The following is a 57,415-nucleotide window of genomic DNA, read 5'->3' as shown; positions in this document are numbered from 1 at the left end:
AAGCGAAGAGGCTGAAGTGTTTGGTCTCGATATTTCTAAAGTTGCAATACGCTACGCCGCTAAACGCTACCCAAATTGTCTGTTCACTGTGGCTTCTAGCCACCGCCTACCTTTCTCGGATCAGAGCCTAGATGCCATTTTACGTATCTATGCGCCTTGTAAAGCCGAGGAACTCGCTCGCACACTGAAAACTGGCGGGATTGTCGTTACGGTCACACCAGCAGGCCGTCACCTTTATCAATTGCGTGAGCATATCTACCAAGATGTACGCCTGCACAGTGAAAGCGCTGAAGAACTTGCGGGTTTTACACTCGAGCATGAACAGAAGCTCAACTACGTTATGGAGCTTGCCCAAGGTGATGGTTTTAACTTATTGCAAATGACACCTTTTGCCTGGAAAGCCAGTGATGAACTGCGTGAGATGCTTAAAACGGCAAACAACTTTGCATGTGAAGCAGACTTTATGATCCGAGTTTATCGTAAAGCCTAAAGTCGTATTTATATTGCAACTTTACCGAGCCCTACTTAAGCTGTTAATTGTGTTCGACACTATTGCTTTAAGGGAACTAGGGCTCTCTATGATCAAAACCATACTCATCGGGCTCGCCGCGCTATATCTTGTAGGTTGCGGCAATCTTGCGCCTTCTACGCCCACCAATCAAACGCTGCAAAGCTTCTACGATTATCAGCTATACAGTGAAAACGGACAGCTCTATTCTCTCTCTCAGCTAGCAGAGCAAGTGCAAAATGCCGATGTAATTTTAGTTGGCGAATGGCACACCCACACGGGTATCCATCGCTTTCAAACAGACTTACTCGCCGAGCTTTTAGCTACGAATTCTGATATTGCTCTATCGATGGAGCAGTTTTCTCGCGATGCTCAGCCGATCGTAGATCAGTATCTTGCTGGTAAAATTGGTGAGCAGCCACTGATTACTCAAGCAAACGCTTGGCCAAATTATCCTAGCGATTACCGTCCACTAATCGAACTTGCCAAAGCCAACCAACTGGAGGTTATTGCCGCCAACGCGCCGCGCTCTATTGTGCGCTGTGTTGGCAGGCAAGGTACTGCATACCTTGATAAGTTATCAGCGGAAAAGCGCGCTTGGGTTGCAAGCGAAATAAACACCCAAGCTTCACCCTACAAAAGCAAATTTATGCAGTCGATGCATCACGGCGAACCGGAGCAGACAGAAAAACAGTTTGCCGCGCAAATGACATGGGATGAAACCATGGCCGAGAGCATCGTCCAATATCTTAGCAGTCATCCCAATCAGAAGGTGATGCATATTGCCGGTAAGTTTCACGTTGAGGATGGGCTTGGCACCAAAGCCAGTATTTTGCGCCGCAATCCGGCGTTGAAGGTATTAGTGATCACGCCAACCGAAAATCCAACTCGCGATGCTAGCGATCTGCAATTGCATGTCTTACCACCGCCAGAGCGATATATTCAGCAGGAGAATCGCATTAAAGCTTATCAAGCGATGTCACATCATCGCAGCGGTCTAGAATGCGAAATGTAGCTGGTGCTTAGCAAGCATCAGTCGCAGCTTACTGTTTTAATTTGCTGGAATTTTAATCTTGGCTAGATTTTTGCTAAGAAAAAACACATAAGTTCGACGAATATTTCTCACAAGTTTTTCACGCTTTGGTCGATACAGTGACTAAGGACGGTTAGAGGAGATATCTATGACACCAGTAGGAATGGAGCCAGCGAAGCTGACACCAACCCAGCAGGTCAAACCTCAAGCAAAATCAACTGAAGCGGCGACTAGTCCGGCTCCGTTAAAGGTTGAACAAAATAAAGTCACCCTTTCTGATGAAGGAAAGGCACTGCTTGCTGCATTACAAGAAATTGAAAAAGAAAGCGCTAAAGAAACGAAAGCAGAAAAAAGCGTTGGAGACAAAGTAGAGTCTTTTGCTCACGGTGCGCTTGGTATGGATCACCCTGATACAGTCAAAGAAGAAGAGGATGACTCTTATTCTGCAGGGCAATTTGTTTCCGCTGCGGCAACGATTGGCGGTTTACTATTAATGCTTGCCTGATCATTATTGATCAGGCAACGCCTTATAACGTTCTCTAATCTTCACGGTAAAATCTGCTGTTTGTCCCTCTGAGAGTCATATGAACATAATGGTCTAACACTAGACTTTATGGATGAAGCTTACCGTGAAAGACTCTTTTTCTTTAATCGACAAACCCACTTTCTTTGGTGCAATCGGCATGTTGTTGTCAGTGGTCCTTCCGCTGATGATTTTCCCTGAGCAAGGTGCTGAATGGATCGCAATCGCGAAAACCTTTATGACCGACAAGCTCGGTTTCCTCTACCTCGCTCTTGGTTTAGGCGCTTTCTTCTTTATGATTTATGTTGTGTTCAGCGACATGGGTCAAATCAAACTTGGCGACGCTAATGAGAAACCTGAGTTCTCGACTGTCTCTTGGGCAGCTATGCTGTTCTGTGGCGGTATCGGTGCCAGTATCCTTTATTGGGGCTGCATTGAATGGGCTTATTACTACCAATCGCCACCTTTCCAACTCGAGCCAGGCAGTGAAGAAGCGGTGCGCTGGGCGGCGACCTACGGCATATTCCACTGGGGACCAATTGCTTGGGCGATTTACCTGATCCCTGCCCTGCCAATTGCTTACTTTTACTATGTGCGTAAACAGCCAGTACTGAAAGTATCCAGTGCTCTGATGCCTGTACTAGGTGAAACTCGCAGTAAAGGAACGGCTGGTAAAATCGTTGATGTGTTATTTATCTTCGGTTTACTTGGCGGCGCAGCGACCAGTTTAGGCTTAGCTGCACCTTTGATTGGTGAAGGTCTCAACTACCTGTTTGGAATTCCAAAAAATACTTTTAGCCAAGTGATGGTGTTGCTGATCTGTACAGCCATCTTCGCATACTCTTCCTACGCGGGTTTAGAGAAAGGCATCAAGATCCTCAGTAACATCAACTTCTGGGGTGCAATGGGGCTGCTTGCTTTTATCCTCATAGCCGGACCAACCATCTTTATGCTAGAAACCGGTCTAGACTCGATTGGTCGCATGCTGTCTAACTTCTTTGTGATGGCAACCTGGGCTGAACCATTTGGTGGCTACGGTTCATTTGAAGATACCCATTTCCCACAAGACTGGACCATCTTCTATTGGGCATGGTGGCTGGTATTTGCACCAAGTATGGGTCTATTCGTGGCTCGTATTTCACGCGGTCGCACCATCAAACAAATGGTTTCTGGCTCGATTTTCTTTGGCTCGCTTGGCTGCTTCCTATTCTTTATGGTGCTGGGTAACTATGGCTTGTCACTACAACTCTCAGGCGAGTTGAATGTGGTGGGCATTTTGAATGCCGAAGGCGCAACTAAGGCCATCTTCTCAATGCTAGAAGCGCTACCGATGGGCACTTTAGTTATTGCCGTATTCACTGTGCTGTGCATTATTTTCACCGCGACAACCTTCGACTCGATTTCTTACATTTTGGCTTCGGTGGTACAAAACAATGTTACTGAAGAGCCGATGCGTTGGAACCGTATGTTCTGGGCATTTACCCTCTCCTTCTTGCCGACCGTACTGATGTTTATGGGCGGGCTGAGCACCCTACAAACCGCAGCGATTGTTGGCGGCTTACCGCTGCTTGGTATTTCAGTGATGTTGATGGTTTCAGCGGTGCGTGCCACATCACTCGACCTACGCCACCAAGAAGATTACGTCGAACCCACCATTAATATTGAAGAGCTACCAGATATCGATCCTTGGTCATCTGAGGGTATGGCTTTGGCTCGCTTTGAAAAAGCGCGCGATACAGCGCAGGAAGCGGCCGAAGCAGAGCGTTTGGCAATGGCAGAGTTAATGGCTGTTCGCAAGCAGATCCGAGCTTTTGCGCTTGAACACAGCCTAGATGAACACTTTAGCGATCACCACTTGCCACAAGAGCTGCAAGATGCACTTCAGCAAGCACAAGATAACGTAGCGAAAGCCAAAGAGTACAAGCTGCAAGCTTCAGAGCTCTCTCAACAAGCTCGTATGGACTTCAATAGTCTGATCCCGAGCTAAATAAGAATTGATACTTGGCGATTGCCATATCGCCAAGTTTCGATGTGGACTAATGGCTTTTGAGCCATTCTTCTCTTCTCCTTCCTAAAGTCAAAGCCCACTATGTGGGCTTTTTTTCGCTTAAGACAAATACAAAGCGGTGAGGCTTAGGGATATAAAAAAACGCCCCAGACTATTGCTGAGGCGCTTATATCAATTAGACAAAAACGGTTATTTAAGCATCTTGCTTACCAACCATGTGCAAATGTACATCTTGTTGTGGGAACGGAATTGAGATCCCTTCGCGGTCAAAGCGCAACTTAACTTCCTTAGTCACATCCCAATAGACATCCCAATAGTCATCGGTTTTAACCCAAGGGCGAACAATAAAATCTATCGATGAGGTGTTCAGTACATGAACCTTAATCATCGGCTCTGGTGCGCGCAAAACTGATGGATGTGAAGTGACAATATCCGTTAACACCGCTTCAGCTTTAAGCAAATCATCGCCATAGCCAATACCAAATACCATATCGACGCGGCGAATACGCTCATGCGTGACATTCTTGATCACATCGCCCCAAATCTTACTGTTCGGTACGATGATGATCTGGTTATCGAAGGTACGAATTGTGGTGTTAACCAAACTCATATGGCTTACCTTACCATCCACGCCACCCGCATAAACAAAATCACCAACATCAAACGGACGGTAAATCAACAGCATCATACCAGCAGCGAAATTTGACAAGGTATCTTGCAAAGCAAAACCGATAATCACACCGGCAATACCAAAACCGGTAAGGATTGGCGCTAGGTTTAAACCTATCTGCGATAGCCCCACCATAATACCGATAACCCAAACCGCCTTGCCTGACATCGAAACAAAGAAGTCTTGCATCAGTTGCGACATCTTGAGGTTTTTCGACGATACGGTTTTATTAACGATTTTACGCGCTACGTTTGCCAGCCCTTTAGCAATCAAAAGAATTAGGGCAAACACCATCAATTGGAACAGGTGCTGCGGCGCGTTATCAACCAGCCAATCAACGGCATTGCTCGACCAGTTAGTGATGATCGCCCAAATGACTTTGGTATTAAGAAGATCGTGGGTGATATTACCTGTCACCTCAAACGCCAGTCGTTTGTAGTCCGAGGTTTGCAGACCGAGATGATCACCAATAGTAATCAACTCACGTAGGCTCTTGGTCGCGATATCTAAGCGCTGCTTAATGATCAACTGGTTGAGTTGAATCGCTGCTTTCTCTGATTCTGGGCTGGTAGCCAGCTGGCTCGTAGTAAACTCATGTTGCTGATTAAGATACTCTATCGAGGCTGACAATAACCGCAGACGGGTATTGGTCGCGTCACGCAAGTTCTCTTCCAGCTTAACATCTGCTTTATCGAGATCTTTTAGCCAAGTGACATTTTGCCAACTGGCTTGGTACGTCGTATCTAAGTAATACTGCAGCTCACGATAATGGTTAATCAACGAGAGTTTATCTTCAGCCTTGGCATCATTGATCTGCTCATTAATGGCTTTGATTTTCTCGTCTAAGTAGCTTCTTGCCCCTTGAGAGTATTGGATCTGCTGCTTGATCTGTTTAAGCAATACAGGCTCTGAAATGCTCTTACTGTTAACCGCAATGGAGAGTTGGCTACGCAGGTCTTCATTCTTTTGGAACAATTGCAACTGAATGGCATCGCGCTCATCACCTGCAGCCGTTTTAAGGCTCTGGGTAAGATCAACAATATCTTGGTTAATCGAATCAATCGCCAGCTCGGCTTTTGATGGTTCAGCCACTTTTACATCAGCCGGCGACTGCTCAGAAGCTTGCTGGGCAAACCCTGTAATTGAAAAAAGACTTATCAACAAAGCAAGAAAGAAATTCCTGCTAGAAATGAATAACATATACACCTCACTTACCAAGCTAGTTGCAACAGTCTAGCCGCATCCTTTTAAATCCACATCAAATTGTGGTCAAAAGTAAGTGTAGTGTTAATAGCCATTGAGAACTGTGAAATTGTCAGGCAGAGCGTAAATTTATTCCTGCTAAATGAGACAAAAAAGGCTTACTAACGTAAGCCTTTTCAATCAATTAACGATTTGGATGGTTAAGGATGTCTTCTCCTCTTTTTTGCTCAAGCTGTTTAGGCTAAGCCGGGGATAGGCGCACCATTAGCCAAAAAGTCTGTGCCCATTTGTACAAGTGGCTGTAGGCCTGTGGTGCGGTGGTCAAGGTCATTGATGAGCAAAACCAAGTTGCCTAAAGCCGCTTGTGCTTTGGCGAGAGTTTTGCGCTTAGTCGATCGTGGTAAACGCTCTGCGTTGCACATGGCTAATGCATCGCTAGAAAGCTCACCAGAAAATGCCGAGTGTTTTAAAACTCGCTCTAGTAGGTTCAAGTTATCTTTGGCATTCGGGATTGGAACTGTGAATACCCCATCTTCTGCAAATAACGTATTTACGATTGAGTAATCACCAGAGGCTCGGCTGATAGAAGCAAGCACAACAGGTTTAAGCACGTGCGGTTGGTTTGGGTTGAGCATATTTCGAAGCATTGTGCCGTTCAGTTCTAACTTACGGGCAATGGCTTCAACATCGTGATTGACGACAAAATCACAGCAAGCTGCATCAAAAGCTTGTTGTTTGCGTTCACGTAATACGCACATTGAGTTATTTGCGTCCATAACTAATACTCAAATGAAGAAAAACGGAACGAAAACGAATGACCAGCCAACGATATTGAGCCATAGCGGACATTCGTTAGGGTACTTGTCTTCCCATGACTCACTCGTGCCTTGCGGAGTGAGTTTGGTTTTAGGTGACGTTGCGAAGTTCATACTTGTTGCTCCGCTAACTGTTGGTTGTACTTAACCATGTTCACCAAAATCAAACCTTTAGAGGCGTCTTTAGGAACAATAGGAATGTTGCCAAGGTCTTTTTGGCGATCAAATGAAGAGGAAGACATGCCAGTACGACGCAAAAATTCCTTTTTTGTGCATACGGGCGCATCAATTGCTATTTGCAGTGTTGCCATAAGTGGTATCCTACGCTTTTGAGATTTTATTGATGCCTATTGGTGGAACATGACAGCATCAATTGAATATGAAATTATATTTGATCGAAAACGCAATCAATTCAAGTTTTAAGTTCGATTTAATTGAAAATGAAATCGATGGTGATTGATTTCGGGATCTAGATCTATTTATGACAGGGCTAATGAAATGAGTCGAATTCCAGCTAAGGTTCCTCCATTCGAGTATTCAAGTGGTCGCGAATTTACGGATAGGCTAAAAATAGTGACGGGTTGTGATAGCTATAACCTGCTCGCCGATCACTACGGAATCCCAAAATCGACCATCTTAACTTGGCATCATCACGATCGAATTGCTCATGAGTTAATTGTTCGAGAACACTTAGCATCGGGGGCATCAGTTAGGTACCTCGCTCTTGGTGAAGGTGAACCGTTTTCTGGTAGCAGCAGTCCGAATGAGAATCTAGCGACTTACAAACTTGAAGGTGGCTCATTAGAGAAATCCGGTAGCATGTCTTTAGACTTGGCAACTCTCGAACGCTTTGGCCTAAAGCCATCAAACACTCAAGTCATTGAGGACGACGCAGGAATTTACTACATCAACAAAGACTCGGTGGACCCTATATCAGGTGACTACCTAATTGATGTAGATGGACGTTTGTCTATCAACTACCTGCAACGTTTACCGGGTAAAAAATTGGCGATCGCGTTTGATACTTCAACGATTGAGGTATCGGAACAAGACATTAAGGTGCTTGGGCGCGTGGCGATGGAAATGAAGAAAAAGTAGTGAAGTTGTGATGATGGTGACTTGCTGACTGCATCCGACGTTCAGAAAACATTTTGTCATGTCAAAATACATAAGCTATTATCCGCATCCTTTCGCTAGCATCAACATAGTGATACTGGTTGAATACCACAAAGAACCGAGGAACATAGCTTGTTAAAACCCAGTCAGGCCAATGATAGCGACGATAACTGTGCGCCTATCATTTTTTCATTTTTTGCAGGAAGTGGCTTTTTAGATCTTGGGTTCGAGCGAACCGGTTTTGATGTGAGATTTGTGAATGAATTTCATAAGCCTTTTTATGAGGCTTACAAATATTCACGACAAATAATGAACTACCCAGAACCTCAATATGAACATCATCTTGGTAGCATTGATGAGTTCTTAAGTGGTAAACCCCAAAAACGACTAAAACAATATGTAACTAACGCGAAAAAAGACGGTTTAGTTGGTTTTATTGGTGGTCCACCATGTCCAGATTTTTCTGTTGCGGGTAAAAATAAAGGCCGTGAAGGTGACCACGGAAAGCTGACCGAGTCATACGTCGATACTATAATCACATTCAAACCTGATTTCTTTTTACTAGAAAATGTGAAAGGCCTTTTGAGCAACAAAAAACACTCTCTTTTCTATAACGAGATGAAAGAGAAATTGGAAAGTGCGGGTTATCTTCTAACAGATAGGCTCACTAATTGTATCGAAGTAGGAACTCCTCAAGACCGCGATAGAATCTTGTTGTTTGGGATAAAGCGCTCAAAAGTAAAGCGCAGCCAACGACTTAAGTTGGAACAGAACTTTCAATGGAAAACTTACTTAAGATTTGACAAAGACGTCGTTCTTCAAAAATCGCTGTGGCCGACCACTACACCATATGCGGCTAACAGCTCTTTACTTGCACCCGATTTTTCTGGCGATATGAAAGAACTAACTATCGAGTATTGGTTTAGGAAAAATGACGTTTACAATCACCCAAACGCTAAGCACCACTTCAAGCCAAAGGCCGGTCTGTCGAAAATGCAAACTATTGCAGAAGGAGACGTGAGTGGTAAGTCATTTAAGAGGCTACATAGATGGAGACATTCTGCGACAGCTGCATATGGTAACAATGAGGTTCATTTACACCCTTACCAAGATCGAAGACTAAGTGCGGCAGAAGCTCTTGCGATACAGTCTTTGCCTAAAGAGTTTGCGTTACCACAAGATATGGGCTTGTCCAACATGTTCAAAACTATTGGTAATGGCGTTCCATTTTTGTTGTCTGAAGCGATAGCGAAGACGATAAAGGATTTCTTGAAAACTCTTTGATAAACCTAACAAACTACTTTACATCTCCCATTTCCTTCATATGACACATATTGAGTCACTATGATAATATGGCACCAATAAACTTCTATACTTGGTGCCTTATGAATTTTGAAGATTTGCTTGATGACATAGAACAGCTCATCGGTCTCCCCTTAAAAGCAATCACCGCAACTACTAGCGGTATAACTCTTCTATCCCTAGATAGAGAAACTGGCAAATATATAGTCAAAGCTGACAGCTCAAATAGAGAACAAAAACGAAGCATCAGAGAGCTAGAGGCAATTTTTGAAAGCTTAGATAAAGATGGCTACTGTAACGTAGAGCAAGCTCTTCAAGGTTCATTTACTAGTAGACACCAGCCAGAAACAATTTTTGCTAATCTTCCATACATTCAGTATTTCAAGTACGAACGTCGCAAGCACCTTGTTCTAAGAGAAAGCAACCAGCACGCTTTAGGGGATATTCAAGAGCTTCCACTAAAAGAGCAGAGACAAGTTCGTAGAGCTCTAGCATCCAATAAAAAATTCAGCCAAAGTCTTTTAGCGGCTCAACTTGAGAAAATTCTTACTAACTTAAACAAAGAAATTAACAACCTGCATATTAAGCAGCCTGGATTTCTTGTCGATAGCCAAATTAGAGAGATTATGGCTGAGCTCAGTAGGATAAACGAAACCGTTCAATCAGCAACGATTTCATTAGACAATGAGACGGCAGTTGTTGATGAGACTTCAACCGAATTAGCGAAAGATTCTAGTTTTGATATGTCAGATCTAGTAGACCTATCTTCTGTAACTGGTGTCGATGACGGTAATACAGCTAACTCAGAAGACTCCAGTGACGATGACGATGACGATGACGCTAACTATGAGCTGATTGTGCCAAACATTAGGAGGCAAACACCTAGTCTCTACGCACTTTATCAAAGGCTATTACACGACGAGATAGAAATTCAGCCCGATTATCAAAGACAAGATCGAATTTGGGATGACAAAAAGAAGTCAAAGCTAATTGAATCAATTTTAATGGGCCTACCACTTCCTATATTTTACTTTGGTGAACGTAAAAATGACAACTGGGTAGTTATTGATGGACTGCAACGAATCACAACAGTCCAAGACTTCATGATGGGACGCTTCTCATTGAAGTTAGATAAAGATTCACCTGTCATTGAAGCAAATGGAAAGTTCTTTACCGAATTTGATCGTAAGTTCACTCGTTCAATCACCGAGTTTGAAGTAACGGCATATGTCATTGATATGGAAGAGGAAGATAAAAACCACGGGAGTGTAAACCGCTTTATCATAGAGCTATTCCATCGTATCAACACTTATGGGGTTAAATTAAGCGATCAGGAAATACGTTCAGCAATCAACTTTGGTAGCAGTGTTTTCTATCTCAAGTTTTTAGCTTCTAGTCAGACGTTTATTTCTTCAACAAATGATACCGTGAACCCCAAAAGGCAGAAGGACTTGGAACTATGTTTAAGTGCACTTGCTTTTATTATTTTTGGTTATGAGGAATTTAAAGCGTCTAAATATGATGATTTTCTATCCCAAGCAATGGTTTGGATCAACAACCAAGACTTTGAAAAAGTCGAGCATGATAACGGGCAAGTAGACTACAAGTCTGACTCCCCAATTATCATATCACTTACGTCAAAATTTGAGTCTGGTATTAAATTTAGCCATGAGTTATTTGGAAAAAATGCGTTTAAAAAAGTCCTAAACGCCCAGAAAAAAGACCCTATTAGTAAACCTCTATTTGAAGTACTGGTGACACTATTTGCAAATATTAGCAACGAACAAAAAGATATAATTAAAAAGAATAAATCTGAATTTATCGATTGCCTATATTCAGCAATTAACAATGATTCGAGAGAATACGCCGTATGGCAGAGCCCAGCTTATGTGAATTCTGATAGGGGCCTATACTATGCGCTATCTAGCTCAACAGGTAAGAAAGTAACTATAAACTATCGATTTGAGGCTATTTCAAACATATTAACAAAAACTACTGGTTGTAATATTGATATAAAACCCTTGGCTAGGTTGGAAAAGTAATGATTAATAAAATAGAACTAAATAACTTTAAGTGCTACAAATATCGTGAATTTGAGCTTGGAAACTTGACGGTTTTTTGCGGTAATAACTCAGTTGGTAAAAGTACTGCCATCCAAGCTCTCGCAATCCCATTTCAAAGTAAGTTTAGTGATAAAGTTCTACTAAATGATAGCTTGGTTGAGCTTGGTTCTGTCCGTGATATCTATTCAGCACATGCGGTAACAGGTGACAACAGCCTAAATATCGCTCTATACGTCGATAATAATAAATGCTCATGGGGCTTTAACGATCTAACAGAACAAGCCTCTTTAAAAAATCATCTGCTTAATAAGTGCATGAACTCTGAAGCTTCTGCCTTATCGCACCATTATTTTATAGATAAAGGCTTTCAGTTTCTGCAAGCTGAGCGCTTTGGACCAAGGGCATACCTTGAAAACAGCCATGATCAATCTATTCGTTACTGGTTGGGTGCTAAGGGTGAACATGCTTACGAGATATTGACAGATTTAACGAACAATGGTGAACGTCTTGTATCTGGAGATAAGAGAATTTTGAAGGGTGACGAAGGCCGTTCAGTTCGACGTAACATTATTAACTGGATGGCTGAAATATCCCCAGGGTTTAATTTTGAATCTGATACTGTAAAAAATGCAGAAATCAGTCACGCTCAGTTTCAAGCTTACGGCTCAGATAAAACGAACCCTGTAAATATGGGATTCGGGTTGAGCTATTCATTAGGCATCGTTTGTGCATTGTTGCTTACTAAACCAGGTGGACTTGTTGTTATTGAAAATCCCGAAGCACATTTGCATCCTAGAGGACAAAGCTACATAGGTCGCTTAATTGCTCGAGCAGCTCTAGCGGGAGTACAAGTTATTATTGAGACGCACAGCGACCACCTTCTAAATGGAATCAGGGTTGGCGCTCGTTTAGATGAAGATTATGAAGGCGAGGGCTTTAAAGTATTCTATGTTTCTGGCGTTCCTAACTCCGAAAGCACTGTTGATGAAATAACAATTGGTACTAACGGTGAACTATCTTCTTGGCCCGAAGGATTTTTTGATCAACAAGCATACGATCTTAAGACATTAATGAAGGGGGAAGAAGTTACTGATTTGGGGAGACGTCGATGACTGATGTGGCCAAAGTCTACCTCACTCTACACAGTGTAAATAGCCTCTCTACAGCTAACACATATGATGAAGTAGAAGACATAGCTAAGGCGCTAAAAAACTCATTAGAAACTTACAAACGTTCAAACAATGTTCGTATCAATTGCCCAAACGATTTCTTTGAATATGGAACTGTTGGGACGTCATTAAACGATAAGCTACTGGATATTTCTAGCGACAATTGGGATCTTTACCTATTAGCATTCAATGAAATGAATAAAGTGGTGCTTCCCTACGTAACTAACAATAATACTGAAGGTGCTATAGCTCTAATCAATCACCAAACAGTGACTCTACCTAGGCACTATTCATTTGTACTTTGTAGTACATATAACTGGCCAGCAGTTTCACCAGACTTACATACAAACTCATGGAGCGACACTCTGACGCTTAACTCAAAGTTTATTGCAAATAATCACGCCAACGTTAAAGAATTCGTATCGTGGTCCAAATTAAACTATGAGTATCTGGATTTCCACCCTAACCTTGAGAGTACACTGCGCACTATTCAAGTCGGGACATATCAAGATTACAAATTGCTATTATCACACGGGTTGAACACACTAAATCAGTCCTACCACCTAATATCAACCGACGCTAACCAGAACCAAGCCGATTTAAATGTAATATCACACTTAACAGACCAATTAGGGCAACAACTAAATTGTTCTCGGCAGGGAAGTAATAAAGTCCCAACAGAATTTAAAAAACCAAATTTAGTTCTACCTGCAGGAAATGAAACCATTAACTGTGAGTACCACCTAAAAATTGATACTAGAGATAATGGGCAACCTATACCTTATGGACGAGGGAATCCTGTTCGCATCTATTTTGGCCTTAAGTCCTATGCAGAATATGAACGAAAACAGTTCAAGCTCGCTCATATGGGAAAACACCTATAATTAATGTCTATCCGAAACCTAAAAGATGGTCATAAAAAACCTTGGCTCTGTGAGTGTTACCCGCAGGGCCGAGCCGGTAAGCGTATTCGTAAACGCTTCGCTACCAAAGGCGAAGCACTTGCATTCGAAAAGTTCACCATGGCCGAGGTTGATGATAAACCTTGGCTTGGTGATAAGGTCGAGCGTAGAAGTTTGGTGGATATGATCGACCTTTGGCAAGAACGCCACGGCCAATCACTCGCCCACTCTAAGTACACCTATAACAAACTAAAGGTTATGGGTATCGCAATGGGCGACCCGCTCTATCATAAACTCACGCCAGCAATATTCACTGATTACCGAACACGGCGCCTTGCTGGGGAAGTCGCAGACCTAAACGGCCGAAAAGTAGCGGTAACCTTTCGCACCTGTAATAACGAGCAAGACTTGCTTAATGCAGTGATTGTCGAGCTGCAACGAATGGGCGAATGGAAAGGTGAGAATCCGCTGCAGTCTGTTCGCCAATTTAAGCTGCATGAAACGGAAATGGAGTTTTTAACCATTGAGGAAATGCAGGACTTGATAGCCAAAGCAGAAGCGCACGAGTTCCACGATGACATACACAAGATCATCAAGCTTTGTTTAGCGACTGGTGCACGTTTCCGTGAAGCTTCTCGACTCACTGGCGCACAGCTGACTAAGTACAAAGTTACCTTTACCCAAACGAAAGGTAAGAAGAACCGTTCAGTACCGATCAGCCCAGAACTCTATGATGTGATTTACAAGGAAGGTTCAGGCCCGTTATTTAACATCGGCTATTCGACGGTTTACCGATTTATAGTGAAACACGTACCACGTTTAAAGCAGCAGGCTGCCCACGTTCTACGCCATACCTTCGCGTCTTACTACATGATGAACGGTGGCAATATAATTGCGTTGCAAAGAATCCTTGGCCACAGCGATATAAAACAAACTATGCGTTACGCTCACCTAGCTCCTGATCACTTAGAAGATGTGGTTAGTAAGAATCCATTGGCTCATTTAGATAACCAACGATAGATATGAAGCATTTAAAAATCCCGTTTTACATACTTTCAATTTTTTCTATTTCATTCTTCATCGCTGCAATGCTTGTTGGCTATGTACTCAAAGACACTGGTCTTATATTTGAAGCATTTGATAAAGACGTTCGTATTTTGTCGGTGTTCCAGATGTTAGGCTCATCTGCAACTCCATTGCTGGCTTTAGTTACTTATCTTTTGCTGAAGAGACAGCTCCAATTTGAGCTCGAAACTGAAACAAGAAATACCTACAGGCAACAAGTAGACTCCATACTCAATTTACTAAAAACTTCCCTAAACGAAACTGTAGGCAGAGACGGCTCTGGTGCGCGTAAAATTGATAACATCGTCCCATTCATCGGCGACCAAAATTCGGTCTTTCAAATAGCATATAAAAGTGTATTTGAATCACCTTCTTCTGAAACAACCGAATTAGATGCCCGCTTAAGGGAAATGGAATTATCATATGTGAGGTTTAGAACAGAGATTGTTCTTTGGAGCCAAATTGAACATATCATGTCGCAACCGAAGCCGACTCGTTTAACACAAGAACTCACCATGATGTGTGAAACTAGGTTGTCACAACAAGTGTGTAAGTGTCTAAAGCAAATGAGCGAAGCCGAAAGGCTATTGAACAGCCAACCCTAAGTGGCGACAAAGTGGCGGCAAATTTTCGTAATACTGGTAAATATTGGTGATTATTGACTAAGGGGCGACAAGCAACCCCTTGATATACCTTACTACACCTAGTCTCGGTTGGGATGATTCAAAATGTGATCTTCCCAATTCACCACTTCAATTTCGTACACCACTTTATTGCGTACACTTTCGCCTGCTTTGTGCATCGCAGATTTAGAGCCAGTGATCAATGGGTGCCACTCAGGCAGTTTCTCACCATTTGCTAACAAGCGGTAAGCGCAGGTGTGCGGCAGCCATTGGAAGTCTTCAATATCTTCACGCGTTAACTTGGTGCAATCTTCATCTGATGTGAAGCGGTTCTCGTAATCCTTACACGCACAAGTCTTGGTGTTTAACCAGCTACACGCCACATTGGTGTAGTAGATTTCGTCAGTGTCTTCGTCCATGAGTTTATGTAGGCAGCACTTACCACAACCATCACAGAGCGCTTCCCACTCTTGATCGTTCATCTGCTCTAAGGTTTTAGTTTGCCAAAATTGTTCGCTCATAGACTCATACTTCGATTCCAAACAGGGTGCGATTTATACCCCTCCAAGGCGATAAGTTCAAGTCTAGCGCAACAATAAGCCATCTGTTCTATTCTTAATAGCGTCATCAAGACATATTGATAAAGGAGTCAACATGGGCATTCTTTCATGGATTATTCTTGGCTTGATTGCTGGCGCTCTGGCGAAATGGTTAATGCCAGGCGATGATGGCGGCGGTTGGATTGCTACTATGGTACTCGGTATTGCCGGTGCATTTGTTGGGGGATTTCTCGGTGGATTCCTCGGCTTTGGCGGTGCTGATGGCGTCAATATTGGAAGCATAGTCACCGCAACTCTTGGCGCATTTGTCCTACTGTTTATTTACAACCGTTTTATACGCGGATAAATGGTCACCAAGCGAACTCGAAGCCCCGCTTAGGGGCTTTGTCTTTTTTCAGACTAGTAACGTGCGCAACATTGCTCTAGAATCGCCCCTCTTTGTTATCCCGCTTGCTATGTTTGAGGTGCAGCCATGACTATTTCTTCTATCGACGTTTCTGATTGGTCACCTTGTATCTCGGCAAAACTCAACCGTGGCTGTGGCGCCTGCTGCATTGCCCCCTCGATTAGTTCGCCAATTCCGGGGATGCCAAACGGCAAACCTGCAGGAGTGCGCTGCATTCAGCTCAATGAGCACAACCTATGTAAGATTTTTGGTCAGCCTGAGCGCCCTAAAGTGTGCTCAGCATTTGACAGTGATGATGCTATCTGTGCGGGCGGCCCTGATAATGCGCTGGCGATCTTGCTCGATCTCGAAGGCGCAACCAACTAACTTGCAGGGATAAAAAAATCTCGCCGGGGGGGCGAGATTTTGTTTCGAATAATAGTAACGAAATACCTAACCTTATTTAAGGTTCCACTTCGCAACGATTTCTTCAGCACGCTTCAGGAGTTCGATGCTTGAAGTTGATTGGACAAATGCCGCATTGTCACGCACTTGCTCTTGAGTATACGCACCAGCGATAACCGGACCGACTTCCTCTTGTGCAACCAACCAATGAATCGCCAGATGTGCCAGTGGAATATTGGCTTCTTTTGCTAGCACTTTTAACTCTTCAACACAGTTGAAGTAGGGTTCAAAAGCCTCACCGTTTAGTTTCGGGTTATTGCGACGGTCGTCGTTTTCATCCCAGTTGCCGCTGCGCTTTAACGTACCCGTTAGCAAACCTTGCATCAGTGGCGAGTACGGCAGGTACTTCATATCATGCTCTTTACAGAACGGCAGAGCTTCTTCACGCGCACGGTATTGCAGTGGGATATTGTGGTAGTGCTCAGGGTTTTGCTCAAGCAAGTTATATAGACCTTGGAATGTGGCAACCTCAACACCAGCCATCATTTCGCGCGTCATATCAAGCGAGTAGTTCGACACACCCACGTGGCGGATCTTACCTTGCTTTTTAAGCTCAGCCAGTGCTTCTGCAGTTTCGCTGATTGGCGTATTTGGATCTGGCCAATGCACTTGGTATAGGTCGATATAATCGGTTTGTAGACGTGTCAGTGAGTCGTCGATCTCTTTAAAGATGCTCTCTTTCGTCAGATCTTTACGTGTCTTCTTACGCTCATCTTGCGACCATGGCAGACCACATTTCGTCGCGATAATGATTGATTCACGCTTTTCATCTTTTAGCGCTTTTCCTAGCACAGTTTCCGCGTGACCTTTGCCGTAAACCGGCGCTACGTCAAAAAAGTTGATGCCTGTTTCAATCGCAGTTTTAATCGCACGGATTGATTCATCGTCAGTCACATTGTTCCAAGTACCGCCGATCGCCCAACAGCCAAAACCGACTGCCGATGCATTCATGTCTTTAATTTGTTTGAATTTCATAATGCTAAATTCCGTTATTTAAGCTCTGGCCAGTAGCCTTTGTTCGCTTCGATCATTTCATCAAGGATCAACTTCGCTACGCGTGCTGAAGGAATAGTTTTGTTCAGCGCAAATGCTTGTAGCGCTTTTTCGTATGAACCTTCAAGAGCTGCGTCTACTAGACATTTTTCTGACATCAATTGTTGCTGAAGCATACCTTGATAGAAGTGCGGCACTTCACCTACTTGGATTGGGAATACTTTGTCACGACCTAGCAATGCAGGCACTTCCACCATCGCATCATCAGGCAGTCCTTTGATTAAACCGTTGTTAGGAATGATCACTAACCACTTCTGACGTAGATCGTAAGCCATAGACATCGCCACGTCAGCAATAAATTCACCATGCACGCCCACGTGGAACTTGCCTTCAACGTTACCATCAGATGCTTTGATTTGTTCAATCGCTTCAAACATCTTCTTCTCACGACCTTCCATTACTTCGTTGGCACGAGTGCGCTCAGGATTCGACTGCTCAACAATCTCATCTGCCATTAGGTAGTATTGTAGGTAAGTGTTTGGCAAGTACTCTGGGAACATTTGCACTAACGGCTTGGTGTTCTTAAATGTCTTGATCCAAGATGGCTCAGAGTGACAGGCGTTTTCAACTTCTTGCTCTGTTAGCATACCGAACTTTTGAATATGCTCGCGCAGCACTGGTAATTTTTCTTCACCATCCACTTTAATAGATGTAAACCAACCGTAGTGGTTTAGACCGAAGTACTCCACATCAAGCTCGTAACGGTTTACACCTAGAATGTTAGATAGGTTACGCTCGATAGCCACTGGCATATCACAGATATTGAGTACACGTGAATTTGGACGTAGACGGTTAACCGCATCAGCAACGATTGCCGCTGGGTTCGAGTAGTTCAGCATCCAACACGTTGGCTTAGCAAAACGCTCCATATGATCAATCAACTCGATCATCGGGAAAATAGTACGCATACCGTAAGCTAGACCACCAGCACCGCAAGTCTCTTGACCAACACAGCCATGACGTAGAGGGATCTTCTCATCTTGCTCGCGCATCTTGTACTGACCTACGCGAATTTGCGCAAAGACGAAATCTGCATGAGAGAAAGCCACTTCAGGCTCGGTCGTTACGGTTAGATTAACGTGTGGAGCATGAGTCTTCACCACGTAATCAACTAGAACAGCCACGTTGTCTTGACGCTCTGCATCAATATCGTAAAGACGAATTTCAGCGATTGGGAAGTCATCACCTTTCATCAGTAACGCTTTAACAATCCCCGCCGTGTAAGTAGAGCCGCCGCCAGCAATAGCAATAATTTGTGGTTGTTTGTTCATAACCATCCTCGAGCAAATATCAGTAATTCATCATTCTTAAAGGTTATACTTTGTATGACCTATTTATTAATTGGTTCTATCGTATTACTTAGATAAAACATGACAAATAATTAAGGTGGATAATGTGATCTCAGCGTATTTATTTCGATTATTGGTTATGAATACAATCAATTTAAAATACCAATTTAACGTGGTAAGTAGATGGCAAGTTTGTGTGCGTCAGGATGGAACCACGCCTCGGTATAATCGAAACGGCGCCCATCTTTTAGATTGGAAACCGAGCGAAGGTTCATAACTGGACTACTCTTTTCCATATCCAATAGCTTCATCAAATCTTCATCAGGTTCGACCGCCGTAAACTCTTGGCGGCTGCCTTCGATCAGCATGCCTTTATCACGCTCGACATAATCAAATTTCGACTTCTCGAGAGTCGAAATATTTAAGTCGGGAAACAGTGCAACAGGCATGTAGCTATCTTCAACAATCCTAGGTAAATCATCGATATACTTAACTCTTCTGATGTAGTAAAGCGGTTCATGCTCTTCCATATCTAGCATTTTATGGATCGCTGGATTGTCACTAATCATACTGAATTGGAACACTTTATAGCGCACTGCTTTATTGCAACTGCCCAAGATTTCGCTGGTGCCTGCCAATCCTCGTAGTTCATGCGAATACTGTTTTCCGAGCACATAAGTTCCTGAGCCTCTGCGCTTTTCAACCAAATTCAACTTAACTAATTCATCAACAGCCTTGCGAATGGTAATGCGGCTAACGTCATACTCCTCAATAAGCTGCCTTTCTGTCGGCAGTGCGGTGCCTACTTCATATACCCCGCTATTTATCTTTTGTTTTAGATCATCCAAAACCTTTTTGTATAACATTTTATTGATAACTCCAATTTAAAGGTTATATTAAACATAAGATAACATGACATATTAAATTATAGATAGGTCATATATCACAAATATTAACCCTCCAAGTTGTCATGACATTTTTTATTAATAAAGTACCTAGCAACCTACTAATAAATGACTCAATCGCCGCTAACGGCTGATTGAATGTTATCTAGAAAAATTACTAATAATTAATCGAGACAAAAACATGAACAAGGAAGCAATCACCACTTACCTCAGTGATTTATCACGGGCAATGTTGGCTCCTATTTACGTACTGCCGCTAGTCGGCTTTGTTATCGCGATTGGCGCTGCTGTGACTAACCCGGGAATCGTAGAGCTACTGCCATTTTTAGATGCACCTTTTTTCAAAGGCATGGGTGAAGTTCTGGTTTGGTCAACTCTGAGCGTTTTGATCAACCTGCATATCATCTTTGCTGTGGGTATTTCTGTTGGTCTGGCGAAGAAAGATAAACATTTGGCTGGCTTTAACGCCATGATCCTCTACTTCGTTTACCTCTACACCATGAACACCTATATGAAGGTCAATGGTCTGCTTATTGACGGCGACTTAGGTGGCACGGGGCAAGCCAATATTATGGGGTTGCAGGTGGTCGATACCGGCATCTTCGTGGGTATGCTAATTGGTATTATCAATGCGTATTTCCACAACAAATACAGCCAAAAGGTATTGAGCGGTGCACTGTCACTTTATGGTGAATCTCGCTTGGTGTTGATCATCATGCTGCCAATTACTATTGGCCTTGGTTTGCTGTTCACCCATATCTGGCCTCCAGTACAACAAGTAATTTTCCAGTTTGGCGAGAATATTCGCGGCGCGGGATCAATGGGTGTTGGGGTCTACGGCTTCCTTGAGCGCATCTTGATCCCAACAGGTCTGCATCACCTACTTTGGGTGCCAATGCACTTCACCGACCTAGGCGGATGCCAAGTGATTGCTGAACAAACCTACTGTGGTGTAGAGAATATTTTCCTTGCTGAAATTGGTGATCCAGAGACTGCTCGTCTGTCTAGCTCAATCATTTTTGACTCACGCAGCCTAGTGAAGATCTTTGGTCTAACCGGTGCTGGTCTTGCCATGTACCACTGTGCAGATGCTGACAAACGTGAAAAAGTTAAAGCGATTGTCTTCCCTGCTATCGCATCCTCTATCTTAGTGGGTGTAACTGAACCAATTGAATTCTCATTCCTGTTTGTTGCACCAATTCTATTTGTTGTGCATGCGATTCTAACGGGTCTGTTTATGTCTCTACTAGCAGTCTTCGATATCGTTGCAGTTGGTAAAGGCGGCTTAATTGACTTTATCGTTTACAACGTGCCACTTGGTACAGAAAAAACTGATTGGCCATACTACATCCTAATGGGTCTAGTTCAGTTAGCGGTTTACTACGTCGTGTTCCGCGCACTTATCACCAAGCTAAACCTAAAAACACTAGGTCGTGGCGAAGCAGAAATGAAACTGCACAGCAAAGCGGATTACAAAGCCAAACAACAAGGTCAAGCGATTGATGCGGCAGCAGGTCAATACAACTCAGCGGCGATCATCAAAGGTCTAGGTGGTAAAGAGAATATTGTCGATGTGCAAAACTGCTATACCCGCCTTCGCGTTGAAGTGCGCGATCCAGAGCTGGTCAATGAAGCGATCATTCGTGAGTCCAACCCAATGGGAGTGGTACTCAAAGGCACAAATATTCAAATCATCTTCGGCAGCCATGTGGCGTCAGTAAGACAAGAAGTGAATGAACACTTACAAGTGATGGCTTAATGATTCGCACTTAAAAAGCTTAGAACGCTGCGCTCCAAGATACGGGAGTCGAGAATACGAGAGTCGAGAGGAACTTCTTCTCGGCTCTTTTCTTTGTCTACGATGTTGGATCTTTCTTTGTGTCCAGTATCTCGAATCTCATTTCTTTCTACTTCTCAGTTCTCATTTCTTTCCCCCTCTCTGCTCTCACTTCTCACTTCGCCAGCAATAAACAAACACCCAGCTAAAGAACAGCATAAACACTAAGTCATTATACCCAAGTAACCTCGAGATGCTAGATTCAGCGAGAATGACTTGGTTTGTAGACGCGGCGGCGATTTAAAGGTCTAGTGGATCTAAATCAAGAATCGACAACAAAGTATACAAGCCAAGGCAACTCGCCCTTTGGGAGCGTGTCATTGACCCGATTGCTGCGTCAAACAACTTGGAAAGAGCTGGCTATTACGCTGCGTTGTTTTCCTTGAAATCGAATCAATGACAACGCTCTGAATCCTGCATCTTGAAGTCACTTGGGTATAAGACCATAGATTGAGTAGAACAACCCAGCGAAAAGGTCGAGTTGGTATACATCACTAAGATTGTTATGCGAAATCCATAACAGCCAAGTAACCACATAAGCCAGCTTTTCCAAGGCAAACGCTGCCGCTAGCCAGGTAAGCTTAGATGTAATCGTTGCCGCGCCGAGATACGCTAGCCCCCAGATCATGATCATCAGCAAACCAAAGTTCGACATCACTACCGGATCAAATTGGTTAATCACTTGATTGGTTAAGCCTCGCGAGAAGAGCAGTACCCCACCAATATTCATCGCCGCTGCAGCAATAAACCCCCAGCTTTATCGCTTTATTATTCATAGCGGAGTTCCTCTTGACCATTTCTTCTCTATACAACTCTAGCCGAATACCGACGTTTACTCCCCTCGGCTCACAAAGGCGGAGAGTTAAATTGGCACTAAGACGCAAAAACAAAAAAAGCCAGATGACGAGCATCTGGCTTAAAGGGGGGCTGAGTGGTGACTAAGCACTCAGAGGGGCGCGTTTCTTATTACGCACTACATCGCGTATTTTGAGTAACAGTATGATGCTTGCAAGCATCAAGGTGATTGCATTGGCAATGATGATTGGCCAATCTTGCATAGCGATGCCATAAACAAGCCAAAGAAAGACACCAAAGACAAAGCAGCTATACATCGCCAGTGATATCGACTTGGTATCACCAGTTTTTAGAATATGCATCACTTGAGGGACAAAAGAGCAAGTGGTGCAAAACGCAGCTACGTAGCCAAGAATAGTGACATCTATCATCTATTTATACCTACTGAAATACCTACAAAAAATGCCCCGCTTACGCAGGGCATAGATAACGATCTGGCTTACTTCATTTCAACCCAGAAATCTTTGTTAGCTTCTAGTAGGTCTTCAAGAATCGCTTTCGCCACTGTTGCACTTGGGATAGTTGCAGACAGAGTAAGCGCTTGCCATAGTCGTTGTTTAGACTGCTCTACGTGCGCTTGAACAACCAGTTTTTCTACCGATACTTGTTGGCTCATCATACCTTTTTGGAATTCAGGAATTTCACCAATTTGTAGTGGTTTAGCACCCGTGTTATCAACGATACATGGGATTTCAACCATTGCTGTTGGGTCAAAGTTGCTGATAGCGCCGTTGTTAGGAACAATCAGTAGCATGCGCTCTTTAGTGTTAAATGCAATCGCTGTTGCAAGGTCAACAATGTAAGACGCGTGCTCTTCCACTTCAATCGTGGTATCAACAGCTGTACCCGCTGCGATAATACGATGACACTCTGTGAATACTTCTTTCTCACGACCTTCCATTACTTCGTTAGCACGAGTGAACTCTTTGTTTGAGTGCTCTACTACGTAGTCTGGGTACATGTAGTATTTTAGGTACGTATTTGGAATCGTTTCTGGATCAAGTGCGTAAACGTCACGAACTTTAATAAAGGTCTCTTTCCAAGACTCATCTGTGTGTTGTGAGCCATTCATTGCGCTTGGTGGCAAGTAACCGTACTCTTGGATGTACTCTTTGATGCGTGGCATCAGATCTTCACCCGTTTGCGCATCTTTAAACTCTTTCCACCAGCCAAAGTGGTTTAGACCGTAGTACATGATGTCGAACTGCTTACGATCTTGGTAGCCAAGAATTTCTGCAATACGAGTTTCGATACCAATTGGCATGTCACAGATGTTGAGTACTTTTGAGTCAGGACGAAGTACGCGACACGCTTCTGCAACGATTGCTGCTGGGTTTGAGTAGTTCAGCATCCAAGCGTTTGGTGAGTATTTTTCCATGTAATCGATCATTTCGATTACTGCTGGGATCGAACGTAAACCATAAGCCATACCGCCAGCACCACAAGTTTCTTGACCGACACAGCCGTGGCGTAGAGGGATCTTCTCATCTTGTTCGCGCATTGCGTAAAGACCTGCACGGATGTGTGCCATACAGAAGTCGATGTCTGTGAACGCTTCTTGAGGATCAGTGGTGTAAGAGAACTCAATGTGTGGAGCACGTTCTTTAAGTAGGATCTTACACGCTTCTGCCACTGTTTCCTGACGCGATGCAAAGTTATCGTAGAATTTCAGCTTACGGATCGGAAAACGCTCTTGGTTTTCAAGTAGCATCATCACGATGCCTGGAGTGAATGTTGAACCGCCACCTGCAATAACTACTGAGAATTCTTTTTTCATGATATGCCTCTCTTGGGTTGGGCGGCGCTGTCACCGCCCATTTGATATTTGTTTAAATTAATTGTTTAGATTTTTATTTTTGGTTTTAACTAGCCGGACTTGGTGTTAGCTCATCCACTTTTTGTTCTGCTTTGTAAACACTGACTATCTTTTCGCACTCTTCACGAAGCTGAGGAACGCTAAGACCAATGATGACTTGTACTGCATTGCCGTTTTTAACCAAGTTCACCGCACCAGTGCTCATAAAGTATTCTGGAGATTCCACTTTTGCAGGGTCTTTCACTGTCACACGCAGACGCGTTGCACAGTTACTTAGGTCAGCAATGTTCTCTACACCACCCAAGCCTTGCATAGTTTCAACAGCTTGAATTTGTAGTGGGCTTGCGCCTTGTGCATCTTTACCCGTAATACCGTGTTTCTTATTGAAATCATCTTTAGTGTGTAGTTTCAGTTCAGCTTCACCACGACCTGCGATTGGCACATCGAACTTCACGATGAGGAACTTGAACACGAAGTAGTAAATCACGGTGAAACATAGACCAATCGCGATTTGCGTCACCACCATACTGGTGTGGTTACCTAGTAGTGGAATCCAGTTACCAGTGGCAAATTCGATCAGACCGCCACCCATGTTGCCTACTACGCCGAAGCTGTACATCACCATTGCCATTGTGCCTGCAAGGATTGCGTGAACCGCAAATAGCCATGGCGCAATAAATAGGAAGGTAAACTCTAGTGGCTCAGTGATACCAACAAGCACTGCGGTTAGTGTTGCTGGGATTAATAGCGCAGCCACTTTCTTACGGTTTTCTGGTTTTGCCGTGTGGTACATCGCAAGCGCAATACCCGTACAACCAAAAATCTTCGAGTTACCGTGCAGAGCAAAGCCACCTGCAGGGAATAGATCCACCATCGCTTGGCTAGACTGAGTGAACATTTCTAGATTCGTGAACCAGTCAACCGCAATGCCGTTTGGAGTCGCAATGTTGCCGTAGACAAACGGAGCGTAAACGAAGTGATGCAGACCTGTTGGGATCAAGATTCGCTCTAGGAATGTATATAGCCACACACCAAATGAACCTGACTCAACCATGAAAGTTTGTAGACCTAAAATACCGTGTTGAATTGTTGGCCAGACGTAAAGGGTTAACCAAGCTGCTGGCAGCATGGCAAAGAATGAGATCATCGCTACAAAAGAAGCACCTTGGAAAATGCCTAAGTAAGAAGGTAGCTGTTTTTCGAACGTACGGTTATGAATCCAAGTCACAAGACCTGAGATGATAATGGCACCAAAAATACCGGTATCGATAGTTTTAATACCTGCAATTTCAGTTAGACCTGACGTACCGCCAATTGGTTGTGAGAAGTCCACACCAAAGAACTCACCCCAGAAGCCACCCATGGCACCTACAAAGTAGTTAAAGGTTAAGTATGAAACCATCACGACCATAACTGCACGAGCATGAGCGGTTTTTGCTAAACCAATTGGCAAGCCAACTGCGAATAAAAGCGCCATATTACGGAAGATGGTCCAGCCACCCTCTTCAATGACTTGTAACACTTGATAATACAGACCGTTTTTATCAGCTAGATCACCAACAAAAACCGGGTTTTTAAGAACAATGGTTAATCCGACAAGTATCCCAACAAATGGGAACAGCAAAACCGGGGTAAACATTGCTCCGCCTAATCGTTGTATCGCACTCAACATGGGCAGGGTCCTTAATTTGTTATATATCTTTTTCAGAGTGTTCCGTCTTTCGACAAGATTTAAATTACTCCTGCCAAACCAATATGACAAATATAAGATATGTTAAACGTGATCAATAACAAATAAGAGATGTATTTTGAGATTTCGCTCAATATTTAGTACCAATAAATAACAATTAGTCGTATTTTCTCCTGATATCAGCCAACTAGAGATGTGATACAGCTCAAAGGTTATTGATTTGTACCATCAGGTCATGCTACATTTTCTGCATAAGAGAGGTGCTATATGCTTTATAAGAAAGTGATGCAGGATCTGCGTTCCCGTATCGATTCAGATGAGTTCTCAATTGGTGAAACCTTACCAACTGAAAAAGAGTTAATCGCGCATTACTCTGTAAGCAGGATTACCGTTCGTAAAGCTATCGACGAACTCGTTGCACTTGGCATGGTAGAAAAACGTCAAGGAGCAGGGACAACCATCATTGGTAAAACCATGGTCAGCTCAATGTTGACCCTGAAAAGTACCAAGGAGTATGTTGACGATCCAGCCACCAAGTTAGAGTATAAAATTTGCGAATTTTCACTGATTGATCCTGATGAAGACTTAGCCGAGATCCTAAAGATCAGCAGAGATGAAAAGGTTTACTTTATTCGCCGCTTTAAATTGGTAAACGGCGTACCTTGTGTCTACGAAGATTCCTATATGCCAGCGGCGATGTATCCAAAAATGAATGTGATGTCGTTAGAAGATTCTAAGTATCGCTATCTAGAGCAGGAATTGGGCTTTGAAATTGATGGCGCTTATCAAGACTTTGAAGCGATTATGCCCGATAAACACATGTGCGAAACGCTACAAGTCGATGCGAAAAAGCCACTGATGTGCATTCTTTCTACTGGCATCTTAAAAGATGGTCGAGTATTTGAGTTTACCAAAATCACCTCAAAACCTGGCTCAACCTCTTACAGACACTACCTAAAACGTGGCTAATCACCCAAGAGTCTAGCAATCAGTGCTGGGCTCTTTTGATTATCTTTTGCCTTGAGCAGATACAAAAAATCGCCCCGAAAGGCGATTTTTTGTGCTTATTTTACCAACTCAAAACAAGTCGGTTTAAAGTGATACCGACCAAAAAGCGGTATCAATTGTTACCCAATTCTCGTAGGTAGAGGTATATCGTATCTCGCGAAATACCCAATTGGTTTGCAACCATCAAAACCGCATCTTTGATTTTGAATACCCCCAGTCCATGCAAACGCGTCACAACCTCACGATTACGTTTGGAAGGAGCTATCGCTTCATTTTGCCAAACTTCGGTTTGCACCGAATCAATGGTACTTTCAATCGTCTCATCGATGTTTCTGGCAAACGTCTCAGGCGACGCTAGTTCCTGTGCGTTATCGTTGCGAGGTGGTAGCAGCGTTTTCAAAAATGACTGAATCGGCGCATCCATATCAACGTTAATACATAACAAACCAATCGGCTTATTTTTTGGGTTTCTTACGATGGTTGTAATTGAGTGCAATGTCTTGCCGCATTGAGTTTTGGTCAAATACGAGTCAGAAACATCCTTGCCCTCTTTTAGTTTCATCAAAGCTAAGTTAGTAATTGGCGCGCCTTCGCCTCGTTCAGTAACATGACCGTTCGCGATTTTTATGATAGCCGGAGATTCGGCATCTAAGCTGTGGAGCACGACTTCGGTATGTTCGCCATACATGCGAGCAATTCCATCAACCACGTTTTTCATCGAGTGAAGGATGTCCAAATCACTTTTGGTCAGTTTCTTAACTTCCAATTTACCTACCTTAGCTTATCGATGATAAGTAGGGCTTGAAAGCTCACCCCAGCAAATTGCTGGAACAGTCAATCAAGCCCAAGCTCACCATAGTGTATAACTCTTCGCTTACTATACCTTGATTCAATTACCAAGGTCATTGATTACTCTCTCTTTCCATGCAAAGTTGCAGCAAGCGCTACCTCACTTTCAATCCTTGAAAATTCAATAGCAGATACATAGCGCGTATCTATGTACGAGGGAATCATTCTATTGCTGCCAAATTACCCTTTAGTGGAAAGTGATTTCGTCCAAGCGAGCGGTTGTTTACAACTACAGTTTGTGAGCAATCGCTTCAACTTCGATAAGAACACCTAGTGGCAGATCTTTAACTGCGAAACAGCTACGTGCTGGGCAATCAGTTTTAAAGAAATCTGCATACACTTTGTTGAATTCAGCGAAGTCAGAAATATTTGCTAGGTAGCAAGTTGTTTTAAGAACTGTGTCGATGCTACCGCCACCAGCTTCTAGAACATGCTTAAGGTTAGTTAGTGATTGAACGCTCTGCTCAGTGATACCACCTTCAACGACTTTACCAGTCGCGCCATCTACAGGTAGCTGACCAGAAGTGAAGATCATCTCACCAAAAGAAGTACCGTGTGAGTATGGGCCAATTGCTGCAGGAGCTTGTTCCGCGCTGATCACTTTTTTCATGATTTTCCTCATTTGCATTTTAGTTTTTATTCAAATTGTTTTGAGAAACAACTTATCACCGCGCTATACTCTCAACAAAATATGATTAAAACAATCGAAATAGATCACAATTTTGCTTTTACAGGTAAATTTCCGCCAATTTTCTCAACTATTTCTGATTTTATGCTTCGAGAAAATCTCAACTATATTCGAATTTTCTCACCACTATCAGTTCCGCCGATACCGAAAAACCGCCAGATTAGGCAAACTCGCCGATCTTTGACTATGTTCAGCAGGTACTCTTAGAGAGGAACCTGTCACTATGAATAAACTTCTTGCAGAAACATTTGGCACATTTTGGTTGGTGTTAGGTGGTTGTGGTAGCGCGGTGTTAGCCGCTGGATTTCCTGATGTCGGGATTGGATTGCTTGGTGTATCACTCGCCTTTGGTTTGACGGTAGTCACGATGGCGTACGCAATTGGACATATCTCGGGGTGTCATTTAAACCCTGCCATCACTGTTGGGTTATGGGTAGGTGGGCGCTTTGAAGCCAAAGATGTCCTCCCCTATATAATTGCTCAGGTCATAGGCGGTATTATCGCCGGTGGCATACTCTATATCATCGCAACAGGACAAGCCGGCTTTGATGTCGCAGCTTCCGGCTTTGCTTCAAACGGTTATGGCGAACATTCCCCTGGGCAATATTCGCTAGTGGCAGCGCTGGTGTGTGAAATCGTTATGACGATGATGTTCTTGCTCGTCATCATGGGAGCCACTGACTCCCGAGCCCCACAAGGCTTTGCACCACTGGCGATTGGTTTGTGCCTAACGCTGATCCACCTTATCTCGATACCTGTCACTAATACTTCAGTTAACCCAGCTCGAAGTACTGGCGTTGCCGTCTACGTCGGTGATTGGGCGGTCAGCCAGCTTTGGCTATTTTGGGTAGCACCTATTATCGGCGCAATTTTGGGTGCACTGGCTTATAAGATGATTGCTGGCAAAGAGGAATGAGGCGGGAACGATGTGGGAACGCGTTGCTACGGATTTGGGAGCGCTTCGCTACAGAACGCTAGCGCTACGGAAAGAGAACAAGGCACTCTGACGCTACGCTTCCACACCCGTGAGTGAGGCGTCAGCCGAGCGTTCCCACATCCCGCATCCATAAGTAAGGCGTCAGCCGAACGTTCCCAAATCCCGCATCCGTAAGCGAGGCGTCAGCCGAACGTTCCCACATCCCGCATCCGTAAGCGAGGCGCTAGCCGAACATTCCCACATCCCGCATCCCGCATCCGCCCAACAAAAAACCGCCCAAAGGCGGTTTTTTCAAAGCTTGTGGCGTCCAAGTAGCGAATGGGACAGTGTTGTGCCATCGACTAGCTCGAGCTCTCCACCGACAGGGACACCATGTGCGATGCGGCTTGCATCAACTTGGTGCTCGCGGCACAGCTCAGCGATGTAGTGAGCGGTCGCCTCGCCTTCCACTGTTGGGTTGGTGGCTAGGATCACTTCTTGGATATCACCACGACGTAGACGGTAATCCAGTACATCTAAACCAATGTCACTTGGACCAATGCCATCAAGAGGCGATAAGTGCCCCATCAGAACAAAGTATCGACCTGAGAATTGACCTGTCGCCTCCACCGCTGCGATATCAGCAGGGCTTTCTACCACACAAAGCTGACCATTTTCTTGGCGCTTATGGTTGGTACAGATATGACAAACCTCTTCTTCGGTAAAGGTACGACACTCGCTGCAGTGACCAATTTCAGTCATTGCTTGGCTTAGTGCATCAGCCAGTTGTAGGCCGCCTTTTCTATCTCGCTGTAACAAATGAAAGGCCATACGCTGAGCCGACTTGGGACCAACCCCAGGTAGACAACGTAAGGCCTCCATCAATTGCTCCAGCATATGACTGGTGCGCATTTACTAACCTTCAGTGACTAGAATGGCATTTTCATGCCTGGTGGTAGTTGCATACCACCAGTCACTTGCGCCATTTTTTCTTTTTGCGTTTCTTCTACGCGACGCGCTGCATCGTTAAATGCCGCTGCGATTAGATCTTCAAGCATCTCTTTGTCGTCTTCCATTAGACTCTCGTCAATTTCTACACGACGTACGCTATGGCTACCAGTGATAGTCACTTTAACTAGGCCAGCACCTGACTCGCCTGTTACTTCCATATTTGCGATTTCTTCTTGAAGCTTTTGCATGCGTTCTTGCATTTGCTGGGCTTGCTTCATCAGGTTGCCCATACCGCCTTTACCAAACATGTTTATCTCTCTGGTTATGCTTAGCAAAACCTGACTCAATTCAGGCTCTACTAATTGCTTGTGGTTTTAATAGTAGATTGGGGTAAAAAGCAGTGCTTTCAACCCTAAACTGGTCTCACGCTATCTTTATCTAGCTCTGCTGCAAAGCGTCGCTCTATAAATTGTACATGAGGATCTTGTTCTAAACTGTCAAATGCCTGTTGTAATTTACCCTGATAAAGCGCATCACGCAGCTCTAGCGGCGTTTGACCTTTATCGCCAATTTCGATACTCAGGTGGCATTCTTCACCGAGCTCGCCATTCAATGCTTCTAGTAGCTCTGCTTGGGCGCGATCGGTATTTAAGTGGGCTTGCTCTGCGCGAAGGGTCAACGAAATGGTCGACCCATTTTTCTCATAAAAAGAGTTCAGAGCTAGCTGCTCAACTAATTTGGCCGTGTTCAAACGAGTGATAAGCGCTGCCCACTCATTTTGTTCTACGGATTCATCGGCAAGTTTCTTTGCCATTTCAGGTGTCTTTTCATGCTCTAGCGCCTGCTTAATTTGCGTTGGCGTCAGCTCATTTTTCTCTTGCTTGATTTGCGGAGCACTTGGCGTCCAGCGGTATGCGTCATCCTTTTTCTCTTCCGTCACCGGAACCGAAGGCAAACCATGCTTATGCAGCGACACCTGCGCAGAACCCGCGTGTTTTTGTGCTACACGATCGAGAACTGATTCTTTCTTAGCGGCAGATGTCGCATTAGCCTTTTTTGGCGTATTTCCACCTGTTGGTGTTTGACCTGTGCGTTGCGAGCGCAGTTGATGGCGCAAACCGGCCATCGATGGACGCGTTGGCGATGTTGGCTGCTGCGTTGATGGTTCTTGCGCTGGGGCGGCTTGCACAGGCGCACTCGGCGCGGCGTAATCTGGCGCTACATCATACTCTTCGTCATAGCCATCTGGTGGCGGCGGAAGATCATACTCTGGTGCCATTGGACGCTGCATTGGCTGTGGCGTTTGCTGCTGTACTGGCGCCGAAGTTGGTGCTTGTGGCGGAGTCGCTGATGCAGTCGCCGCTGGAGTGCGACTTGGTACTGCATTTTGTGCCGGGTTTACTGGCGCAGGGGTAACCGATGCAGGAGCTTGAACCGGCGCAGTGGCAACAGGCGCGATTGACTCAGTTTGTGTCGAAATCACATTCGCACCCGCCGGAGCAGGACGAAACGCCATCATACGCAAAACCACCATCTCTAAGCCTACACGTTGAGACGGAGCAAACGGCAAGTCTTGACGACCTTTAAGCGCAATTTGGTAGTAAAGCTGCACATCTTCAGGAGAAAGCGAACGGCTTAACAATTCTACCTTCTCTGCATCTGGCTGCGCTTTATCAAGCGTAGATGGCAGCGCTTGGTACATCGCAATACGGTGTAACTGAGTGGCTAACTGATTAAGCAAACCATCCCACTCGACGCCATTTTGCGCCAAACGCAAAATCGCATCCATTGCCGTTTGCGCTTGCTTAGACGCAATCGCTTCAAGTAGATGCAGAGCTTGGTCAGTGTCCAAGGTGCCGAGCATGTGACTAACCAGCTCAGTTTGAACCTGACCATTACCCAATGCAATCGCTTGGTCTGTCAGGCTCAAAGCATCACGCATACTGCCGTCAGCTGCATGAGAAATCATGCCTAGTGCACGCTGCTCAAAACCCACACTTTCGTGATTTAAAACGTGTTCAAGTTGCTGATGAATATCATCAACACTGATCGGCTTAAGATGGAACTGCAAACAACGCGATAGGATCGTAACTGGCAGCTTTTGCGGATCAGTAGTCGCAAGAAGGAATTTCACATACTCTGGTGGCTCTTCCAACGTTTTTAACAACGCGTTGAAACTGTGGCGCGAGAGCATGTGTACTTCATCGATGAGGTAAACTTTAAAGCGACCACGTGCAGGTTTGTACTGCACGTTATCTAACAGTTCACGAGTATCTTCCACTTTGGTGCGCGAAGCCGCATCGATTTCGAGTAGGTCAACAAAGCGACCTTCATCAATCTCACGACAAGTATCACACTGACCACAAGGCGTTGAGGTGATCCCTGTTTCACAGTTCAAACCCTTGGCAAACAAACGACCAATGGTGGTTTTACCTACCCCACGCGTACCACTAAACAGGTAAGCATGGTGGAGGCGATTCTGCGCAAGAGCATTCTCTAGAGCAGTTAATACGTGGGTCTGACCAACCACTTCATTAAATTTGGTTGGTCGCCATTTTCGCGCTAAGGCAAGATAACTCATGAACTATTCCGATTAGTGACCGTCGAACTCGCAGATGCTGTAAACATTCAGACCTAGTTTCTCTAGGCGTTTGTCACCACCGATTTCTGGTAGGTTAATAACGAATGCTGCGTGTTCAACTTCACCACCAAGTTGGCGGATAAGTTTAGTTGTTGCTTCAATAGTGCCGCCAGTTGCTAGTAGATCATCCACTACTAGTACTTTATCGCCTTCATTGATGGCATCAACGTGGATTTCTAGTGTGTCAGTGCCGTATTCAAGATCGTAAGTTTGTGCAACCGTTTCACGTGGCAACTTACCTGGTTTACGCACAGGAACAAAGCCCACACCCAATTCTAGAGCCAGCGGTGCACCAAATAGGAAGCCACGAGCTTCAGTACCTACAACCTTGGTAAAGCCCATCTCTTTGTACTTATCGACAAGTATTTGGATAGTTGCTTGGTAAGCTTGCGCATCTTCTAGCAGACTTGTTACATCACGGAATAGGATGCCTGGTTTTGGATAGTCAGCGATGCTTTTGATGCTTGCTTTGATCAATGAGATTGTTTCAGTCGTCATAATTCTTTCTTAAGATTGGCTACGCAGTCGTAATCACTCTTGCTCACGACTTGCGAGTTAATTGTTTTCACCTACTCAAAGCTTAAAAAGCTTATGGTGAAAAAACAAACGCCCACTAAAATATGTGGGCACACTTCTCGCCAATCTTAGTGATTTTCTTCTTGGTCAGCAAGGTGCTCTATCACAGGCAAACGAATAAACCAGCTCAGTAGGACAAGTAACATCACCACCAGCATAATCTTTAACCAATCATGCGGCACTATGTAGATAGAAAAAGAGAAACTTGCCACCATCACGATAGCGCCACGCAATTTTACTTTTTGTGAAACGGCTCGATGTTGGTGCCAGTTAGAAATGATTGGACCAAATGTTTGATGTTCGCTTAACCAGCGATGAAAACGTGGACTACTGCGCATAAAGCACGCGCTAGCCAAAAGGACAAAAGGTGTGGTAGGTAAAATAGGAAGAAAGATGCCAAGGACACCTAAACATAAGCTGAGACCACCTATCAGGTTATACAAAAAACGACGAATAACGATGGCTCAGCTCCAATTCAGTTAAAAACCAGCGTAGCCATTAAAGACGCGAATCCATGTCAAGGTTGCTGGTAGGGTTGGAATCAGTAGTACTGCGATAAACCCAAGAAAGTAAAAGATATTATAGGGCTCTTTAAAATCTTTGTCTGCCATTGCTCAATCTCAAATCTGTAAGGAAACGATAAAACATTCTATTCGAAACAACCTTGTTATCGAATTGTGTTCTTTTTGTTGAAATTGAACTATACCGTAATATTGAACGGACAAACACGGAGGATATATGGGGTTATTCTGGCAAGAAGGCAAAACTCTCACTGATGCCAGTGTATAAAACTGCCGCTAAGCTTTTGAAGTATCGGTAATATCTAACGCAAAGCTGCTGGTTCCTAAGCGGCTTGAACTCAATGTACAGCGCTTGCCGATTGCAACATCAAGTAACTTGTGGTTTCTCATACTCCGTTCACCCAAAGAAGCGCCGGCATTGAGCTGAGTTGATGGATTAACATGATCGGCAAAGGTAACATCTAACCCTGCTGGTAATATGCTTACCGTGCCATCCGCAACATTGGCAATGCCCAACACAGCATCAATCGGCTCTGCGCAGTCGGTGCAGCCGATTCCTTTTTCAAGAATATCTACCAAGTCTCTTAAATTGGCGTTTTGTGAACGCAGCCCGCGTACATAGTCATGAAACAGGGCGCGAACCATTAAGGTGGTTGCCGCGCCATGACCGCTGTCGTTATCAGAATCAATAAGATAAAAGACAAATTGACCATTCATCACCCAAGCGTAATCAAACACCAGCGGCATCACGTCTGTTGACTGCAGCAATCGATAGCTGCATTTCCAACTGCCTTGAGTGGTGTCTTTTTCTGGCAACAGCGCAAGGAGAAAATCTTTAGCCGCGATTGGGTGTTGCTCAAGATAGTCCAAATGCCAGTGAAGCTCTTGCTCCTCAGGCATTTCTGCCCCATCAACTCTAAACCATTGCGAAGAAAAGTCTCGTTGGTCACTTAAATGATTGTCGGTATCTTCTAAGGTGCTCTCAATCGCATCGACGAGATTGTTAGGATTGGAGATAGGCTTGGTTAGGAAATCACGAATGCCGCACTTCACCACTTTGGCAACATCAGCAATGCTCTCGGTGGCTGAGACAACAATCATAGGCAGGGATGGGTAGGCAACGCTCACCTCTTCAACAAATTCGACCCCATTAAGCACTGGCATCGCCAAGTCACACAACACTAGGTCCGGTTCAAGGTCACGCAGAAACTTTAAGCCTTCTAAACCGTCTTCTGCTTCGATCACTTCGTAGCCTTGCGCTTCAAGATAAGCACTGGTGATGCGACGAAAAATAGGGTCATCATCTACTAGCATGATACGTCGTTTATGTGAGGCGATATTGCCTGCTGGCAACCGTTGCGCCTCTAAAGTCTTAAGCATGGTACAGCCTCACATCACCAAGGGGGTGAAAGTTATTAATTATTGTAATATTTATAAATTCCAGCACAACGCGCTAAAATATTGTGGTGTTATCGACGAATCAATCTCACCTAACTACGCATTAATGGATATTTTGTTATAAATAAATCTCTCATTACCTTAGTAGTGAACCCTTATTTATACAAATTCGGCTTTGCCCCGCTAAGTTGCATAGTGAATGTAATCAAAATAACATAAGATCTCATTAGTTGTTGATGTGTCTCAATCTTTAACAGAGATTATCAATATAAATTAACGCAATTCGTAAAAAAGTGTGTCCAAATGATGAAATTAGATGACCTAAACCTGTTTCGATTGGTTGTCGAAAATGGGAGCTACACTGCAACATCACGCAAAACAATGATTCCTGTTGCAACCATTACGCGACGTATTCAAGCTTTAGAGGACTCATTAAATCTGCGTTTACTCAATCGCCATGCACGCAAACTTTCTCTGACTGAAGCGGGTGAGCGTTTTTTCAATGAGTGTTCTCCACTCTTACAGCGCTTATCAAATGTCACTGAAGAGATCTCTGACGAGTGCCGCGGCGCTGCGGGTAAGATTCGAATTTCATCTCCGTCGAATTTAACCAAACGCATGATGATGCCGATGTTTAACGAGTTTATGCGTCAGTACCCTGACATCAGCATTGAGCTAACAACAAGCAATCATGCCGATCAGTTAGATCCAACCGAATGGGATGTAATTTTCCGCGTTGGCCCTCAGCGTGACTCAAGCCTAATTGCTCGCAAAATCAGTTCGGTAAAAGATATTCTGGTAGCAAGCCCTGACTATTTGCACCACCACCCTGCACCGGTGCACGCTGAAGAGCTACACAACCACCAGCTACTCAAAGGTCACCCGCTATTAAAATGGCAACTGATCAATGAAAGCGGTGAAGCGGTTGTCAATAATGACAAAGGTCGCTTCCAAGCAAGCGCACTTAATGTAGTTCGTAGTGCTTGTTCTGAAGGCTTAGGCATTACTCTGATGCCAGATGTGATGCTACGCGAGTTCATCGAAGACGGCAGCTTAGTGCAAGTATTACAAGATTGGAGCGCGAACCCGCGCGACATTTATATGCTGTACAACCACAAAGATCACCTCCCTGAAAAAGTACGCCTTTTTATCGACTTTGTGATTGCCTACAACATCCACTAATCCTAAAAAAGCTTGGCTCCGCCAAGCTTTTTTCTTATCTCGTCAGTAAGGTGATAACCGAACGTTCCCGCATCCGTATTCCGTGAGCGACAGCGTTCCCTCCACTCCCCTACAGAAACTCAACAAACTTACTCAAGTCGCGCTCTGGCACTTTCATTGGTGTGCAACCCGGCGTCCCTAAATACAGAAAACCAACAATTTGGTCTTCACCTTGTAAGTTAAACGCCTGATGAACTTTTTCGTGAAACATCCATTTCCCTGAGCGCCAAAAGCCTTGAAAGCCCTGCGCAACTGCCGCCATTTGCATTGCATGAGCAGCGCAACCGGCTGATAAATGCTGTTCAAATGCAGGTACTTTTTCATGCGGCGTGACCTTAGCTATCACTGTGATCACCATCGGCGCGCGAAATGGCGCATTGGTCACTTTATCTAACACTGCTTGTTCGCTATTTTCGGCTTGAGCGGCTTCATGCAAGATAGTCGATAATTTTTGTAGCCCCGCACCTTGAGCAATCACAAAACGCCAAGGTGTTAACCCGCCATGATCAGGGGCTCGAAGACCTGCGCGAATAATATTCTCTAACGCCTTACCTTCCGGAGCTGGCTCTGACAAACGCGCGATTGAGCGGCGATTCAAAAGTAAATCTAACGCATCCATAACTCTTCCCTACTAACTTTACTGCTTGTTTTTATTTATCTATTCATAATAACCAAGGTTTAACATATGGTGCAATTTCAGCCATAAAAAAAGCTGGCATTACGCCAGCTTCATTTCATCATCTTCAGCTCAATTGAACTACGTTAGATTAGTGACTCAATGCCATACTGCTTGCCGTAGTTTTCAACCACAAAGTCGATATCTTTATCACCACGCCCAGACAGGTTTAGCAAAATTGAGCCTTTAACGCCCTGCTTTGCTAGTTTCAACGCATAAGCAACCGCATGTGATGACTCAATTGCCGGAATGATCCCTTCTAAACGAGACAGCTCAAAGAACGCATCGATAGACTCTTTGTCATCCGCAGTGCCATATTGAACACGACCGAGATCTTTTAGATAGCTGTGCTGCGGACCAACCGATGGGTAATCCAAACCACTTGCTACTGAGTACACTTCTTGCGGCTCACCAGCTTCATCTTTTAGCATGTAGGATTTAAAACCATGCATTACACCTGGTTCACCAAGGCTTAATGTGGCGGCGTGCTCACCCACTTCAACCAACGAGCGCCCTGCTGGCTCAACGCCATGAATCGCCACATCTTGATCGTCAAGGAAAGCGGTAAATAGCCCCATTGCATTTGAGCCACCACCGACACACGCCACCAAGTTATCAGGTAGCTTGCCCGTCATCTCTTGGAACTGCTCGCGAGCTTCATTACCGATGATGGATTGGAAATCACGCACCATCATTGGGAATGGATGCGGACCTACCACCGAACCAATTGCATAGAGCTGACTAATTGGATCTTTTAAATATGCTTCAAACGCCGCATCAACCGCTTCTTTGAGCGTCTTACGCCCATGAGTCGCCGGAATAACGTTCGCGCCAAGAATACGCATACGAACAACATTAGGGTGCTCTTTGGCGATATCCACTTCACCCATATAGATATCACACTCTAAGCCGACCAATGCTGCCGCAGTTGCCAGCGCCACACCATGTTGACCAGCGCCTGTTTCCGCTATCAGTTTTTTCTTGCCCATTTTCTTAGCCAGTAGCGCTTCGCCAAGACAGTGGTTAATTTTGTGCGCACCAGTGTGGTTTAAGTCTTCACGTTTTAGGTAGATATCAACGCCATATTTGTTCGACAAGTTTTGCGCATGAAAAATTGGGCTCGGACGACCAACAAAATGCTTATACAGACGCGCTAGCTCTGTTTGAAACTCCGGATCTTGTCGACACTCATTGTAAGCCGCTGTGATTTCATTCATTACCGTTTGCAACTCATCAGGAATAAAGCTGCCGCCATATTCGCCAAAATAACCTTGAGCATCCGGTAGAGCATGATTGAATGTATTTTTCATGGGACTCCTTGTCCTATCTAACTAGTACATGCAGTTATCTTATGGTTAAACCGTACAGGCGACAAACATCATGGGCTGCATTAGTTAGCAAACTCACATTTTTTAACAAAACTATAAACTTAGCGTCATTTTATACAAAAAAGGTGGGCTATTAAGCCCACCGATATTTTGTGATGATTGCGGAGAAATCACTTCGACCTAAGATTCGCTCGGATAGAATGACTCTCCGACACTAGCACGAGTGAGTAATCCGTCACATGGTGCAAATCGATCACCATATTTCGCAGCATGCTCGTTCATCATCTCAACCAACTTGGCAATACCAATTTGGTCCATATAACGGAACGGACCACCTAAGAATGGAGGGAATCCAATACCAAAGATTGCACCGATATCGCCATCACGCGCCGAGCGAATGATCCCCTCGTCAAGACAGCGCACTGCTTCGTTTAGCATTGGCAAAATACAACGCATCGCAATTTCTGCTTCTGCCAATTTCGCCTCTGGCTTTAAGTTCAGTAGCTGATACACCGTCTTATCGACTTTCTTCTCTTTGCCCTTGTAGGTGTAAAAACCTTTGCCGCTCTTGCGCCCTTTACGCCCATCGTTTAACAGGGTATCGAACACATCAGGACCTTGGAAACGAGGTCCAAGCTCTTTGACCATGATGGGCATAATCTTCGCGCCAATATCGACGCCGACTTCATCCAACAATGTAATAGGACCAACCGGGAAGCCTGCATTTAACAGTGCATTATCGAGTTGCTCAATTGGCTCACCAGTTAGCAGAACATGCGCGGCTTCATTCATATAAGGAGCAAGAATGCGGTTTACATAAAAACCCGCTTGGTCTTTGACCACGATTGGGGTTTTGCCCTGTTTGCGTGCCAGCTCAACCACGGTTGAGATGGTTTGGTCCGACGTTCCTTGGTGAGGAATCACTTCTACCAAAGGCATCTTTTCCACTGGGCTAAAGTAGTGCAAACCCACCACGTTTTCTGGTCTTGCTGCTTTTTCTGCGATTTGCCCAATCGGCAATGACGAAGTGTTGGTAGCAAAGATGGTTTGCGCTTTGCCATGTAGCTCAATATCAGCCACCATCTGCTGCTTAAGATCGAGATCTTCAAATACCGCTTCAATCACCACGTCTAACTGGTTAAAAGTGGTGAAATCTGTACCGCCCGAAATCTGATTCATCTTAGCTTGCAACTGCGCTTTGCTGACAATGCGGCGCTTGCGCTGCTTATCAAATAACTTGTAGTTGTAATTGAGTGCGTTAAGTACGCCATCATTACTGACATCTTTAATTCGCACCGGTAGCTTGGCTTTAGCAACTGAAACATGAGCGATACCCGCACCCATTAGACCGCCACCGAGCACGCCGACACGTTTAACCGCAAGCGGCTCAGCATCACCACCGTGTTCTTTTTTCATCTCTGTGGTGGCAAAGAAAATCGAACGTAGCGCTTTTGATTCTGGCGTCATCACCAGCTCACCAAATCGCTTGGCTTCGTATTCTAAGCCTTTGCTGAGACCTTTCTCCAAGCCATAGCGAATCACATCTAAAATAGCCGAGGTCGCCGGATAGTTACCACGCGCTTTTTGATCAGTTTTCTTAGCAGCTTGCTCAAAGATAACTTTGCGCCCCAAGCCGGTATTTGCCATCAACTTCTCTTTAGTTGAAGACTTATGCTTGGCTTTCTTATTTTTTTCAAGCAGCTGCTTGGCCACATCCAGCAAAATTGTCTGCGGCACACAAGCATCGACCACGCCAAGCTTTTTCGCTTTCTTCGCGCGCAGCTGTTTTCCCGTGAGGATCATATCAAGTGATGGCAACAAACCGATTAAACGCGGCAAACGCTGAGTACCGCCTGAGCCAGGTAACAAACCCAGTTGCACCTCTGGCAAACCAATGCGGGTTTTATCATCGTCACTACAGACACGATAATCACACGCGAGCGCCAATTCTAGACCGCCGCCCAAGCAAGGACCATGAATCGCTGCAACTACAGGAAAAGGCAGATCGGCAAGCTTTTGGAACATCTCTTGTCCCTTTTGCGCTAAAGCCTGCGCTTCTTCACTGGTGCGACACGCATCCAACATGCGCACATCGGCACCTGCAACGAAATTATCAGGCTTACCCGAATGAAGGATTAAGCCTTTGATTGTCGACTTGTCTTGCTCAATTTCAGCGAACACTTGCTCCATATCCGAGGCAAATGCCGCTTGTAGTGTGTTCATCTTTTCATTTGGAACATCAATGCACAGCCATGCGATCTTCTGTTCATCAATGGTTAGATTGAATGCTTTAGCGTCCGTCATTACTCAACCTCCAAAATCATCGCTGCACCTAAACCACCAGCGGCACAAGCGGTATTCAATGCTAAGCCGCCGCCACGACGTTTTAGCTCATGCAATGTTTGCGTCATCATCCGTGCGCCAGTTGCTGCAAACGGGTGCCCATAAGCAATTGAGCCACCCAATACATTAAACTTGTCCATATCGATCTCACCAATCGCTTTACTTCGCCCAAGTTTTTCTTGCGCGAACTTATCGCTAGCGAACATCTTCACATTAGAGAGCGCTTGCGCAGCAAAGGCTTCATGCATATCGATTAGGGTTAAATCACTCAAGCTTACCCCCGCGCGGTCAAGCGCAAGAGGAGTCGCGTAAGATGGTCCCATCAACATATCTTTTTCAACGCCAATCGCAGAGAAAGCGTAAGAGCGGATGTAACCTAAGATATCTAAACCAAGTTCTTTTGCTTTGCCTTCACGCATAAGCATCACAGCCGCCGCACCATCAGTAAGCGGAGTACTGTTCGCAGCAGTTACGCTGCCGAATTGGCGATCAAAGGCAGGTCTGAGTTTGGCGTAACTTTCTAACGTTGAGTCGTGACGAATATTGTTATCTTCTGCTAACCATTTTTTATAAGGTTCAGGGAATGCCGTCATCACTTCAGCAGAAATCTTACCCTCTTTCCAAGCTTGCGATGCAAGCGTATGGGAGCGATGGGCTAACGCATCTTGCTCTGTGCGGGTAATACCGTGACTTTTCGCCATTTGCTCTGCGGTTTGCCCCATTGATAACCCGGTCGAGTATTCAGCAACGGCAGGTGGAACTGGCATTAGATCTTTTAAGGAGAGATTTTTAATGATCTTGAGCTTTTGCGTCATGGTTTTGGCTTTACTTAACGCCAATAGGTTTGCCGCCAATTTTTTCGACACACCAATAGGTAAAACTGACGAAGAATCAGCACCACCAGCAATACCAACATCAATTGCGCCTGCCATAATGCTTTCTGTCACGTTAACCGCGGCTTGAAAACTGGTCGCACAAGCTCGCGTCACGCTGTAAGCATCGGTGTGGATGTGCATGCCAGTACCTAACACAATCTCACGCGCAATATTCGGCGCTTCTGGCATTTGCACTACTTGCCCAAACACCACCTGCTCAATCAGCTTTGGATCAATGTCAGTGCGTGTAAGCATTTCACTGACCACCATCTTACCCAAGTCTACCGCCGGCACTTGACCAAACTCGGTACTTTGCCTTGCAAAGGGTGTTCTTAACCCTGCAACGATGGCAACTCGCTCTCCTGAGCGAGTAGTAACGTCCTGCTTGCCCATTGTTTCTCCTTAAAATTTATAAGAGGTCTGACCAGAAATATTGTAACCATTTTGTTAAATCATTCAAACGTATGTTTGAATAAACGTGATTTACGGTTAGTAATTTTCGCTAAGTGGATGAATATTAAGGTTGTGCCTAAAGAAGAATTCACTATAGTTAGATCGTGATTTGTACAAAGGTATAGATGACAGGCAAAAAAAAACCACACAAATCTGTGTGGTTGGAATGTATAAAGCAATTAACTCACGCCAATTGAAAATAATCAGTTTCCTGATTAGGAGAAAGTAAAGTCAGCCTTCAAAAGGAAGTGTCATCTTGCTCAACTTGTTAGTGCAAGCACTAACTAGATGACAAGATGTACTATAACCGCTGAGTTGTGATGGTTTTTGAATTAGATCAATTTTTCATTCGATTTCTGACCTTATTACTCAGGTAAACGTTTTCATTAACTGAAAACCCCTTTTTTATGACGGTTTTATTACATTTTTAAGCATGCTGCTCCTGATTACGAACTAAGTTTGGGAGGCTTTTGTGGCCATCTTAGATCTTTTTGGAAAGAAAAAGTCCAAACGTCCGGTCGATTCTGATATGGACAGACAAAGAAAATATGAAGCGCTAGTGAGAGCGTATCACCGCGATTTGTATCGTTACGCTTATTGGCTATGCAAAGATCCGACGATTGCTGAAGATTTAGTGCAAGAGACCTGCCTAAGGGCTTGGAAGTCTCTCGATAGCTTGCAAGATGAAAAAGCAGCAAAGTCGTGGCTAATCACTATATTACGCCGCGAGAATGCGCGACGCTTTGAACGCAAACAATTTGATTTAGTTGATATCGACGATCACGCTAATGAAGCCAAAGTCAGCGATGATTCACATCATCAAAGCGAATGGATTCACGCGCAGATAATGAGACTTGAAGTCGAGTACCGCGAACCTCTGTTCTTACAAGTGGTTGGTGGATTCAGCGGCGACGAGATCGGCGAGATACTAGAACTGAACAAGAACACCGTGATGACACGGCTATTTAGAGCACGGAACCAACTCAAAGAGATGTTGGAGTCCGAAGATCAACATAAAGGAGCGCACAATGGATGAGTTAGAATTCCGTCGTCGTATTATGTCCGACCCGAAACAAAGGGGCAGTGACATTGTCGATGCGATGCGTACCAACGAAAACAACAACAAGTTTGCTGAAGATATACTCGACCTTGATAGCCGCATTGCTAAAGCAATGAATGTCGATGTGCCTGAAGATCTCGCCGACCGTATTCTGTTTAATCAAAGCTCTCGACACCAAACCAATGTGGTGAGACCAAACTTTGTTAAGCGCAGCATGGCAATGGCAGCTTCAGTCGCATTTGTCGTCGGTATCTTAGTGGGGCAAATCAACTGGGGAAATATTGTCGTCGCCCCTGCGCAAGCAAGTTTGGCTGACACGGCAATTGAACATGTAATGGCAGAAAAACCGTTTATTGCCCATCTCGATGAAGCCGTCAATACCGAGCAAGTAAACGCAAAAATGGCACCATTTGCCCATCAACTTAGCGCAAAGTTCCCTTACCATGTTTTCTACCTTAACCATTGTGGCTTTGGTGATGCTAATGCACTGCATATGGTTTTTGAAGGGGAAAAAGGCAAAGTGACTCTGTTTATGACCAATATCCCCTCTCAACATGTCGAGGATTTCCAGAAACAAGGCATGGACGGCGTGGTTGAACCCGTTGGCAATGCGAGTTTAGTTATAGTTGGCGAGAAAGGCGAAAATGTCGCGAACATCGCCAATTCTATAAAACAACTTATCCAACCAGTTGCTATCTAACTGAATGAGCTCTAGTAATCCACTAGGGCTCATTTTTTAGCACAAATTTAGAGTATAGACTCTAAAAAGACGCATTTTGCAGCATTTTCCTGACTGATAGCCATCATTTCCGCAATTTTATCATCAAATTAGACAATGGTCGGATTTCTATATTCTATACTTCGGAATAGTATCAGCCACAACTGAGCAAAAGCTCAAAAAACAGCGCCCATAAGAGGCGACTAAAAAGGAAAAAGCACAATGAATAAAACGCGTCTGTTTAAAAAAACACTGTTAGCAGTGACCGTTTCAACAGTAACACTTGCATCGCAACAAGCTCTCGCCGCTGGTTTCCAGCTTAACGCACAATCAGCAACCGGTATCGGTCGTGCATTCGCCGGTGACGCAGTTATCGCAGATAACGCATCAGTAATGGCACGTAACCCAGCAGCTATGGCTCTATTTGACAAAATGGAGCTATCGCTAGGTTTTGAAAGCATCACTTCAATGATTGAAGTAAAAGATGCAACTTACACCAATGCACTAGCGCCAGCCTTTGGCGGCGGTACTGCTGTAAAAGATGTTCCAGACACTGATGATGTAGGCTCTACCTCTATTGCGCCAAATATCCACCTTATCGTGCCTGTAAACGATAAGTTTGCATGGGGTGTAAACGCTTACTCTAACTTTGGTACTAAAACTGAATTCTCTGACGACTACATCGCAGCCGAATACGGCGGATTGACCGATGTTAAAAGCTTTAACTTTGGCTTAGCTGGTTCATACCGCCTAAATGAACAATGGAGCTTTGGTGCAGGTCTAGATCTGATCTATGGTCAAGGCACAATGAAGCGCGTTACAAGTTCAAGTTTTGGTACTGGCGGTACTATTGGTCCTGTAACTGCTCCTCCCGCAGGAACTTCACTTGTGGACGTAGATAAAGCTGATGGCTTTGCTGTCGGTTTCAATGTAGGTACCGTTTTTGAGCTAGATGAAAATAACCGCTTTGGTTTGTCTTACCGTTACAGCCCAGAGTTTGAGGCAGAAGACGATAAAGGTCAGAAGATCACTCTACCCCTACCAGATATGGCTGAATTCTCGGGCTACCACAAAATTGAAGACACCAAGTTCGCGGTACACTACTCTATCCAATATATCGGTTGGAGTGCCTTCGATAAGATCAAATTTGAAAACCTTCAAGGCTCTCCTCTTGGGTCAAGCTATGATAAACCATACGAGTGGCAAGATGGTTGGCACTATGCGATTGGTGGTACTTACTACCTAAATAATGACTGGACACTACGTGCTGGTTATATGTATGACACTAGCGCACAAGATAGTTTAACTTCTATCTCTGTTCCAGATTCAGATCGCCAATGGTTCTCTACTGGCTTTACCTACCACATTAACTCTGCTTCTAACATCGACTTTGGTTTCACCTACCTAATGGGTGACGATGTTAAAGTAGATGAACAACTTCTTGGTGGCTTAACTTCTGTGTCAGCAACCACTAAAGCTAACGCAATCTTAGTTGGTCTGCAGTACAGCCGCAGCTTCTAATCGCTAACGCTAGAAAACTTCTAAGGGCTGGTTTACCAGCCCTTTTTGTGGTCTTGTCCTAAATTCCGTATTCCATCTTCCATAGCGAAGCGTTCCCACTTCCAAACTCTCACTTTCTCAACTCGCCATCGCTTTATAAACTTTCAGCGTACACCTAAATGCTCACTTTGAGTGTACAGTTGTAAAAATTTCTCGAAAATTAGCGAAACAGTCGTTAGCTGAAACATGAAGTGGTCATACCACTTTTCTGGTTTTTTATTCTATTAATAAGCCATTAACTAGAATAAAGATTCAAAAACAGCAAAAGCAGTGTTTTTTATTTTTAAAGCTTTTACTCTAAATTTAACATTCACGCTCTCACAAAAAACATATTCAGCGAACATTACAATGAAAACAAACAAGTCTCTCCTATCACTTGCAGTGGCATGTGGTTTAATGTCAGCTTCAGCAACAGTTAACGCAGCTGGTTTCCAGCTAGCAGAATACTCAGCAACAGGTCTTGGTCGTGCATACGCAGGCGAAGCAGCAATGGCTGACAATGCAAGCTCACAATGGCGTAACCCAGCGCTACTTACTCACCTAGAAGGGACTCAAGTTTCTGTTGGCGCTATCTATGTTGATCCAAACATTGATATTGAGGGCACTAGTAACAACGGTGCTAAACCAGCGACTTCTTCAGATTTCGCTCATGATGCGGTTATTCCTAACTTCTATATCTCGCATAAATACAACGATAAGTTTGCCCTAGGTTTTGCTCTTGGTACTAACTACGGTATGGAAACAGACCTAGGCAAAGAGTTTGCCGGTGCTAACCATGGTAATGAAGCAAGCATTATCTCTATGGAAGCTAATCTGAATGCAGCATACCAAGTAACTGATGCGCTTAGCATTGGTGGTGGTCTACGCTATGTGCAAGCAGAAGGCAGCTTTGGCGCTACCGCGACAGGTACCCTACCAACAGGTACAACGCTAAAATACATGGAAGGTGACGATACCGCATTTGGGTGGCAAGTAGGTACAGTGTGGCAAGTTAATGAAGCAAACCGCATCGGTTTTACTTATAAATCAGAAGTTGACCTAAAACTAGAAGGTCATGCTAAAGGTGCTGGTTTTGATCTTATTGCATTGAGCCCTACTCCACAAAAGTATGCGGGTTCAATGCAATTAGCACTACCAGCAACTGCAGAGCTAGCGACATACCATCAATTGACAGAGAAAGTAACAATTCATACCAGCTTTAACTGGACCGATTGGAGCAGCTTTGAAAAGCTAGTCGCTGATATTCCTGAGTTCGCAGATGAGCGCACACAGCTAATCAAAGAAGAAAACTGGAAAGATAACTACCGCTTTGCTGTTGGCTCAACTTACCAATACAACAGCAAACTGCAACTGCGCACAGGTATTGCTTACGATACATCAGCAGTGGATGAAGAGCACCGTACCGCAACAATTCCTGAGACAGATCGTCTATGGCTAAGCATCGGTGCTGGCTACCAATGGTCAGAGCAACTATCACTAGATGCAGGTTTTACTTACATTATGGCGAAAGATGCTAAGATGCATGAGAGCGATCCAAAAGCAGACGCATTTGGCGGTAATTTCGAAGGCGAAGTATCTGGTAGCATCTGGCTAGTTGGTGTACAAGCAAACTACAAGTTCTAACTTAACACTTAAGCGTTAGACTTTGGTCTAACGTTTATCGAACATATAGCAAAAAGGCTTGGTTACCCAAGCCTTTTTTGTACCTAATCGCTAAGAAAAACCTTAATTAAAACTCATCAAGATACTCATCAAGATACGCTTCTTCGTCGTGGTCAATCTCTTGCTGCTTAGACTCAATTTCTGCTTTAAAGTCTTGATGCTGAATATAAACATCACGAGTCAAGGCATAAGGATCCGGTGAGTTTTCTAGCATCGCTTCTTGTGTTACTAAGGAAGCACGAGTCTCCATCCCTTCTAGTGCCCATTTGCCAAGCCCAGCCCAGAAGTTCAGCAATGATAAGGGTACATACATGCTGTCGGCAAAATCAGCCGTTTCACGCACTGTCCAAGGACCATAACCCGGCACCATCACATAAGGACCATTACCAACACCGTAATGACCAATCGCGTCACCTAACGCCTTCTCGTTGTGATCAGTAATACCCGCATCGGATGCGATATCAATAAAGCCCAACAAACCAAAAGTGGTGTTTATCCAAAAACGATTAAAATGGTCTAACGCTTTACCACCATTACCCATCAGCAAATTGTTAACCATACTTGATGGTTCATCCAAGTTACTTAAGAAGTTCGCAATACCCACGCGCACTGGTCGTGGTGTGTAGCCAACATACGCCAGTGAAACAGGACGTACGACATAAGGGTCAAGATAGTCGTAGTTGATGTCCCACATAACGCGGTTAAAACCCTCAAACGGGTCATCGACGTTTGAAATGCTCGTCTCAGATTGACCATCAGGTGCGCTTGAGCACCCTGCTAATAGCAGTACTGATAGTAGTGATGTCCATACCTTAGGCTTAAGGCTCTTCATTATTATTATTCCATGAAAAAGGCCGGTGAATGTCCGGCCTTAGTTTACTGAGTTTTAATGCGTATTAATACTATTGCGTATCAATACTGTTGATTGACAACAACCTCGACCGCTTCTCCCATTTTAGCGGCAGAACTCTCTCCGTACCAGTCGCCCTCTTTGGTTGCCACGTTGCCATCATTATCGATGCGAGCACGAACAACATAGCCTTCAAGTTGAGAAAGCTTCTGACCTTGCATCATACTATTGCCATCATCAAGCACCACAGTACGTGGGAATGTCCCAAGCGGGTATCGAGCGGCAGCTACTGGCACTGGCGAACCATCGGCATTGTGTACAGAGACGATCAACGCAGCTTGCGGGTTAGCGACAACTTCAGGCGCTAGATTGATAGTAACGGAAACCGACTTACCGTTCGCACCCTCTACACCCAGTTGTTTCTGCGCATTTTCTATACTGCGACCCAGCATTTCATAACGTTCGTCTTGTGGACCAATCATCTGTTGCATGATGCTCCAGTAACGAATAGCAGCAGCAAAGTCTTTACGCTCGTAGGCATCAAACGCCAATAGCGAGAATACGCGTACATCCATAAAGTTGCGCTGCACTAGTTTGCCCAGCGTAGAGCGTGCCGTGTCTTGGTCAACTTCATCTTGCGATAGCATTAACGCCTGAGCATAGCCCAGCATAATGTCTGGATCTTCTGATTTGAGACGATACGCTTTGTTCATTGCGCCAATGGCGGTGTCGATATCACGGTTAGCCAGTGCAATACGACCAAGCAATAGCCAACCTGTGGCATCGTTTGGCTCGTAATGAAGACGTGTACGCAGCGCCAACGTCAGATCCTGCATTTCGTCATCGCTCAATGCCGCCCCTTCTGGCGACATAAGCTTCTTCGACAGTGCTGGCAAGTTAGAAGTCACTTGTTGCCATTGCTGAACATCATCTGCCGCGCCAAATTTCGCGTATAGACCATAGCTGAGCGCGATAGTCATTAACACAGACGGCACAATGACTGCCCAAGGGTTAAGCTGTGAACTTGTCTGCTGCTGATTGTCTGTTGGGATATCATCCAATAGCGATTGTTTTAAATCATCAATCAACTCTTGCTGGTTAACCACTAGACCTTCTTCATCTTCTTCTTTAAGCTCAGATAGACGGTCTTTGTACAGCGCTTTGTTTAGCTCATCACGCAGTGCCGCATCATTGTTCTCTTTCTTCTTAATAAAAGGCAGAGCAATAAACAGTGCACTGAAAGCGATAAGAACGATTGAAGCAATCCAAAATAGAGTCATTACTGCTTATCTCCGTCGCTCTTTTCTTCATCGAGCAGCGCTTTTAGACGCTGTTCTTTGTCTTGATCCCATTTTTCATCGCTCGCCACTTTCTTGTTTTTGCGGCTACGCACCACAATCACGCTAAAGCCAAGTAATACCACAGCCAGTGGACCTAACCAGAGGATAGAGGTGGCTAGAGTGAATGGCGGATTGTAAGTCACGAAATTACCGTAGCGAGCAATCATGTAATCAACGATTTCGTCTTTTGATTTGCCATCTTTAGTCATTTCATACACTTTATGGCGCAGATCTTGTGCCAATTCAGCGTTTGAGTCGGCAATGGTGTTGTTCTGGCATTTTGGGCAGCGCAAGGTATTACCAAGTTCTTTAAATTGCTGCTCTTGCTGCAAAGTTTCAAACTCATACACCTCGATAGTGGCATGCGCCGCCAACGAAAATGTCATTGCTGCGAATAATGCAATAATCCACTTTTTCATTATTTCGCCTCCGCTACCATTTCGCGATACATAGGCTCGAGCTTCTCTTTCCAGTTACGTGGGTTTACATCCCCCACATGGCGATAACGGATGATGCCGTTAGCGTCGATTAAGAAAGTTTCAGGTGCGCCGTACACGCCCAAATCAAGACCCAACATACCATTACCATCGAATAGGCTGATCAGGTATGGGTTGCCTAGATCATTTAGCCAGCCAACCGCTTTATCACGCTGATCTTTGTAGTTAAGACCAATGATTTTTACGCCTTCGTTCGCCAGTTCATTTAAGTACTGATGCTCTGCATAACAGGTTGGACACCACGTAGCCCAAACGTTAAGCAGCAGCGGCTCACCTTTGAAGATAGCTTGATCGTACAGTTTGCCTGGTTCAGCCAAATCTTCTAGACGAAATTCTGGTACATGCTTACCAACGAGCACTGACTCAAGCTTGGTTGGGTCGTCACCTTCTGAGTTACGTACCAGCTGAGTCATAAATACTGCCACTAGACCGAGAAATATCACTAGTGGAATAAACAAAAGTTTCTTGTTCATTTATGCCTCCTGCTTCTTAGCTTTCTTTCTAAAGCGGTAACGTTTGTCGCTGATCGCGAGCGCTCCACCTAGAGACATGATAATTGAGCCAGCCCAAATCCAGTTTACAAATGGTTTGTAGTAAATACGTACCGCCCAAGATTTGTTGTCATCGAGACGGTCACCCATCGCCACGTATAGATCACGCGTAAAGCTGCGATCAATCGCCGCTTCAGTCATCATCGAACGTGCGGTGCGGTAGAAACGTTTTTCTGCATGCAGAGTATTGATGTATTTACCATCTAGCGTGATTTCAAAATCGGCAATGTAACCATCATAGTTAGGACCATCTTTATCGCGCACACCTGAGAAGTAGAAGTTGTACTCTTCAAGTTGGAAGTTATCGCCTGGTGCTAGACGTACGTCACGCTCAATGCTATGCGTTTGCACCATCGCGATACCAATGATAGAAACAGCAAGACCAATGTGACCAAGCATCATCGCCCAGTGGCTACGTGGCAGTTTAAAGATACCGCTAAAGAAGCTGTGGCGGTGCGTCGCACGCTCATGCAGTTCATAGCCGTGCATAACCACAATCCACATCGCCATTAACCAACCTAGGTAGGTCATAAAGACGAAGTAATCTGAGAATATCCAGTTAAGTAGGCCTGCTAGAACGATTGAGATAACGCCCGACACTAGCATTGGTTTAGCTAGATCAGATAGGTTGTCACGTTTCCAACGGATCAGTGGACCAATACCCAATACAAATGAGAATGGGATCATCAGCCACGCAAATAGCATGTCGAAGAATGGTGCACCGATAGACACCGAGCCTAGACCAATTTGTTTGTGCACAAGTGGCAATAGTGTACCAACAAGCACCACAACCAATGCCGCCATTAGCAGGATGTTGTTCGCCAATAGTGCGTTTTCACGTGATACCAATTCGAAGTTACCGCGTGCACGTACGGTTGCGCCTTTGACAGCAAATAGTAGTAGTGAACCACCGATAACAAATACGAGGAAGCCTAGGATAAACATACCGCGCGATGGATCTGAAGCAAACGCGTGTACGGAAACTAGAATGCCTGAACGAACAAGGAATGTACCCAGCAAGCTTAATGAAAACGCTGAAATCGCCAGTAATACTGTCCACGCTTTAAAGGTACCGCGTTTTTCGGTAACCGCGAGTGAGTGCATTAATGCAGTACCCGCTAGCCAAGGCATAAATGATGCGTTTTCAACTGGATCCCAGAACCACCAGCCGCCCCAGCCAAGCTCATAGTAAGCCCACCAAGAACCTAGAGCGATACCAAGAGTTAGGAATAACCATGCAGCCGTTGTCCAAGGACGAGACCAACGAGCCCAAGCCGTATCTAGACGACCGGTCATTAATGATGCAATAGCAAATGAGAAGGCAACCGAGAAACCAACGTAGCCCATGTACAGCATCGGCGGGTGAATGATCAAACCCGGATCTTGCAGTAGTGGGTTCAAGTCACGGCCATCTACTGGGAAGAACGGCAGAGTACGTAGGAATGGGTTAGATGTCAGGATGATAAACAGTAGGAAACCTACGCTGATCATACCCATCACCGCTAACACGCGCGCTACCGACTCTTGCGGCATACCACGGCTAAACGAGGCAACCGCCACAGTCCACGCAGCTTGGATTAAAACCCAAAGAAGCAGTGAGCCTTCATGCGCCCCCCAAACCGCGGTTAAGCGGTAATACCAAGGCAACTGCGTATTCGAGTTGCTGGCTACATAGTTAAGGGTAAAGTCGTTGCTATAAAACGCCCACAATAGAATTGCAAACGAGAGTGCAAGCAGTAGGAACATCGCCCAAGAAAGAGGACGAGCGGTATTCATCAATACCGTATTGTTTTTGGAAGCACCTACCAAGGGCAGGATACTCAGCAGCACTGCCATCGCGAGCGAGATGATCAGTGCAAAATGACCGATTTCTGCAATCATTGACTGCTTCCTTGTTTCTGTTGTTCAGTGTATTCAAGTGGCGTGTGCGATTTTTCCATTGCTTCAGCAATTTCAGGTGGCATGTATTCTTCATCATGCTTCGCCAACACTTCAAACGCTTCTACTGTTGTCGCATCAACCAAAACGCCTTGTGCCACAATACCCTGACCTTCACGGAAAAGGTCTGGCAAGATACCGTCATACACAACCGTTACGTTTGGACCCACATCGTGCAGTTGGAACGAAACACGAAGTGATTCAGAGTCACGTTTTACTGAGCCAACTGTCACCATACCGCCAATACGCAGACGTTGACCAACTTCTGGTTTAGTACCATCAGGTTTACCTTGCACTAACTCGGTTGGAGTGTAGAACAAGTCCATATTCTGCCCTAATGCATAAATCATTAAGCCGATGGTGGAACCAATACCAAGGAAAATGGCTAGAACAATTGCGAGCCTCTTTTTACGTCTTGGGTTCATAGAGTGTTCTCCATATTCTTAGCTGCATCAATACGTGCTTGACGAGCCACTTTATTCTGAACTTCGTTCAGTAGCGCTTTATGACGACGCACACTACTTAAAAGCAAAGCAATCATCACGAAAAAAGTAATGCCGAACGCGCTCCAGACATAGCCTGCGTAGCCGCCCATGGCGAAAAAATCACTCAAAGATTCAAAATGCATACTTAGTTACCTCTCTGAGTAAGACGAGAAGACATATCAACCACCCAAGGGCGGTGGCTTTCTTTACTGATGATTTCGTTACGTAAACGCACTAACGTCACCGCGCCAAAGAAAAACGCAAAACCGAAAATATTCAGCAGCAGCGGCCAAAGCATGTCGTTCGAAATAGATGGTTTGGCGAACTTAGTAATGGTTGCGCCTTGGTGTAGCGTGTTCCACCACTCAACAGAGAAGTGAATGATTGGCAAGTTAACCACACCAACAATAGCTAAAATACCCGCTGCTTTTGATGCGGTTTTTTGATCATCAAAAGCGTGGTAAAGCGCGATAACACCAAGGTAAAGGAACAGAAGGATCAACTCTGAAGTCAGACGCGCATCCCAAACCCACCAAGCACCCCACATTGGTTTACCCCAAATTGCACCAGTTAGCAGCGCAATAAAGGTAAATACCGCACCGATTGGTGCCATCGCTAAGGCTGCCATATCCGAAATGCGGATCTGCCAAACCAGACCGATAAACGCGGCAATCGCCATCGACATATACACGCCCATAGACCAAATGGCTGAAGGTACATGGATATAAATGATTCGGAAGCTATCGCCTTGTTGGTAGTCGGAAGGCGCGAAAGCAAGCCCCCACACAGTACCAATTGAAAGGCAGGCAAAGGCTAGAATAGAAAACCATGGTAACAACTTACCGCACAGGCGATAGGCAGACTCAGGCTTTGCGTATGGATGGAGCCATTTCCACATTGTCGGTCTCACTCTTTACTTCATCGTAATACCAAAAGGTAAACCCCTTGGAAATTTTTAGTGTTGTAATTTATATTCTGGGAAAATTTCGTGCTTGATCAAAAACAACTAATTAACACTTACTCGTAATGCTGCGCTAATTGCAAAAGGCGTCAGGGTCATTGCTCCCATAAACATTGCCCCTAAAATTGCCAGTTGTCCGTTATACGCCATACCTAGGGATGCCGCATCAATTGCTGAGGTCGCAAATATCAGAATTGGAATGTAGAGCGGCAAGATCAACAAGCTCAATAACACCCCACCCTTTTGCAATCCAACCGTCAGTGCCACACCTATCGCGCCAATAAAGCTAAGTGTTGGCGTACCAACTAGCAGCGTAAGTACCACCGCCAACCAAGTATTAAAATCAAGCGATAGTAGAATAGCCAATAGCGGACTAATAACGATAAGCGGCAATCCCGTCAGCAGCCAATGGGCAATCACCTTTGACATCACCACAAGGGGTAAAGGAATTGGCATTAGCATCATTTGTTCGAGAGCACCATCTTGGTAGTCATCACGGAACAATCGTTCCAGCGAAAGCAATGCTGAAAGCAATGCAGCAACCCAAACAATCCCCGCCGCAATTCGTGCCAATAGATTTGGCTCAGGTCCAATACTTAACGGAAATAGCGTGATAACAATGATAAAAAACCACAACGGATTGAAGATATCCGCTTGGCGTCGGTAGGCAATAAGTAGCTCGCGACGGATGATGTTATTCATTATAGCCAGCACGATTAACCACCTAACTTAATTTTGCGAAGTTTTGCATTGTCAGCGAACATATCTTGGTGGGTGGTTAAAACCACGATCCCACCCTGCTCTGCATGACTTAAAAATAGCGCTTCTAGCACTTTAACGCCCTGCTTGTCGATTGCCGTTAAAGGCTCGTCAAGGATCCACAGCTTATGCTTACTTAACCATAAACGCGCCAATGCGACGCGACGCTGCTGGCCTGCGGATAGCTGAGCAACCGGAACATCTTCACGCCCCGCTAACCCCACTTTCGTTAGCGCTTGATAAATAGTTTCTTTATCAACCGCTTGGTTGCTATGGATCGAAATATAGAAACGCAGGTTCTCGTAAGCGGTAAGTTCACGCTTAACGCCAGTTTGATGGCCAAGGAACAAAAGGTCTTGATGATAAGCATCTCGATTAGCTTCAATATTCTCATTATTCCAGAATATTTCACCGTCATCCCGATCGCCTAATCCTGCAACAATGCGTAATAAGGTGGTCTTTCCTGTGCCGTTACGACCTTCGATCTGTACAAGTTCACCACTGCCGATTGAAAAAGACAGGGACTCGAACAAAATTCTTTCGTCACGAATAGCAGTTAATTGTTTTACTTCTAGCATTGGCAGTCACGATAAAAACTCAGGCGCTTATATTAACACAGGCGTTTTTGTACAACATAGTGAATGAGCTTTACGAGTCACGAAACTACGTAAGAAGTTGTTAATAATTAATCACATTATGCATTAACTCACACCTTCCATTTACACTTGTTTATATTTGGTCATTTTCAAGGTGCGAGACAATAAAAAAGGATGCATATCGCATCCTTTTAAAGTTTTATTTCTGCATGTTACGCCGATGCTTGATTGCTTGCTCGGGCATACCTTCTAGAGGTGGAATTTTTTCTCGACCTGCTAACTTATTCTGTAATGACATCATTAGCTCAGCTTCCGCTTTTGGTAACTCGCATTCCTCAATCAACTCATTGAGATCAGCACCTAGCTGAACCATCTTAGTTGCTCGAGAGTAAAGGCGTCCATCACCATCAGCCTGCTCTAGATCTTTAATGCGCTCAAAAAGATGTTGAATAATATCTTCTTGTTCACTTACCTTTTGACCAAGACCGACCACCACCGAGCGCACTTCGAGAAGTTGTTTGTTGGCTTTTTGCAGTTCTCGATCTAAATGACGATGCTGCTGGCGAGCTTGCTCAGCAGCTTGTCGCTGGCTTCTTTTAACCCCAAACAGGCTAAAAATAAATACCAGTAATACAAACGCAATCGCTCCCGCTAATACGGGAGCATTAAACATCCAGCCTGTTTCCATTATAGGTGAGCCATCTCATCCCATTCTTCATCAGACAGAAGCTTGTTTAGATCAACCAAGATAAGTAGCTTGCCATCGCGGTTGCTAACACCTTGGATAAATTTCGCACTTTCATCAGTACCCACGCTTGGTGTGGTGTCGATTTCTGATGAACGTAGGTAAACCACTTCAGCAACGCTATCAACAAGAATACCAATCACTTGATGCTCAGATTCAATCACGATGATACGCGTGTTATCGGTGATTTCGCCTTCCATTAAGCCAAAACGTGAACGTGTATCAATCACAGTTACCACGTTACCACGAAGGTTGATGATACCAAGAACATAGTCTGGAGCACCCGGAACTGGTGCAATTTCCGTATAGCGAAGTACTTCACGTACTTGCATTACGTTAATGCCGTAAGTTTCTTCTTCAAGTTGGAACGTCACCCACTGAAGCACTTCGTCATTTGACTGGTCTTTTCTCACTTCTACTTCGCTCATTTGAGACATACCTTATCCTCTCTAAGCCTTTAAGGGCACATTTCTATTTGTCTAATGCTTTTACATCAAGTCCAGCATTTAGCATAGCGATCAATGCTTCAACATGGATCAAAGCGCACATTTTTTCTTTTACCATACCGGCAAGCCATGGTCTTTTGCCTGCCATCTCGCGCCAACGCACTTTTTCTGTGTTAAGCAGCTCAGTACCCATAAGTTGAGTCGCAGCGAGCCCCCACATACTTGCGCCAAGCATGACGATGTATTGGTATTCATCTTTGTAACTGTCGTTGGCTAATTTTTCAGCCATCACCCATTTTGCGGTATCCACCACATCTAATTGAGCTTCGCGACTAGACTGCAAACCTAGGTACCACTCAGGGCGACCAATCAGATGGTTTAAATCACCTAAGCGATGTATACCACCTAATTCATCTAGCGGCACCGCAAAGGTCACGCCATTAACATCAAAGTACAGAACCTGAAAGTCTTGCTCACGCTGGGTACTGGTCCAGTTCGCCGCAATGTCTCCGCCCGCTTGGGTTTCAAGCTCAACCTCTGGCTCTAGCTCGATAACCTCTTCGGTCACATCGGCAGGCATAGCCACGCTGGTTTCTATCGTCGTTGTAATTGGCTCTTCAACCACAGGTTCGATATATGGCTCAGGTTCCCACTCTTGTATTTCTTCTTCGACCACTTGCGTTTGAGTTGCTTGCGCGATATCGAGCGTGTTCTGCTCCATCACACTCGCAAGTTGCAAGTCATCAACTGGATTAGAGGATTCAAGCTGCTTTAAAAGACGCTCAACATCTTCCAGATTCGGGAGCTCAATTTCAGCGGTGGTAGTATGATAGAAACTCTTGCTCTCATCCAATTGAACCATCGGCTCTAGCTGATAATTTTCTGCCGCTCTTGGCTCTGGCTCTGGCTCTGGCTCTGGCTCTGGCTCTGGCTCTGGCTCTGGCTCTG

At 44.6% G+C, this 57,415-nt stretch carries 59 protein-coding genes (1 of these 59 cut by a window edge); 21 read left to right on the top strand and 38 right to left on the bottom strand.

The features are described from left to right. The 4 genes from rlmA to DPF93_RS06045 all read left to right on the top strand — a co-directional run. Positions 1-490, top strand: the 3' portion of a protein-coding gene (gene rlmA, locus DPF93_RS06060) for a 23S rRNA (guanine(745)-N(1))-methyltransferase (RefSeq protein WP_114765316.1). 329 nt of this gene lie to the left of the window's left edge; 490 of the gene's 819 nt are visible here — the last part of the coding sequence; its start codon lies off the left edge, out of view; it ends in the stop codon at positions 488-490. 88 nt (positions 491-578) lie between these two features. After that, positions 579-1,523 carry a ChaN family lipoprotein gene (locus DPF93_RS06055; RefSeq protein ID WP_114765315.1) on the top strand — a complete coding sequence of 315 codons (945 nt, stop codon included), beginning with the start codon at positions 579-581 and terminating at the stop codon, positions 1,521-1,523. 166 nt (positions 1,524-1,689) lie between these two features. Continuing rightward, on the top strand, positions 1,690-2,046 hold the full coding sequence (locus DPF93_RS06050; RefSeq protein ID WP_114765314.1) for a hypothetical protein: 357 nt from the start codon (positions 1,690-1,692) through the stop codon (positions 2,044-2,046). A gap of 124 nt (positions 2,047-2,170) precedes the next feature. After that, on the top strand, positions 2,171-4,051 hold the full coding sequence (locus DPF93_RS06045; RefSeq protein WP_114765422.1) for a BCCT family transporter: 1,881 nt from the start codon (positions 2,171-2,173) through the stop codon (positions 4,049-4,051). Between the two features lie 214 nt (positions 4,052-4,265). Here DPF93_RS06045 and DPF93_RS06040 read toward each other — a convergent pair whose 3' ends face one another. The 4 genes from DPF93_RS06040 to DPF93_RS06030 all read right to left on the bottom strand — a co-directional run bounded on the left by DPF93_RS06040 (position 4,266) and on the right by DPF93_RS06030 (position 7,071). Continuing rightward, entirely contained in the window at positions 4,266-5,942 is a 1,677-nt protein-coding gene (locus DPF93_RS06040; RefSeq protein WP_114765313.1) for a mechanosensitive ion channel domain-containing protein, read from the bottom strand. 239 nt (positions 5,943-6,181) lie between these two features. Continuing rightward, positions 6,182-6,721, bottom strand: a complete 540-nt coding sequence (locus tag DPF93_RS06035; protein WP_114765312.1) for a phage regulatory CII family protein — start codon at positions 6,719-6,721, stop codon at positions 6,182-6,184. Between the two features lie 9 nt (positions 6,722-6,730). Further along, positions 6,731-6,874 (bottom strand): hypothetical protein, encoded by a 144-nt coding sequence (locus DPF93_RS21275; RefSeq protein ID WP_164675322.1) that lies wholly within the window; start codon positions 6,872-6,874, stop codon positions 6,731-6,733. Beyond that, the gene (locus tag DPF93_RS06030; protein ID WP_114765311.1) at positions 6,871-7,071 is read right to left on the bottom strand and encodes a hypothetical protein; all 201 of its coding nucleotides are present in this window, start codon (positions 7,069-7,071) and stop codon (positions 6,871-6,873) included. Before DPF93_RS06030 ends, DPF93_RS21275 begins: the two co-directional genes overlap by 4 nt. 187 nt (positions 7,072-7,258) lie before the next feature. Between DPF93_RS06030 and DPF93_RS06025 the strand changes: the two genes are divergently transcribed. The 7 genes from DPF93_RS06025 (at position 7,259) to DPF93_RS05995 (ending at position 14,982) form a co-directional block, all read left to right on the top strand. Then, positions 7,259-7,858 (top strand): phage repressor protein CI, encoded by a 600-nt coding sequence (locus DPF93_RS06025; protein WP_114765310.1) that lies wholly within the window; start codon positions 7,259-7,261, stop codon positions 7,856-7,858. Between the two features lie 150 nt (positions 7,859-8,008). Continuing rightward, positions 8,009-9,160 carry a DNA cytosine methyltransferase gene (locus tag DPF93_RS06020; RefSeq protein WP_114765309.1) on the top strand — a complete coding sequence of 384 codons (1,152 nt, stop codon included), beginning with the start codon at positions 8,009-8,011 and terminating at the stop codon, positions 9,158-9,160. Between the two features lie 101 nt (positions 9,161-9,261). After that, a complete protein-coding gene (locus DPF93_RS06015) occupies positions 9,262-11,220 on the top strand; it encodes a DUF262 domain-containing protein (protein WP_114765308.1) in 1,959 nt (652 codons plus the stop codon). Further along, positions 11,220-12,353, top strand: coding sequence for an AAA family ATPase (locus DPF93_RS06010; RefSeq protein WP_114765307.1), 1,134 nt, complete (start codon positions 11,220-11,222; stop codon positions 12,351-12,353). The genes DPF93_RS06015 and DPF93_RS06010 overlap by 1 nt, the downstream gene beginning before the upstream one ends. Continuing rightward, positions 12,350-13,294, top strand: coding sequence for a hypothetical protein (locus DPF93_RS06005; protein ID WP_114765306.1), 945 nt, complete (start codon positions 12,350-12,352; stop codon positions 13,292-13,294). The genes DPF93_RS06010 and DPF93_RS06005 overlap by 4 nt, the downstream gene beginning before the upstream one ends. 3 nt (positions 13,295-13,297) lie before the next feature. Next, on the top strand, positions 13,298-14,332 hold the full coding sequence (locus tag DPF93_RS06000) for a phage integrase (protein ID WP_114765305.1): 1,035 nt from the start codon (positions 13,298-13,300) through the stop codon (positions 14,330-14,332). 2 nt (positions 14,333-14,334) lie between these two features. Then, positions 14,335-14,982 (top strand): hypothetical protein, encoded by a 648-nt coding sequence (locus tag DPF93_RS05995; protein WP_114765304.1) that lies wholly within the window; start codon positions 14,335-14,337, stop codon positions 14,980-14,982. Positions 14,983-15,080: 98 nt separating this feature from the next. Here the strand turns inward: DPF93_RS05995 and DPF93_RS05990 are convergent, their stop codons facing one another. Further along, the gene (locus DPF93_RS05990; RefSeq protein ID WP_114765303.1) at positions 15,081-15,521 is read right to left on the bottom strand and encodes a YcgN family cysteine cluster protein; all 441 of its coding nucleotides are present in this window, start codon (positions 15,519-15,521) and stop codon (positions 15,081-15,083) included. 133 nt (positions 15,522-15,654) lie between these two features. Here DPF93_RS05990 and DPF93_RS05985 point away from each other — a divergent pair, with 133 nt between their 5' ends. Both DPF93_RS05985 and DPF93_RS05980 read left to right on the top strand, forming a co-directional pair. Beyond that, entirely contained in the window at positions 15,655-15,906 is a 252-nt protein-coding gene (locus tag DPF93_RS05985; protein WP_114765302.1) for a GlsB/YeaQ/YmgE family stress response membrane protein, read from the top strand. Positions 15,907-16,032: 126 nt separating this feature from the next. After that, positions 16,033-16,332, top strand: coding sequence for a YkgJ family cysteine cluster protein (locus DPF93_RS05980; RefSeq protein ID WP_244204686.1), 300 nt, complete (start codon positions 16,033-16,035; stop codon positions 16,330-16,332). A gap of 72 nt (positions 16,333-16,404) precedes the next feature. On the opposite strand, the gene DPF93_RS05975 is transcribed toward DPF93_RS05980, so the two are convergent. The 3 genes from DPF93_RS05975 to DPF93_RS05965 form a co-directional block, all read right to left on the bottom strand. Continuing rightward, on the bottom strand, positions 16,405-17,385 hold the full coding sequence (locus tag DPF93_RS05975) for an aldo/keto reductase (RefSeq protein WP_114765301.1): 981 nt from the start codon (positions 17,383-17,385) through the stop codon (positions 16,405-16,407). A 14-nt stretch (positions 17,386-17,399) separates the two neighbouring features. Continuing rightward, on the bottom strand, positions 17,400-18,734 hold the full coding sequence (locus tag DPF93_RS05970; protein WP_114765300.1) for a 6-phospho-alpha-glucosidase: 1,335 nt from the start codon (positions 18,732-18,734) through the stop codon (positions 17,400-17,402). Positions 18,735-18,919: 185 nt separating this feature from the next. Further along, positions 18,920-19,618, bottom strand: a complete 699-nt coding sequence (locus DPF93_RS05965) for a GntR family transcriptional regulator (protein ID WP_114765299.1) — start codon at positions 19,616-19,618, stop codon at positions 18,920-18,922. A gap of 220 nt (positions 19,619-19,838) precedes the next feature. Between DPF93_RS05965 and DPF93_RS05960 the strand changes: the two genes are divergently transcribed. Next, positions 19,839-21,416 carry a PTS transporter subunit EIIC gene (locus tag DPF93_RS05960; RefSeq protein WP_114765298.1) on the top strand — a complete coding sequence of 526 codons (1,578 nt, stop codon included), beginning with the start codon at positions 19,839-19,841 and terminating at the stop codon, positions 21,414-21,416. Positions 21,417-21,921: 505 nt separating this feature from the next. Here DPF93_RS05960 and DPF93_RS05955 read toward each other — a convergent pair. From DPF93_RS05955 to DPF93_RS05940, 4 genes are all read right to left on the bottom strand, one after another. Further along, positions 21,922-22,224: a hypothetical protein gene (locus tag DPF93_RS05955; protein WP_114765297.1), complete on the bottom strand. Its 303-nt coding sequence runs from the start codon at positions 22,222-22,224 to the stop codon at positions 21,922-21,924. 208 nt (positions 22,225-22,432) lie between these two features. Next, on the bottom strand, positions 22,433-22,720 hold the full coding sequence (locus DPF93_RS05950; RefSeq protein ID WP_114765296.1) for a SemiSWEET transporter: 288 nt from the start codon (positions 22,718-22,720) through the stop codon (positions 22,433-22,435). Between the two features lie 68 nt (positions 22,721-22,788). Further along, positions 22,789-24,126: a 6-phospho-alpha-glucosidase gene (locus DPF93_RS05945; protein WP_114765295.1), complete on the bottom strand. Its 1,338-nt coding sequence runs from the start codon at positions 24,124-24,126 to the stop codon at positions 22,789-22,791. A gap of 85 nt (positions 24,127-24,211) precedes the next feature. Beyond that, positions 24,212-25,837: an alpha-glucoside-specific PTS transporter subunit IIBC gene (locus DPF93_RS05940; protein WP_114765294.1), complete on the bottom strand. Its 1,626-nt coding sequence runs from the start codon at positions 25,835-25,837 to the stop codon at positions 24,212-24,214. Between the two features lie 285 nt (positions 25,838-26,122). Between DPF93_RS05940 and DPF93_RS05935 the strand changes: the two genes are divergently transcribed. Then, positions 26,123-26,824: a GntR family transcriptional regulator gene (locus tag DPF93_RS05935; protein WP_114765293.1), complete on the top strand. Its 702-nt coding sequence runs from the start codon at positions 26,123-26,125 to the stop codon at positions 26,822-26,824. A 151-nt stretch (positions 26,825-26,975) separates the two neighbouring features. Here the strand turns inward: DPF93_RS05935 and DPF93_RS05930 are convergent, their stop codons facing one another. Both DPF93_RS05930 and DPF93_RS05925 read right to left on the bottom strand, forming a co-directional pair. Further along, positions 26,976-27,629: a helix-turn-helix transcriptional regulator gene (locus tag DPF93_RS05930; RefSeq protein WP_164675321.1), complete on the bottom strand. Its 654-nt coding sequence runs from the start codon at positions 27,627-27,629 to the stop codon at positions 26,976-26,978. A 312-nt stretch (positions 27,630-27,941) separates the two neighbouring features. Continuing rightward, entirely contained in the window at positions 27,942-28,322 is a 381-nt protein-coding gene (locus DPF93_RS05925) for a RidA family protein (RefSeq protein ID WP_114765292.1), read from the bottom strand. A gap of 301 nt (positions 28,323-28,623) precedes the next feature. Here DPF93_RS05925 and aqpZ point away from each other — a divergent pair, with 301 nt between their 5' ends. Then, a complete protein-coding gene (aqpZ, locus tag DPF93_RS05920; protein ID WP_114765291.1) occupies positions 28,624-29,316 on the top strand; it encodes an aquaporin Z in 693 nt (230 codons plus the stop codon). 312 nt (positions 29,317-29,628) lie between these two features. Here aqpZ and recR read toward each other — a convergent pair whose 3' ends face one another. From recR to DPF93_RS05885, 7 genes are all read right to left on the bottom strand, one after another. Next, the gene (gene recR / locus DPF93_RS05915) at positions 29,629-30,228 is read right to left on the bottom strand and encodes a recombination mediator RecR (protein WP_114765290.1); all 600 of its coding nucleotides are present in this window, start codon (positions 30,226-30,228) and stop codon (positions 29,629-29,631) included. A 17-nt stretch (positions 30,229-30,245) separates the two neighbouring features. Beyond that, complete coding sequence (locus DPF93_RS05910; protein WP_075649825.1) at positions 30,246-30,575, bottom strand: YbaB/EbfC family nucleoid-associated protein; 330 nt, start codon at positions 30,573-30,575, stop codon at positions 30,246-30,248. A 104-nt stretch (positions 30,576-30,679) separates the two neighbouring features. Beyond that, on the bottom strand, positions 30,680-32,848 hold the full coding sequence (gene dnaX, locus DPF93_RS05905; protein WP_114765289.1) for a DNA polymerase III subunit gamma/tau: 2,169 nt from the start codon (positions 32,846-32,848) through the stop codon (positions 30,680-30,682). 12 nt (positions 32,849-32,860) lie between these two features. Then, positions 32,861-33,406 (bottom strand): adenine phosphoribosyltransferase, encoded by a 546-nt coding sequence (apt, locus tag DPF93_RS05900; protein ID WP_114765288.1) that lies wholly within the window; start codon positions 33,404-33,406, stop codon positions 32,861-32,863. Between the two features lie 146 nt (positions 33,407-33,552). Continuing rightward, positions 33,553-33,945 carry a YbaN family protein gene (locus DPF93_RS05895; protein ID WP_279628050.1) on the bottom strand — a complete coding sequence of 131 codons (393 nt, stop codon included), beginning with the start codon at positions 33,943-33,945 and terminating at the stop codon, positions 33,553-33,555. Positions 33,946-33,963: 18 nt separating this feature from the next. Continuing rightward, a complete protein-coding gene (locus DPF93_RS21510; protein WP_008080664.1) occupies positions 33,964-34,095 on the bottom strand; it encodes a hypothetical protein in 132 nt (43 codons plus the stop codon). A gap of 186 nt (positions 34,096-34,281) precedes the next feature. Next, positions 34,282-35,385, bottom strand: coding sequence for a response regulator (locus DPF93_RS05885; RefSeq protein ID WP_114765287.1), 1,104 nt, complete (start codon positions 35,383-35,385; stop codon positions 34,282-34,284). 324 nt (positions 35,386-35,709) lie between these two features. Here DPF93_RS05885 and DPF93_RS05880 point away from each other — a divergent pair, with 324 nt between their 5' ends. After that, the gene (locus tag DPF93_RS05880) at positions 35,710-36,585 is read left to right on the top strand and encodes a LysR family transcriptional regulator (RefSeq protein ID WP_114765418.1); all 876 of its coding nucleotides are present in this window, start codon (positions 35,710-35,712) and stop codon (positions 36,583-36,585) included. Between the two features lie 109 nt (positions 36,586-36,694). On the opposite strand, the gene DPF93_RS05875 is transcribed toward DPF93_RS05880, so the two are convergent. The 4 genes from DPF93_RS05875 to fadI all read right to left on the bottom strand — a co-directional run bounded on the left by DPF93_RS05875 (position 36,695) and on the right by fadI (position 42,239). After that, on the bottom strand, positions 36,695-37,243 hold the full coding sequence (locus DPF93_RS05875) for an NAD(P)H nitroreductase (protein ID WP_114765286.1): 549 nt from the start codon (positions 37,241-37,243) through the stop codon (positions 36,695-36,697). Between the two features lie 143 nt (positions 37,244-37,386). Beyond that, entirely contained in the window at positions 37,387-38,610 is a 1,224-nt protein-coding gene (trpB, locus tag DPF93_RS05870; RefSeq protein WP_114765285.1) for a tryptophan synthase subunit beta, read from the bottom strand. A gap of 198 nt (positions 38,611-38,808) precedes the next feature. Continuing rightward, positions 38,809-40,932, bottom strand: a complete 2,124-nt coding sequence (gene fadJ, locus DPF93_RS05865) for a fatty acid oxidation complex subunit alpha FadJ (protein WP_114765284.1) — start codon at positions 40,930-40,932, stop codon at positions 38,809-38,811. Beyond that, on the bottom strand, positions 40,932-42,239 hold the full coding sequence (gene fadI / locus DPF93_RS05860; RefSeq protein ID WP_114765283.1) for an acetyl-CoA C-acyltransferase FadI: 1,308 nt from the start codon (positions 42,237-42,239) through the stop codon (positions 40,932-40,934). Before fadI ends, fadJ begins: the two co-directional genes overlap by 1 nt. A gap of 589 nt (positions 42,240-42,828) precedes the next feature. Between fadI and DPF93_RS05855 the strand changes: the two genes are divergently transcribed. The 4 genes from DPF93_RS05855 to DPF93_RS05840 all read left to right on the top strand — a co-directional run bounded on the left by DPF93_RS05855 (position 42,829) and on the right by DPF93_RS05840 (position 47,260). Next, entirely contained in the window at positions 42,829-43,335 is a 507-nt protein-coding gene (locus DPF93_RS05855; RefSeq protein ID WP_244204691.1) for a sigma-70 family RNA polymerase sigma factor, read from the top strand. Next, a complete protein-coding gene (locus tag DPF93_RS05850) occupies positions 43,328-44,059 on the top strand; it encodes a DUF3379 domain-containing protein (RefSeq protein ID WP_114765281.1) in 732 nt (243 codons plus the stop codon). Before DPF93_RS05855 ends, DPF93_RS05850 begins: the two co-directional genes overlap by 8 nt. 240 nt (positions 44,060-44,299) lie before the next feature. Then, positions 44,300-45,598, top strand: coding sequence for an outer membrane protein transport protein (locus DPF93_RS05845; RefSeq protein WP_114765280.1), 1,299 nt, complete (start codon positions 44,300-44,302; stop codon positions 45,596-45,598). 387 nt (positions 45,599-45,985) lie between these two features. After that, positions 45,986-47,260: an outer membrane protein transport protein gene (locus DPF93_RS05840; RefSeq protein WP_114765279.1), complete on the top strand. Its 1,275-nt coding sequence runs from the start codon at positions 45,986-45,988 to the stop codon at positions 47,258-47,260. Positions 47,261-47,366: 106 nt separating this feature from the next. Here the strand turns inward: DPF93_RS05840 and DPF93_RS05835 are convergent, their stop codons facing one another. The 13 genes from DPF93_RS05835 to DPF93_RS05775 form a co-directional block, all read right to left on the bottom strand. Further along, positions 47,367-48,131, bottom strand: coding sequence for an MlaA family lipoprotein (locus DPF93_RS05835; RefSeq protein WP_114765278.1), 765 nt, complete (start codon positions 48,129-48,131; stop codon positions 47,367-47,369). 80 nt (positions 48,132-48,211) lie between these two features. Next, a complete protein-coding gene (gene ccmI / locus DPF93_RS05830; RefSeq protein WP_114765277.1) occupies positions 48,212-49,429 on the bottom strand; it encodes a c-type cytochrome biogenesis protein CcmI in 1,218 nt (405 codons plus the stop codon). Then, positions 49,429-49,908 carry a cytochrome c-type biogenesis protein gene (locus tag DPF93_RS05825; protein ID WP_114765276.1) on the bottom strand — a complete coding sequence of 160 codons (480 nt, stop codon included), beginning with the start codon at positions 49,906-49,908 and terminating at the stop codon, positions 49,429-49,431. Before DPF93_RS05825 ends, ccmI begins: the two co-directional genes overlap by 1 nt. Further along, positions 49,908-50,459 (bottom strand): DsbE family thiol:disulfide interchange protein, encoded by a 552-nt coding sequence (locus DPF93_RS05820; protein ID WP_075649811.1) that lies wholly within the window; start codon positions 50,457-50,459, stop codon positions 49,908-49,910. Before DPF93_RS05820 ends, DPF93_RS05825 begins: the two co-directional genes overlap by 1 nt. Next, on the bottom strand, positions 50,460-52,418 hold the full coding sequence (locus DPF93_RS05815; RefSeq protein ID WP_114765275.1) for a heme lyase CcmF/NrfE family subunit: 1,959 nt from the start codon (positions 52,416-52,418) through the stop codon (positions 50,460-50,462). Next, positions 52,415-52,900: a cytochrome c maturation protein CcmE gene (gene ccmE / locus DPF93_RS05810; RefSeq protein WP_114765274.1), complete on the bottom strand. Its 486-nt coding sequence runs from the start codon at positions 52,898-52,900 to the stop codon at positions 52,415-52,417. Before ccmE ends, DPF93_RS05815 begins: the two co-directional genes overlap by 4 nt. Further along, positions 52,897-53,103 (bottom strand): heme exporter protein CcmD, encoded by a 207-nt coding sequence (gene ccmD, locus DPF93_RS05805; protein WP_114765273.1) that lies wholly within the window; start codon positions 53,101-53,103, stop codon positions 52,897-52,899. The genes ccmE and ccmD overlap by 4 nt, the downstream gene beginning before the upstream one ends. 2 nt (positions 53,104-53,105) lie before the next feature. Then, on the bottom strand, positions 53,106-53,858 hold the full coding sequence (locus DPF93_RS05800) for a heme ABC transporter permease (protein ID WP_114765272.1): 753 nt from the start codon (positions 53,856-53,858) through the stop codon (positions 53,106-53,108). A gap of 108 nt (positions 53,859-53,966) precedes the next feature. After that, positions 53,967-54,623 (bottom strand): heme exporter protein CcmB, encoded by a 657-nt coding sequence (gene ccmB / locus DPF93_RS05795; RefSeq protein WP_425275285.1) that lies wholly within the window; start codon positions 54,621-54,623, stop codon positions 53,967-53,969. A 14-nt stretch (positions 54,624-54,637) separates the two neighbouring features. Beyond that, entirely contained in the window at positions 54,638-55,258 is a 621-nt protein-coding gene (ccmA, locus tag DPF93_RS05790; RefSeq protein WP_114765270.1) for a cytochrome c biogenesis heme-transporting ATPase CcmA, read from the bottom strand. Positions 55,259-55,475: 217 nt separating this feature from the next. Next, entirely contained in the window at positions 55,476-55,964 is a 489-nt protein-coding gene (locus tag DPF93_RS05785) for a DUF2802 domain-containing protein (RefSeq protein WP_114765269.1), read from the bottom strand. Further along, positions 55,964-56,458 (bottom strand): chemotaxis protein CheW, encoded by a 495-nt coding sequence (locus DPF93_RS05780; RefSeq protein WP_114765268.1) that lies wholly within the window; start codon positions 56,456-56,458, stop codon positions 55,964-55,966. Before DPF93_RS05780 ends, DPF93_RS05785 begins: the two co-directional genes overlap by 1 nt. Before the next feature lie 34 nt (positions 56,459-56,492). Further along, positions 56,493-57,415, bottom strand: a 923-nt coding sequence (locus DPF93_RS05775; protein WP_164675320.1) for a chemotaxis protein CheW, incomplete at its 5' end; no start/stop codon positions are given.

Source organism: Vibrio rhodolitus (genome assembly GCF_003350325.1).
GTDB classification, from domain to species: Bacteria; Pseudomonadota; Gammaproteobacteria; order Enterobacterales; family Vibrionaceae; genus Vibrio; species Vibrio rhodolitus.
Note: the sequence above shows the minus strand (reverse complement) of the source record. Positions and strands in the feature narration are given on the sequence as shown.

Excerpts from the sequence above, each read along its gene's own strand:
- DPF93_RS06055 (WP_114765315.1), top strand. The coding sequence starts at position 579 with ATGATCAAAACCATACTCATCGGGCTCGCCGCGCTATATCTTGTAGGT.
- DPF93_RS06050 (WP_114765314.1), top strand. The coding sequence starts at position 1,690 with ATGACACCAGTAGGAATGGAGCCAGCGAAGCTGACACCAACCCAGCAG.
- DPF93_RS06040 (WP_114765313.1), bottom strand. The coding sequence starts at position 5,942 with ATGTTATTCATTTCTAGCAGGAATTTCTTTCTTGCTTTGTTGATAAGT.
- DPF93_RS06035 (WP_114765312.1), bottom strand. The coding sequence starts at position 6,721 with ATGGACGCAAATAACTCAATGTGCGTATTACGTGAACGCAAACAACAA.
- DPF93_RS21275 (WP_164675322.1), bottom strand. The coding sequence starts at position 6,874 with ATGAACTTCGCAACGTCACCTAAAACCAAACTCACTCCGCAAGGCACG.
- DPF93_RS06030 (WP_114765311.1), bottom strand. The coding sequence starts at position 7,071 with ATGGCAACACTGCAAATAGCAATTGATGCGCCCGTATGCACAAAAAAG.
- DPF93_RS06025 (WP_114765310.1), top strand. The coding sequence starts at position 7,259 with ATGAGTCGAATTCCAGCTAAGGTTCCTCCATTCGAGTATTCAAGTGGT.
- DPF93_RS06015 (WP_114765308.1), top strand. The coding sequence starts at position 9,262 with ATGAATTTTGAAGATTTGCTTGATGACATAGAACAGCTCATCGGTCTC.
- DPF93_RS06010 (WP_114765307.1), top strand. The coding sequence starts at position 11,220 with ATGATTAATAAAATAGAACTAAATAACTTTAAGTGCTACAAATATCGT.
- DPF93_RS06005 (WP_114765306.1), top strand. The coding sequence starts at position 12,350 with ATGACTGATGTGGCCAAAGTCTACCTCACTCTACACAGTGTAAATAGC.
- DPF93_RS06000 (WP_114765305.1), top strand. The coding sequence starts at position 13,298 with ATGTCTATCCGAAACCTAAAAGATGGTCATAAAAAACCTTGGCTCTGT.
- DPF93_RS05995 (WP_114765304.1), top strand. The coding sequence starts at position 14,335 with ATGAAGCATTTAAAAATCCCGTTTTACATACTTTCAATTTTTTCTATT.
- DPF93_RS05990 (WP_114765303.1), bottom strand. The coding sequence starts at position 15,521 with ATGAGCGAACAATTTTGGCAAACTAAAACCTTAGAGCAGATGAACGAT.
- DPF93_RS05985 (WP_114765302.1), top strand. The coding sequence starts at position 15,655 with ATGGGCATTCTTTCATGGATTATTCTTGGCTTGATTGCTGGCGCTCTG.
- DPF93_RS05980 (WP_244204686.1), top strand. The coding sequence starts at position 16,033 with ATGACTATTTCTTCTATCGACGTTTCTGATTGGTCACCTTGTATCTCG.
- DPF93_RS05975 (WP_114765301.1), bottom strand. The coding sequence starts at position 17,385 with ATGAAATTCAAACAAATTAAAGACATGAATGCATCGGCAGTCGGTTTT.
- DPF93_RS05970 (WP_114765300.1), bottom strand. The coding sequence starts at position 18,734 with ATGAACAAACAACCACAAATTATTGCTATTGCTGGCGGCGGCTCTACT.
- DPF93_RS05965 (WP_114765299.1), bottom strand. The coding sequence starts at position 19,618 with ATGTTATACAAAAAGGTTTTGGATGATCTAAAACAAAAGATAAATAGC.
- DPF93_RS05960 (WP_114765298.1), top strand. The coding sequence starts at position 19,839 with ATGAACAAGGAAGCAATCACCACTTACCTCAGTGATTTATCACGGGCA.
- DPF93_RS05955 (WP_114765297.1), bottom strand. The coding sequence starts at position 22,224 with ATGAATATTGGTGGGGTACTGCTCTTCTCGCGAGGCTTAACCAATCAA.
- DPF93_RS05950 (WP_114765296.1), bottom strand. The coding sequence starts at position 22,720 with ATGATAGATGTCACTATTCTTGGCTACGTAGCTGCGTTTTGCACCACT.
- DPF93_RS05945 (WP_114765295.1), bottom strand. The coding sequence starts at position 24,126 with ATGAAAAAAGAATTCTCAGTAGTTATTGCAGGTGGCGGTTCAACATTC.
- DPF93_RS05940 (WP_114765294.1), bottom strand. The coding sequence starts at position 25,837 with ATGTTGAGTGCGATACAACGATTAGGCGGAGCAATGTTTACCCCGGTT.
- DPF93_RS05935 (WP_114765293.1), top strand. The coding sequence starts at position 26,123 with ATGCTTTATAAGAAAGTGATGCAGGATCTGCGTTCCCGTATCGATTCA.
- DPF93_RS05925 (WP_114765292.1), bottom strand. The coding sequence starts at position 28,322 with ATGAAAAAAGTGATCAGCGCGGAACAAGCTCCTGCAGCAATTGGCCCA.
- aqpZ (WP_114765291.1), top strand. The coding sequence starts at position 28,624 with ATGAATAAACTTCTTGCAGAAACATTTGGCACATTTTGGTTGGTGTTA.
- recR (WP_114765290.1), bottom strand. The coding sequence starts at position 30,228 with ATGCGCACCAGTCATATGCTGGAGCAATTGATGGAGGCCTTACGTTGT.
- DPF93_RS05910 (WP_075649825.1), bottom strand. The coding sequence starts at position 30,575 with ATGTTTGGTAAAGGCGGTATGGGCAACCTGATGAAGCAAGCCCAGCAA.
- dnaX (WP_114765289.1), bottom strand. The coding sequence starts at position 32,848 with ATGAGTTATCTTGCCTTAGCGCGAAAATGGCGACCAACCAAATTTAAT.
- apt (WP_114765288.1), bottom strand. The coding sequence starts at position 33,406 with ATGACGACTGAAACAATCTCATTGATCAAAGCAAGCATCAAAAGCATC.
- DPF93_RS21510 (WP_008080664.1), bottom strand. The coding sequence starts at position 34,095 with ATGGCAGACAAAGATTTTAAAGAGCCCTATAATATCTTTTACTTTCTT.
- DPF93_RS05885 (WP_114765287.1), bottom strand. The coding sequence starts at position 35,385 with ATGCTTAAGACTTTAGAGGCGCAACGGTTGCCAGCAGGCAATATCGCC.
- DPF93_RS05880 (WP_114765418.1), top strand. The coding sequence starts at position 35,710 with ATGAAATTAGATGACCTAAACCTGTTTCGATTGGTTGTCGAAAATGGG.
- DPF93_RS05875 (WP_114765286.1), bottom strand. The coding sequence starts at position 37,243 with ATGGATGCGTTAGATTTACTTTTGAATCGCCGCTCAATCGCGCGTTTG.
- trpB (WP_114765285.1), bottom strand. The coding sequence starts at position 38,610 with ATGAAAAATACATTCAATCATGCTCTACCGGATGCTCAAGGTTATTTT.
- fadJ (WP_114765284.1), bottom strand. The coding sequence starts at position 40,932 with ATGACGGACGCTAAAGCATTCAATCTAACCATTGATGAACAGAAGATC.
- fadI (WP_114765283.1), bottom strand. The coding sequence starts at position 42,239 with ATGGGCAAGCAGGACGTTACTACTCGCTCAGGAGAGCGAGTTGCCATC.
- DPF93_RS05855 (WP_244204691.1), top strand. The coding sequence starts at position 42,829 with ATGGACAGACAAAGAAAATATGAAGCGCTAGTGAGAGCGTATCACCGC.
- DPF93_RS05850 (WP_114765281.1), top strand. The coding sequence starts at position 43,328 with ATGGATGAGTTAGAATTCCGTCGTCGTATTATGTCCGACCCGAAACAA.
- DPF93_RS05845 (WP_114765280.1), top strand. The coding sequence starts at position 44,300 with ATGAATAAAACGCGTCTGTTTAAAAAAACACTGTTAGCAGTGACCGTT.
- DPF93_RS05840 (WP_114765279.1), top strand. The coding sequence starts at position 45,986 with ATGAAAACAAACAAGTCTCTCCTATCACTTGCAGTGGCATGTGGTTTA.
- DPF93_RS05835 (WP_114765278.1), bottom strand. The coding sequence starts at position 48,131 with ATGAAGAGCCTTAAGCCTAAGGTATGGACATCACTACTATCAGTACTG.
- ccmI (WP_114765277.1), bottom strand. The coding sequence starts at position 49,429 with ATGACTCTATTTTGGATTGCTTCAATCGTTCTTATCGCTTTCAGTGCA.
- DPF93_RS05825 (WP_114765276.1), bottom strand. The coding sequence starts at position 49,908 with ATGAAAAAGTGGATTATTGCATTATTCGCAGCAATGACATTTTCGTTG.
- DPF93_RS05820 (WP_075649811.1), bottom strand. The coding sequence starts at position 50,459 with ATGAACAAGAAACTTTTGTTTATTCCACTAGTGATATTTCTCGGTCTA.
- DPF93_RS05815 (WP_114765275.1), bottom strand. The coding sequence starts at position 52,418 with ATGATTGCAGAAATCGGTCATTTTGCACTGATCATCTCGCTCGCGATG.
- ccmE (WP_114765274.1), bottom strand. The coding sequence starts at position 52,900 with ATGAACCCAAGACGTAAAAAGAGGCTCGCAATTGTTCTAGCCATTTTC.
- ccmD (WP_114765273.1), bottom strand. The coding sequence starts at position 53,103 with ATGCATTTTGAATCTTTGAGTGATTTTTTCGCCATGGGCGGCTACGCA.
- DPF93_RS05800 (WP_114765272.1), bottom strand. The coding sequence starts at position 53,858 with ATGTGGAAATGGCTCCATCCATACGCAAAGCCTGAGTCTGCCTATCGC.
- ccmB (WP_425275285.1), bottom strand. The coding sequence starts at position 54,623 with ATGAATAACATCATCCGTCGCGAGCTACTTATTGCCTACCGACGCCAA.
- ccmA (WP_114765270.1), bottom strand. The coding sequence starts at position 55,258 with ATGCTAGAAGTAAAACAATTAACTGCTATTCGTGACGAAAGAATTTTG.
- DPF93_RS05785 (WP_114765269.1), bottom strand. The coding sequence starts at position 55,964 with ATGGAAACAGGCTGGATGTTTAATGCTCCCGTATTAGCGGGAGCGATT.
- DPF93_RS05780 (WP_114765268.1), bottom strand. The coding sequence starts at position 56,458 with ATGTCTCAAATGAGCGAAGTAGAAGTGAGAAAAGACCAGTCAAATGAC.